The sequence below is a fragment of the Pelotomaculum sp. PtaB.Bin117 genome, from assembly GCF_002067195.1.
In the GTDB taxonomy this organism is placed as follows: Bacteria; Bacillota; Desulfotomaculia; order Desulfotomaculales; family Pelotomaculaceae; genus Pelotomaculum_D; species Pelotomaculum_D terephthalicicum.
In genome coordinates, this window is sequence record NZ_MVQM01000099.1 from 1 (window position 1) to 57671 (window position 57671).

Genomic DNA, 57671 nt, shown 5'->3' on the forward strand with positions numbered 1-57671 from the left:
CAGAGGATCTCGGCAGGCAGGGTTGGGAGGGTATTACCTAAAAGTTTTTACCACCGCGCCAGCGGTTTAGTCCAAAAAACATTAAATAAACTTGTAGGATAATTAAACATAATTTACTGTAATTTATCTTTTTCATATGAAACATAATTTATGATGTAACCGTTGCCATGATTTAAAAATCTTCTATATAACTCGCCGCAACATCTTCCGGCGGATTCGTATATCGCTGAATATACCGCTGGGATCGGTGGCCGAGACGCCTTTCCAATTCGTAAGGATCGGCTCCAGTTTTTTGGGCCAGATTAAAAGCAAACGTGTGACGCGGGTCATGCGGCCGTAGCGGTGAAATTTTACGCCAATCCCCTTTTACCTCCGAATCATGCCAGCGACCGATTTGATTTAGAATAGTATTAATTGACCGCGTTGATAGCCGCCCGTTTGGTGAACGTGCCGGAATACCTATTGCGCTTAAAAAAAGCGCTTTTGTATTATCACCCGTATCCCTGGGCGTTCTTGTTCGAGGTAATCTGCCAGCGCAGAACGCGCGTCTGCCGATAAAAATACGGTGCGCTCGGTTTTACCTTTCCCTTGCACCCGAACAATCTGGCCCTGGCGGGCTTTGCGCAAGATATCCACTTCGTTTGGCACCAACTGGTCAAGGTCTAACTTCACCAATTCCTCCCGGCGCAGCCCCGTAGAGAGAAGGGTATAGACAATCACCCGGTCACGCAGTGGCCGCCCGTTAGCCAAAACAGGCGCTTCACCTTTCGCCCAGCGGCGACCCTTTAGCTGGTAAAAACGATGCAACCGGTCACAGATGTTTTTCAGCGACCGAACCTGATCATCATTTAATGAACGCGGCTCTAACGGGGGAAGCCCCAGCTCACCAATACCTTTTGACGGATCGCCGGCCGGAAATATGTCCTCATCCTGAGCGCAAACCCAGGTGGTAAAGCCGGAGAGTGAAGCCAAGTGATTGTTAATTGTGGAGTGAGCTAACCCTTGCTCCTTTAATGCTGACTGCCAAGCTACTACATCACGCTTTAGACAGGTTGATATACGGCCATGCCCATAAAAGTCGGCAAAGAATTCCCGGAACCGTTTTAGGTGCAGGTCAGTCGCTCCAGATTTCGGATTGCGAAGATGTGTAAGGCCTTAAAAGTATCAAGGAGCGGTTACTATGCCTTTATCAAAAGGCCGTTAAGCAAGCGCACAATGAGAAGAAATGCACTATTGGAAACGATTAAGAACATTTTTTTGAGAACAATCATAAAATATACGGCGCTCCGCGAATAACCAAGGCGCTGCCGGTTAACAACCGACGAAGATTACATTCCGGAAACGGTTATATTGCTCCTTTAAAACTGAAAGATATAGCATGATCTCAAAATTAAGCACAATAAGCAGGAATTTTGGTTTCTTTGTGTCTACAACTGCTAGGTAAGGTCACTATGGCTAAACAAGTTCACTCCTATCCGCCCAATGTTATGTCCTGTGTTTCATACCAATCCAAGGCGTTGTATAAATGTTCAGGTTTGAAATCGGGCCATAATTCATCCACAACATAGAAATCAGCATATATTGATTGAACCGGGAGAAATCCGCTGAGTCTCCTCCGGCCGCCCCACCTGATAATTAAATCAACGCGCGATATATCAGCTGAAGCTATCGACTCAAGTAGATTTCCCGCAGATATATTATCTCTCTGGGAGATATTATTTGTTAAATGATTCAAGTCCCATTTCCATCCATAGTTCACCAAAAAGTTAATGCGAATAACACCATTTCCGAAGGTTTGTCTTTTAGTATAAGGAATAAGCTCCGGGGGAAACAATGGCGAGCCGAAATCACCGATAACCAGCAAAGCCCCATCTTTGTCAATAAACATATTTACAGCTTCGATACATGCCTTCTGAAAAGCCCTCCGCTGAATGGAGGGACGCTTTGTGTTATCCTGAGTAAAACCGTAATAAGTTAATTCTTTTATTCCAATATTTTTGCATAATTCATAAAGCCTTAAGCCAGGTTCCAACCCTTTCTCATACCCCGCCTCTTTTGGCAGTCCATTCTGTACGGCCCATCTTCTATTTCCGTCAGGAATGACTCCTATATGCTTTGGAAGCCGCCGGAACTTCGGTTGGGACATAGATATCTCACCTCTCCTAATAAGATATCCCAACCAGGATAAATTATAACAAGCACCCCCTATCAAACAATAATCCTTTCTACTATCCGGTCTTCTTTTTTACTATTTTCTTAAAAAATATAAAATATTATCTTTAATCAAAATCCTAAAAGTTGTAAACTAAAGTTAAATTATAGCATTTTATACTAACAGGGGGATTTAATTATGTTGCCGATAACGTTGGAGAGAATTGAAAAGCAACTTATTCGTTGGGGTTATCCCTCCCATTTGGTTGAAAATATGAAACCATGGAGTTTGATAAGCTGCTACGCCAGCGAGAAGAAAAAAAGGGAGGAAAAACAAATAACCGGCCCTCATAAGCGTAAAGTAATTATGGATACAGACGCAACATCAACAAAATCCGAAAAGAGCAGTAAAAAATACCAAGGCGTTAAAGTACCTTATCGGACCGGTAACAAATAGCAGAATAACCAATTTACGACTATGGTCCTATTTGATTTGGGATATTATGCTCATGCAAAAGGTGGCGATATTATATATGATACTTAAAAACCCAAGGCGGTGATAAGCATGTTACCGTATGAACTCAATATAATTGAAAAGAGATTGTCGAAATGGGGCTATTCTCGATATCTGCTTGAAAGAATGAACCCCATGCGGCTGGTCAGCTGCTATTACAACGCAAAGAAATACCACAATCCGAATGTTAAGCTGTATGAGTGGTATGATCAGAAACCGTTCCAATTATATAAATAACCCTGCCTATCAGCGGTTCCCTTCCTTTGACTTTCCGGCTTTGATGTGATTGTTTTTTTGAGCAGAAAGCGCTCTTTTTTTTAGACAAATATATTGATAGTAGACATAAACAAAAATAATATAAAGCGGCACAGCGGACAGGAATTTGATTTTGCTGGGTATCCACGGCAAGGAAAACAATATTATTCCCAGCACAGAAACCGCCAGCGCCAGGTTGCGCCATTTTTTTATTTCGGCTCCGCCCGTAATAATCACCTCGCTATTCGCGTTTATTAAAAGCCCCGCAAATGATAGTATAATATACCCACACCGCTGATTCAAGAAATAAAAAAAGCATGGTTTATTTCACCATGCTTTACGAGGACTTAAAACAATTATTACGTTCCTAATAATTTTATTTTTTCGCTTCAATAGTGGCTGTTACTGACATGCTGTTACCGCCTCTGATAAAATTTATCTCAACCTGGCTGCCGACCCCGGTCCCGTTTACCAACTCACTCAGCTCATCGGGGCTGCTGACCTTACTGCCGTTATAACCCGTTATCACATCGCCGCGCTGAAGCCCCGCCTTCGCGGCCGGACCGCCTCCCACCACCTGGGCAATCATCGCCCCGTTTAAATCCTTCAAATTAAAATATTGCGCCACCTCACTGGTTACCGACTGGAGATATACACCAAGCCACGGGTGGGTAACCCCGCCTTTATTTACCAAATCGTCGAAAACTGCTTTGACGGTGCTGCAGGGGATGGCAAAGCCGATGCCTTGCGCCTCGGCATTGATGGCTGTATTGATCCCGACCACTTCACCGTTCAGGTTCAGCAGCGGCCCGCCGCTGTTGCCGGGGTTAATCGAGGCGTCGGTTTGGAGCAGGTTCTTGTACTGGCGATCCTGCAAAGCAATCGGCCGTCCTTTGGCGCTGATTACTCCCACCGTTACCGTATGATCGAGCCCGTAAGGGTTGCCAATAGCGATCACCCAATCTCCAACCCTGATGCTGTCTGAATCGCCCAGGGACACAGTGGGCAGTTCGCCGCCGGCATCAATCTTCAACACTGCCAGGTCAAGGTCGTGGTCAGACCCGATTTTTTGGGCCGGGTACGGCTTATCATGACCCGCCAGGGTCACCTCTATTTCGTCGGCTCCGCTGATAACATGCTCGTTGGTCAATATATATCCGTCTGCAGATACAATAAAGCCCGATCCCAGACCGCGGCTAACTCTCGGTTGAGACGGAACGAGGTTCTGATTCCCGAAAAATTGTCTGAAAAAAGGATCATTGAAAAAAGGATCAAGATTGTTGCCGCTGCTTTGTTCTGTAGTATCGATTCTAACCACAGCCGGACTGACGCTGGAAACGATATCAGGGATAGTGTCCGGGCCTATTCCCGGCAACGAATTAAAAACCTCTCCCTCATTGGTCTCTTCAGCCCAGGAAAGGCCTGGTAATCCACGGTAGCTGCCGGCACAAGCCACAGCAGCCACCACCAGGGCAACCGCAAGAAAAGCGATAATTGTTTTCCCCCTGGGTAAAGATTTAAAATATTGGTTCATCTAAAGTCTCCCCCTAGAATCAATATTTAAAAATGCCGCATACTTATTATACCTTTCTTTTTTAACCGTTTTGTGAACAAATTATGACAAAAATAAAAATTATGCCATATTAACAGTCTGAGTATTGCTGCTCTTCAGCGGGAACAACCCTTAGAGCAAAACTAAAAGCGGAACCCCGTCCGACTTCGCTGCGCACTCTCACCAGGCCACCATGCGCCTCAACTATCTGCTTTACTATGGCCAGACCCAGTCCGGTTCCCCCGAGGCTGCGCGAGCGGGATTTTTCCACCCGGTGGAAACGCTCCCAAATGTACGGCAGGTCTTCCGGCGGAATGCCTGGACCATGATCGGCCACTTCCACGGTAATACTGCCTTTTTCTTCAACAGCCTTTACGGTGATTGCGCCGCCTGGCAGTGAATAACGCACCGCGTTTTCCAACAGGTTGGTCAGTACCTGCTCAATCCGGTCTTCATTACCCAGCATTAGGGATAAATCAGCCGGTATATCCAGATCCACTTTAACCTGTTGCTGTTCAACCAGCGGCCTCAGCTTGAAGAGAACCCGGGCGGCCAAGTCTGAAACACTAATTGGATTGAGTTCCCAGCGCATTTTGCCCGATTCAATTATGGCCAGGTCCAGCAGGTCGTGAATCAACCGGTTTAAACGCAAGGTTTCCTGGTGGATTACTTTGAGGTAACGATCCCGGGGCTGACTTTCGCCTATGGTGCCGTCCATCAAAGCCTCCAGGAACCCTTGAATGGAAGTAAGCGGGGTACGCAGTTCGTGTGAAACATTGGCCACAAAATCCCGCCTTAATTGTTCCAGTGTCCGCAATTCCGTTATGTCCTGCAGCACGCCCACAGCGCCGTAGCTGCCGCCCACAGTCTCCCTTAGGGGAGCCAAATGAGCGATGATGAACGTTTTACCCTCATTGACTTTAAATTCCGCGGAACAAGGCTCGCCTGACAAGACAACTTCACTGAAAAGACCGGCCAGGCCGGGACAGCAGGAAAGCTCGGAAACCGGCCGCTCCAGGATTTCTGCCGCATCCACCTGCAAGGTGCGGGAAACAGCCCCGTTTGCCAGGATTACCCGGCCTGAGCCGTCAACCGCCAGCACTCCTTCTGTCATATTGGTCAAGATGTTCTCAATCTTACCCTTTTCACGCGACAGGGCGCTGATGGTCTGATCCAGAGAACCCGCCAAGTAATTGAAATCTTCCGCCAGCCGGCCCACCTCGTCACTTGAGGTCACTTCGACACGCTGCCGGAAGTTGCCCCTGGCCATTTCCCTGGTAACTTCGCTCATTTGGCTTAAAGGCCGAGAGATGGAGCGGGACAGCCAGAACCCCAGCAGAGCGGACAAAAAAACAACGCCCGCGGCAGCGTAAAAGATCAATAAGCGCACAGCGTTAACGGTAGCTGCCATGCCCGAAACAGGAGCTGTCAGAACTAGAGCGCCGGCCACCTCATTGTTAATCTGCACCGGCACTGTTACCGAAAGCATCATCTGTTCGCTGCGCAGGACAAAACCTCTTTTACTAATAATCTTCCCTTCCAGCACCTGCTTCGCTTCCTCAGCGGTCAACGACAGCTGAGGCAAGCCGCGGAAACCGGAGTCTCCCCCCAGCAGCAAACCTTCCTTGTCGATAACCGTCAACCGGGCGTCCAAAAAAGTGCCTACCGTGTTGATCAAGAGTTCCATCGGCTGGGTCTGGCCTTTCTCCAAGTAAACCGCTACAATCCTCGCCATCTCCTGGCCTTTGCGCCCTAGTTCCCTTTCCTTGCTCGTGTAGAAATAATTGGCAAAGAGCTGGGAGATCGCGATGCCTACGACGGCAAGCGTAACCAGAGCAACAACCAGATAAGAAACCATCAGCTTGGAAAAAAGGCTGTTCCGCATTTATTCAGCCACCTCAAATTTATAGCCAAGGCCCCAAACTGTCCTGATGTACCGCTTCTTCGCTCCTGTCTCCAGCTTTTCCCGCAGGCGCTTGATATGCGTGTCCACCGTGCGGGGATCACCAAGGTACTCGTAATCCCACACATTTTTTAACAGCTGCTCCCTGCTGTACAACCTGCCCGGATAACTGGCAAGAAACCAGAGCAGCTCAAATTCCTTGGGGGCCAGGGCAACCTCGCGGCCGTCCACTTCAACGCGGTGGCTGTTGTAATCCACAATAATACCGGGATAGCTTAATATTTTCGAACTGGTTTGACCTGCCAGCGTGCTGCGGCGCAGCACCGCCTTGATCCGCGCCACCAGTTCAATCGGGCTAAAGGGCTTGCAAACGTAGTCGTCCGCCCCCAGTTCCAGTCCCAGCACCCGGTCGAACTCCTCACCCTTGGCCGTGAGCATGATAATGGGGGTTGTTTTGGTTTTCCGGACCTCCCGGCATACTGACCAGCCGTCCATTTTAGGCAGCATTATATCCAGGATAATCAGGTCAGGGCCGGCAGTGCGCAGCTTGGCCAGCGCTTCTTCCCCATCCCAGGCCGATTCCACCCGGAATCCTTCCTTTTCCAGGTACAGCCTAATCAGATCCTGAACCAGTTCATCGTCATCAACAACCAGGATCATATTTGAAGACATCGTAAGACCTCCTCTGACTCGCGCTCCGGACAAGGAACAGACAGGCCGGACCGTCCCCTTGTCATTGTCAGAAGAACCGTCCCCTTGCCACTTCCCCTTGCCACTTCCCCTTGCCACTTCCCCTTGCCACTTCCCCTTGCCACTGTCCCCTTGCCACTGTCCCCTTGCCACTCTTGTTGATATTTTCTTATGCTATACGCACTATTATTGTTGGTTCATACGCTGTTCCATGATATAATAAAATGATCTTTTTTTACATGCTTAACAGTATAATTATCTTAGCTATCCCATCGGGTCAACGCAATAAAGAATTAGCCGGGTATAAAAAAATATACAAGACTTTTGCCTGCTACATCCAAAAATCTTGTACTCTTGGTTTTGCTATGGTGCGGCAGAAGGGACTTGAACCCCCACGAGCTTAATGCCCACTAGAACCTGAATCTAGCGCGTCTGCCAATTCCGCCACTGCCGCAAGATTAAATTGCAACCTTAATAATTATTACAGAATCACGGGTTTTATTATAGCACGATAAAAAAATCAGGTCAATATGATAAGTTTCAAAATTGCTTGGCTTTAAATTATAAACTGAACAAGTTCCATAAAAAGAGAGGGGTTATCGTTGGATAAAACACTGTTACGGGATAGCAAAGCGATGAATTATTTATTCTATCCCCGTTCAATCGCCATCATCGGGGCTTCGGCCAACCCCGACAAACCTGGCGGCATGCCGATTGTTTCATTGATTAACAACGGCTACACCGGCGGCATATACCCAGTCAACCCAAACCGCAGTAAGATTTCCGGACTGCCATGCTATCCCTCCTTGATGGATATTCCGGATGAAGTAGATCTGGCAATCATTACGGTTTCCGCGCAGTTGGCTCAAAAAGCTCTGCGTGAGTGCGCCGCAAAAAAAGTGAAGGCTGCTATAGTATTTACTTCAGGGTTTGCCGAAGTCGGCGGTCAAGGTATTAAATTCCAGGAAGATATGGCAAAGCTGGCCAGGGAAAGCAACATCGCCTTGTGCGGCCCGAATTGTATGGGCATATTTAATGCCCAAAACGCAATGACAGCCGGATTTGTTATTTCAGAACTGCCGGAGAAAGTAATAGTGCCTAACTTTTTTGGATTTATCAGCCAAAGCGGCGGGTTCGGGGCGATAATGCATGCTATTGCCTCGGGACATGGCATCGGCTTTACTTATTTTATCAGTTCAGGCAATGAGTCAGACCTTCAATTCGCCGATTATCTCGCCTATATGGTTGAAGATGCCGCGACTAAAGTAATCGGCGGTTATTTAGAAGGAATCAAAGACGGACAAAAACTGTTTCAGGCAGCTGAAATGGCGCTTGAAGCAAAAAAACCAGTCATATTGATTAAAACCGGACGCCATCCGGCGGCAGCCAGGGCGGCTTCCTCCCATACAGGCGCATTGGCGGGATCGGACCTTGTTTACAGTTCTTTTTTTAGACAAAAAGGCATTATCCGGGCCGAAGGTGTTGAAGAATTCATTACCATACTTTCCTTGCTGGCCTGCGGCAGCCTGCCCCGTGGGAACAAGGTGGGCATTATTGTCGGCTCCGGCGGAAATGGCGTCTTGCTGGCCGACAAGTGTATCGAAGCCGGTCTTGAAGTGGGGTCGCTGACCGCTCAAACTCAAGCCGCTCTCAGCAAGCTGCTGCCGTCATTCGGCACAACGGCCAACCCGATAGACATGACTTCAAAGATTTTGACTGACACCAACCTGTTAAGAGATACAACAAACCTGGTAATTAAAGACCCCGGCGTGGACATGCTGATTATCTTGCACTGGGCCTCCCGCAAGGGCTGGTCGCAGCCGACAAGAGAAATTGTTGATTTATTGGCGCATTCGGGCAAGCCCGTGCTGGTGTTGGTGTGGGGTTCGGATGAAGCGGCCATTGAAGATCTGCGTTTCTTCAGAGAACACCGGGTTCCCGCCGTAAGAGAGATTGATTATGCGACGCGTAGTCTGGCCGCGTTGGCGAAATACTCCGCTAAAGCTGCTTCTTATTCTAACCAGCCTAAAATTTCTCTCTCCCTTGTGCCCAACCAGGAGAAAGCAGCCCTTCTGCTAAAAAGTTATAAACCCGGCGACAAGCTTTCTGAATCACAATCAAAAGAAATACTAAGTTCTTGCGGCATCCCGGCCACAAGGGAATGCTTAGCCGCTAATGAAGAAGAGGCGGTAAAAATAGCAGCCGGCCTTGGCTTCCCCGTAGTTTTAAAAATCGACTCGCCTGACATACCTCATAAGACTGAAGCCGGAGGAGTCAGGCTTAACCTTGATACACCGTCAAAAATTAAAGAAGCGTACAGAGATATTATCTGGGCAGTGCAAGAATACCGCCCTGATGCCCTGATCCGGGGCGTTCTGGTTCAGGAAATGCTTAGCGGGGGAATCGAAGTTATCGCCGGCGTTAGTCGTGACCCGGTCTTCGGCCCGACCGTGTTGTTCGGTTTAGGAGGAATCTTCGTTGAAGCGCTGGAAGACGTATCTTTAAGAGTCGCCCCTTTAAGCGCGGCAGATGCCAGAGAAATGATCAGTGAAATAAAAGGATTCCGGGTTTTATCCGGTCTTCGCGGCAAGCCCCCCATGGATCAGGAGGCCATTGCGGATGTGCTTTTAAAATTATCCCAAATCGCGCTGGACTTTCCCCAAATTGACGAGCTTGATATCAACCCCTTGTTTGTATATCCAAAAGGCCGGGGCGTCCGGGCAGCCGATGTTTTGCTCACCATAAGATAATATCCAGAAGAAACGACAAAAACAACCCCTTTACATGTCACCCCTGGGGCATATAATTTATAACAGGGGTGTTAATTGATGGCAATAGATCGTTTAGTGGGCAAATACGTACCTGACAAAAACGGTAAGCTGAGACACACCTTAAACCTTATGGGAACAAATGCCAACACACATATTCCTACTCCCATACGTTATAATTATTCTTTTATAATCAGCGCAACTGAGTCATGGTATAAACGGGTATGGTTTTGGGTGAAACAGAGCATCAAGTAAGCAGGCTGCTAAAATAACTGTATTTGATAATCAGTGATAGTCAACATTCCTTGGGTCTCGATAAATTTCACGACAGCGGCAAAGACTTTGTGCACATAGGCCTGTTCATTGCTGATCATTGACAGCCCCAGCGTGGAGCGCTGCCAGATGTCCTGCTCTCCGATCTCGGCGATGGAAACGTTAAACCGTTTTTTTATCCGGTCTATAACGCTTTTCAGTACTTTTCTCTTTTCTTTGAGTGAGTGGACTTCGCCAATGAACAGTTCAACAGTTAAAATCCCGACAATCAATCTACTCCCCTCCGGCGATAAGGGGGAAGCAGGGGGACGTTCTTTTTTCTTCCCACTTGTGGTAAGCAAAAGAACGTCCCCCTGCTTCCCCTACAGATACAGACTTATTTCTTCCCAGCTGTCCAGCAAACCGTCCGGCGCCAGCTTCGCTAATTCTTCCCTGCTGTCCAGTCCCCAGGTTACACCCAAAGCGCGCGCGCCGGCGTTTTGGGCGGTTAATATGTCGAAGCTGCTGTCACCGACCAAAACTGACCGGTCCGCCGCGGTTTCCAACGCCGCCAAGGCGTTTAACAACGACTCCGGATCGGGCTTTGGTTTAACAATGTCGTGCGCCGTTACCACTACATCCATCAAACAATCCAATCCTGTGTAAGCAATCGTGCGCAAAGTAACCGGCTTGCCCTTTGAAGTAACCACACCGAGTTTAAGGCCCATGTTTTTTAAACGGCTGATCATCTCATATGTGCCTGGAAACAGTTTGGTCAGGCGGTCATGCTCCAGCTGATAATAATACTGATACAGCTCAACAAACCGGGGTTCACTTTTCCCGACAAAACGCCTGGCTATTTCCGCCAGAGGCAGTCCGATTAACTTCACCACATCATTATCACCCCAGGGTATCTTCATATCTCTAAACACTTTCCTGTAGGTCTGGACAATCAAAGGCAAAGTATCCGCAAGAGTACCGTCAAGGTCGAATAATACAGCCTCGGTATTCACCAATAACCCTCTTTCCGCTTCTACGTTGTCTACCCTTGCATAATTTCTACCGGTGTGAAATTTACGTAATCGGCGCTTACCAGATGAAAATTTATCCCCCAGGCGCGCTCCGGCAGTTTCCACCGCGCGGCATCCGCATGCAGGTGGCCGTAAACCACGGAGTCCACCCCGTACCGCAAGAACAGGTCAATTAGATCATTTTTTTCGTGCTGCTCGTTGGTAGGCATAAAGTGGGTGATTACAATTATCTTACGAACTCCTTTGACACCTTTTAACGAGTTTTCCATTCTGAGCAGTTCCCGGCGGTAAATTTTCTGATCCTCTTCTTTATAGTGCGCTTCACCCGGGCTATTCCATCCTCGCGACCCGCAGACGGCAAAACTGCCAAAAACCAGATGGTCGTTCTGGATCACCCGCATATTTGCAGGCAAGGCCGCGCGCACTTGGGACAGGCTTTGCCACCAGTAGTCATGATTTCCGGCCACCCCGACAATGGTTCCCGGTAGAAGACCCAGAAATCCCAGATCATAGCGCGCCTCGCCAAGTTTCATCGCCCAGGAAAAATCACCGGGCATCAAGACCAAATCCGCTGCGCTTATCACGCTCAGCCAATTGTCGTAAATCTTCCGGTAGTGCTCGTACCATAACTCACCGAAAATATCCATGGGTTTGGAGGTCTTTGCATTGTCCCAGCGGCGAGGGTCCACCGGACTGTTAAAAGATAAGTGCACATCCCCTATGGCGAAAACTTTCAATTTTCTCTCCTCTAAATGCTCAATTACATCGCAGCCTTGATTAGGGCCGTCTTCAATGATTAACAGCTTATTATTGCATTTCTTTGCCAAATTTATACCCGTTATGCGGCTATTAGCTAAGATACCCTGACCTGATCAGGGTATCTTTCTTTGCATAAGCTTTTGCAATCTTTCCTCTTGACCAATAATACTGGTAATACGCACGCCAAAGTTTTCATTTACAACCACGACTTCCCCCATCGCCACAAGAATGCCGTTGACCAGTATTTCCACCGGCTCATCCACCAGATTCTCCAATTCGACCACGGAACCGGGTGTTATCCCCAGGATATCCTTAATCGGCCACTTGGTCCGCCCAAGCAAGGCGGTTACTTTTACAGGAATGTCCAAAATCATATCCAATCGCTTTTGGTCAACCCCGGGCGGAGCAGCCAGCGTTGTTGACGCAAAAGTTTTAGCAGGCATTCGCTGCGCCGGCGTTGTTTTCGCGCCTGTTACCGGCTTAGGCGGCTCCGGTTTGAGAAGGCCTTCCGGCATGCCGCTTAATAAATCGTCCGTCAATTCGCTGATTCCTGCACTGTCCAATATTTCCTCAGCAGCTTCTTCAACCGGATTCTCTTCTTTAACATCCTGAATATCCTGCTCCCTACCCGCTTCCTCATACAAATTGCCGAGAATAAAGCCCGCTTCTTCCCTGGCCGTTTCCACCCCCATAACCTGCATGATCCGGGTATCTAAAATTTCACCTATGGTCATTTTAAATGAAACGACCACAACCGGGCCGCCCACTTCCGTTTGCAGAGGGATCATTCCTTCAACTTGGCGGTATACAATTGTTTCAGGGGGAGAAATGTTTACTGTCCGGCCAAACATTGACGCCATGGAAGTTGATGAAGAGCCGATCATCTGGTTCATCGCCTCTGATGCCGCACTGATACCGATATCATTCAACTCTTCGGATGTGTTTGTGCCGTCTCCCCCCATCATCAGGTCGGCCAGCACGGCGGCGTCATCCAATCTCATCATCAGCAGGTTGAACCCGGAAAGCCCTTCGATATATTGAATATAGATGGTCATGTAAGGAACAGTAAAGCTCGCAAACAAATCCTCAATAGTGGTGATACTGACCTGCGGACTCGTAATGTTAACCTTCTGGTTGAGCAGCATTGACAGGGTTGTTGAAGCGGCCCCCATGCAAATGTTGCCGACCTCCCCCAGCGCGTCTTTTTCTTCATCTGTTAAATCTATTAACGCGCTTGCTTCTGTCACCGGTTCCTCAATATCCGGCTTTTCCTCCTGGATATCTTCACTAAGCATTTCAACTTGCTCGGTCTCAACATCTGAACCGCCCAAGAGAGCATCAATTTCTTCTTGTTTTAATAATCCATCAGACATCATGATCGCCTTCCCCCGCCAGCGCGGTTATTTGTACGGCGAACTGGTCTCCCAGCGTACCGGCTTGCGCTTTATATTTCAAATTTTCACCAACGTAAACATCCATATCCTGATCCAACTTCCTGTCCATGACCAGCACATCACCTTCCTGCAACTGTAAAAAATCCCGAACTGTTATTTGTGCCCGCCCGGTTACGACAGTTAGTTCAATCTTCGGAAGGCCAAGCCAATACTCGACTTTTTTCCTCTCTTTCTCGTCCGCGGCGGAAATATGCGCTCCAAAACGCTTTTGCGCCGGTTGAATAATGACCGGATCGAGCAAAGTGAAAGGCAGGCAAAGGTTAATAAAGCCTTTTGTTGATTCTCCCACTTTGGTAGTCATGGTTATCAAAGCTACAATCTCGTTAAATGGGAAAATTTGATGCAAGTTGGGGTTTGTTTCCACGGATAAGATCTCATGTTCAACCGGAACAATATCTTTCCATGACAATACTAAGTTGTCCAATACAATGTCACTGACATTTTTCGTAACAGAGAGTTCTATATCCGTCAGTTCCCGGACTTCTCCCGGCGCATCCCCGTTTCCACCGAAAAAAAGGTCGATCATGGGGAATAAAAACATCGGATCAAATTGAATAATGGCATTTTCATTAAAAGGCTTTACCTTAAAAATGGTGATAACAGTCGGGCTCGGTATGGATTTAATAAAATCTTCATACGTCAGCTGATCAACGGAAACAACTTCCACCTGAATATTGTTTCTCAGATAACCAGTTAAAAAATTCGTTAAAAACCTTGCAAAAACACCATGCAGCACCTGCAGGGAACGCAGGTGTTCCTCGGAAAATTTATTCGGACGCCGAAAATCATAAAGCTTATAATCAATATTCTTTTGGGTGTCCTTTAGCTCCTCAATTTTCATCTCGCCAGTTGACAGCGCGTTCAACAAGGCATCTATTTCACTCTGGGAAAGTACGTCCATAAGTTATTCCTTCCCTAAATACATTTACTGGCCGGCCCTGGCCATGACTCTCTCGATGGCCTGGAGGATCCGGTCCTGCTGGAACGGCTTAACGATAAAGTCTTTCGCGCCGGCCTGGATCGCCTCCATTACCATGGCTTGCTGGCCCATCGCGCTGCACATGATCACGTTGGCATTGGGATCAATGCCGCGAATTGCTTTAACCCCTTCAATCCCGTTCATTTCCGGCATGGTAATGTCCATAGTGACGAGGTCGGGCTTATGCTGCTTGTACAAGTCCACGGCAACTTGCCCGTTTTCAGCTTCGCCGACTACCTCGTAGCCGTTCTTGGTAACGATATTTTTAATCATCATTCGCATGAAAGCCACGTCGTCAACGATTAAAATCCGTTTTCCCAAAATAGTTTCCCTCCTGTTGATAAACTATACCCCTTCGGTAACGCCAAGTGCTTCAAAAAGCCGGTTTAAGGCTCCGGTTTCCGGCAACATAAAAAAGTGCCCTCTTATTTCGTCCGTTTCCTGAAAAAAAACTGTCTCAATAAACAGCACTTGATCATCCCAGTGACCGCTGGCCACCAGGGAAGTACTTAGAATTGCCCCAAACATATCAAAAGCAAACATGGGGACCGACGTATTCATTCTCAGACCGGTCATCCCGCCGATGGCGTTCATGAATGAGCCTGTCAGCACATTGCCTATTTCTGAAACAGCCGACTCACCCATGACGTCCAGCTCCGTAACATTACCAACCTCCTGTCCCGTCAACATTTCGATTAGCCTGTAGGTGCTCCGCTCCGTAAAAATAAACAATACGGTACCGTGAATATCACCTTCTAGATTTAAAAAGACACAAGATACTATTTCTTCAGGCCCACCGACCATGTCGAATATTTCTTCCACATCAAAAAAGAAGGCTTTGGGAACAGCCATATCCACTTTTTTATCAAGCAATTCAGCCAGGGCGGTAGCCGCGTTGCCCAAGCCGATATTGCTTATTTCCTGTAAAGCGTCAATATAGACATCCGGGATTACCTTTTTTTTTATCATATTAATCCCCTCTTCAATCACTTTCTAAGATAATAACATGAGGCAATTTTCTCAAGGCCCAACTCCTTGTAGTTGAAGATCATTTCACTGGCGCCGATAAACAGCACACCTCCGGGTCTCAGCGCTTTAACGAATTTATTGTTCAAGACGTCCTGCGCGTCCCTGGTAAAATATATCATCACATTCCGGCAGGCGATCAAATCGTAGCCCTGGCCGTATTGATCCAGCAGCAGATCATGCTGCCGCAAGGTTACCATGTTTTTAATCTTATCAGATAAGTAGTATGAATTGCCTTCTTTTCTGAAATATTTCGCCAGTCTGGCGCTGCTGACATTGCGCACCTGATCCGCATTGTAACAAGCCGTGGCCGCAGCCTGGAGAATATTCCGGTCCAAATCGGTTCCTTCGATCTGGTGACGGCGATTTGGAGACAACTCATTCAAAATAATGGCCATGGAATATGGCTCGGCCCCGTTGGAGCAGGCCGCGCTCCAGACTTTCAGGGTACCTTTTCCCAACAGCATCGGCAGTATTTTTTCTTCCAGTACGTCAAACATCGCTTTATCGCGAAAAAACTCGGATACATTGATAGTCACGGTGTCCAGGAAATTCATGTAAGCCTTTTGCTCTGAAAGCAAGAGCTTTAGAAAGCCGGCGTAGTCGCCGCTGCTTATTTTTTGTTTTGTCATCAGGCTGTCCAGCCGGCGTTTTAATTGATTCTCTTTATAAGCGTTTAAGTTCAGTTTAAAATTGCTGCGCACTCTATCTTTAAAAAGTGAAAAGTCCATGCTTGATTCTTTTATCTCCATCCACTAGTGATATTTTCTGCCTAGCCTTCAAATCACTTTCACTGGTGTACCTACCGTCCGTATAATCACCTGACCGTTAGTTGTATCCAGAATCATGGTTCTGCCCCTGTTTCCGCCCACTTCCTCCGCCATTATCCGGATACCCAGGTTTTTTAAGGTCTGCCTGGTCATGGCAATATTTCGCTCCCCGATATTTAAAACAAATTTTTCATTCAGCCCGGAAAACATCTGCGCCCCGCCGGCAATCTTCGCCTGAAGATTGTTTACTTTGCCTCCGTATCGTCCAATCTCCGATAACAGGAGGGGTATTCCCAAATCGGCAAATTTAGCCGGTTTATTTACGCTGTTGAACTGGGTGCTGTCAGGGAGCATGATATGCAGCAACCCCCCCACTCTGGTAGCCGGATCGTACAAAGTAAGCCCGACACAGGAACCAAGGCCCAGGGTTATCAAACGATGCGGCTGTGCCGTAACTTTCAAATCAGCTATACCCACCTGAATCTCGGTCAATTTCGCCTCCTGGAATGCCGCAGCTTCCCGTACCGGTGAAGACTGCATTTTTAGATCACCCTACTTCCGCAAATTATTAGCCATACTCCACATTTCATCCGCGGTACGCATAGTCCGGGCATTAAATCCGTAAGCACGCTGAGCTTCAATCAAATTTGCCATCTCCTCCACCAAACTAAAGTTCGGCATTTCCAGAAACCCCTGTATAATCGTACCGTAACCCGGACTTGCGGCAATCCCGGGCGCAACCGTTCCGGCCGTATCGTCAAATGATAAAAGATCCCCTCCCTCCAGCTTCAGTCCCGCTAAATTAGTGAACTTGTAAAGCTGGATTTGACCTGATGCAGAAATACCCTCGGGGCCTTCGGCTTCCACTGTTCCATCCGCGGAAATCATAATCCTGTCGGTATCGGGGCTAAACCGGATTCCCTCCAGCACACAGCCATTAGGATTTACCAGGTTACCGGACTCATCAAGGTTAAAAGTGCCGTCGCGAGTATAATACTCCTCGTTGCCGCGGACAACCCGGAAAAAACCTTCCCCATTAATTGCCAGATCCAGCGAGCGCCCGGTTTTTACGACGTCACCCGGGCTAAAATACTTGGCTACTTGCGCCACCCGCACACCATTGCCCGAGGTTACCTCAGGATTGCCTGGAGAACCGGTATACACAACTGACTGGTTGATCAGTTGGGCAAAATTAGTCCGGAGTTTTTTATAGCCAGGCGTATCGATATTGCTCAGGTTATTAGCCAATGTGTCCACTCTCAGCTGCTGGGCGTTTAGACCACAAGCACTGCTGCTTAATGCCTTCAGCATAACCTTCCACCTCTATAATACCATAATTTTTAAAAAATACCATTATCCGATCTTATTTGCGATATACAATAAAAATATTTTATCTTAAGCTGCCCACCTCGTTAACTGCTTTAGCCAGCAGCTCGTCTTGAGATTGAATCATCCGCTGGTTAGCCTCGTATGCGCGGGTCACTTTAATCAGGCTTACCATCTCGTCCACAAGATTGACATTGGAACCTTCCAGAAAACCCTGCTTGACAGTAGTGGCGGACGCGGTTTCAGCCGCTCCATCCCTGTCGATGAATATATCGTCAGACTCCTTGTAGAGACTGTCGAGGCTGCTGAATTCAGCCAGGCGGAGCCTTTCCACCCGGACACCGTCGACCGTAATGCTCCCGTCGGACTCGACATCAAATTTCAACTCCGCGTCTCCCAGTGATATCTCGCCGTTCTCGCCAAGCACCCGATAACCCCCGGCAGTAGTCAGATAGCCTTCTTCGTCAATTTTAAAAGCGCCGTTGCGAGTATAACCAACTCTGCCCGGCTCACCCTGTCCCGAAGCGTCAACCGCGAAAAACCCCGGCCCCTTCAGGAGAATGTCTGTCTTATTCCCGGTTTCCCGGATAATCCCCGTGGTGAAGTCCGTTGACACTTCCGCCAGCCGCGCCCCTATCCCGGTGGTGCCAATCCTCCGGGTTTTCTGCGGCAATGATGATTTTTCATTCTGCGGACCACCCTTTTCAATCATAAGCATTTCCGGAAAACTTCTTATTAAATATGTGTCCTTTTTATAGCCCGGAGTAGTTGCGTTGGCAATATCATTGGCCGTGCCGTCGATACATGTTTGCAAAACATCCATCCCGGAAGTAGCCATGTATAAGCCTCTTAGCAATTCGTACCACACCCTTCGATTAATTGTTTCATTTATTACACTATTACACAATTCACACGGTCAGGTAGGAAACCTGCTCCAGCTTTTTCCTCAGCCGGTCAATCGCCCTGGTATGCAGCTGACAGACTCTTGATTCCGAAACTTCAAGCACTTTGCTTATTTCCTTTAAGGTCAGCTTTTCTTGATAATATAGGGATAATACCAACTGGTCTTTTTCATTCAGCTGGCCGATCGCTTCTGCCAGAAGACGCCTGCCTTCCTTTTTTTCGACAATATCCAGGGGATCGGGACTTGCCGGATCCCGGATTAAGTCCACCAAGCGGACAGTTTCACCTTCGGTGCCCGGCGTGATTTCATCCAGTGAAGAAAGACTAAGCAGGTTGGTCTGCCCGGCCAGCCTGTGCAACTCAGACAAGCTCACTCCCATTGCCTCAGCCAGCATCTCGCCCGACACATTGTCACCATGTTCTTTTTGCAATTTTTCCCTTGTCGCATTTAAATGCTGTATTCTTTGCCATACCGTACGGGGCACCCAGTTCAGCTTCCGTATTTCATCAATCATGGCGCCCCTGATGCGGCTGTATGCAAAAGCCTTGAAGCTGGTTCCCAGATCAGGATTAAATTTGTCCACCGCCTCCAATAGGCCGAACACCCCGTAGCTTTCCAGGTCTTCCTGGTCTATTACGGCAGGCAGTCTTACCGCCAGCCGCCCCGCGAGATGTTTTACCAAAGGAAGGTGTTCCATAACCAACTCATGCTTGATGCTTTTCTCCCTCGTTGTGTGGTATTCCCGCCAAAGTTCTTCGTTAACAGCCATGTCATCACCCATTTCCATAGAGGAGGCTGCTCTTTTTTATCAGAAGACATCTCATACAAAAAATTCAATTTATCTTAACCGCCTTTGCTCAGACATCCTGTTAAACAAGAAGCGGGTAATTAAATCCTCTTGTTTGCGGCTTATTTTTACAAATTGGATAGCGGCTTGACGCAATCTTGTGCGCTCATCAACCCATGTTCTTAACACTCTGCCGACAACGTCTATATCCTGAGGTCCTGTTTTCAGAGGAACAGCGAATTTGATCATTAAACGCGTTTCCGCGGCTAAATCACTCTTGATCAATATCCTCATCCCGCCGCCGCTTAAATCCAAACTATCTGTTTTTATAAAAACAGGTTCTTTGCCTTCCAAAGGGAGCCTGGCATATTTAACTTCCAACGTCGTGGGAACCCTGACAAACTCCCTTAGCTGCACCCGAGTGTAATCTTCCGGCATGGCCAGCACAAACAGCGGGATATTATCGTGCCGTCGCCCGCGTGTCATGGTGGTAAACTCATACCGCGTCATATCAGCAATAAACGATACTTTTACTTGATCTCCCTTGCTTAAAACCAGCGGCCTTGATTCCTTCACCGGAACCGCTATGCAGAATTCACGCTCGTTGACATCCTGCACGCTGGAAGCGTATCAGTCATCTTCACTATTTAAACGGGCGACCCTGATGTTCTGGTTTATCTTAATCCATTTCCGCGCTGTCAAATATGTTCCTCCTAACAAAATAAACCCATCAACTTGCTCCAGAACCCACCGCCAGCCGCCGCAGAACGCGTTCCTCCCGTCAATAGCTCCGCCATCCCGGCAACACTGCGGGAAGCGGCTGAAGAGGGGCTGGCCGTAAAGAAAGGTTGCTGCCTTTTTATTGCCTGGGCCACCTGCTTGTCTTCGGGGATCCAGCCAAGGCTGTTAATCTTTATTTCCAGGAACCGGCCGGCCACCGCTTGAATTTTGCTTAGCGTGCGCATTGCCTCCTGCCTGCCGGCCGCGCGGTTCACCACCAGATATACTTCCGAATGCACTTTATAATTGGCCAGCACCTTGATCAGCGCGTAAGCGTCGGTCAGCGAAGTCGGATCGGGCGTAACCACTATGATCACTTCCCCCGCCGCCGCTAAGAAACCCAGCACATTTTTATTGATGCCCGCGCCGTTATCGATAATTAGAACGTCGTCAGGAGCGCTGAACCGGTCGAACATTTTCAGCAGCCATTGCCGCCTGGCGTGGTCCAAATTGGCCATCTCCAGGCAACCGGAACCGCCTGATATAACATTTATCCCCAGCGGGCCGGGCACAATTATTTCATCAATGGTTTTATCCCCATAGAGCACTTCATACAGGCTAAAGCGGGGTGTCAGCCCAAGCATTACCTCTGCGTTTGCCAGGCCCAGGTCCGCGTCGAACAGAGTGACCTTGAGGCCCATCCCGGCCAGACAAAGCGCCAGGTTAACCGACAAGCTGGTCTTGCCGACTCCGCCTTTGCCGCTTGCCACGGCTATGGCCCTGGGACCGTACGGCATGTTTTCGCTTTTCGCTATCGAACCCCGGTAAATACGGCCCGCTCTAGGTGGCCATAGTTTCATCCGGGTCAACTCCCCTGAAAAGTAGTTCCGCTATGCTCCTGGGCTTAGCTTCGCTGATGCAGTCCGGTATACCCTGGCCGTCCGCCAGGTAGGCCACAGGCATGCCATAATTATTGACTACATTTAAAACAGAGCCAAAAGTCTCGGTCTCATCAAGCTTAGTGAAGATTATTTTTGAGCACTTAATCCGCTGGAATTCATAAACGATTTTATTTAAATCCCTGTTTTTTGTGGTTAAACTTAAAACCAAGAAGATGTCCTGCGGCTCTCCCACAGCATTAAGAAAACTCTTTAACTCCAGCAGTTGTCCGTTATTTCGCGCCGAGCGGCCGGCAGTATCTACCAGGATATAGTCTTTATCCGCGTGGTTTTCCAACACTCTGCCAAGTTCAGCCGGAGTCATCACCACTTCAACCGGAATACCCAGAAAATCTCCATAAACCTGCAGTTGTTCCATCGCTCCCAGCCGGTATGTCTGCACTGCAACCAGGGCAATCTTTTTCTGCTCGTCAAGGCTGAGTTTGGTCGCTAACTTTGCCAGCGTGGTTGTCTTTCCCACCCCGGTGGGACCGACGAAGGTCAGCACCCTTGCTTTTGGCGCTTGTATGTAGGCCGGCTCCAACAGGCGGATGATTTGCCTTTTGATATGCAGGTAGGCATTTTCGGATTCAGCGCCGGGCTGGCTTGACTCACTGCCGAGGTCCGACAACAGACTATCGACGATATTTTCATCCACATCCATTTTCAGCAGCGCTTCTCGCCAGTTGATTACCAAATCTTCGCCCCGGCTCGCCCCTATTTCTTTGTTCACAATCATTTCAAAGAGATTTCCCCTTTCGTGGCCCGGCTGGACAAACCGCACGCCGGTGTCCGCGTTGGCGCCCGGCTCCACCGCCGGCCGGCCGTTCACCGGGTTCCCTTGCTGCTTTGCGCCGTGTCCGCCGCCGGTAAGGTAGAGCGTGCGTCCACCATGTCCTTGCTGTTTCAGGGGCAGCGGCGCTGCGGGGTGAGTTTGCCTGCCTGCCGTGTTGCCGGCCGCCGCAGTGAGCTGCGCCGGGGCTCTTTTCAATCTTAGATTGATCTCGTGGGGCTCATCAAGGGCGGCGGTAACTTCCAGCAGCCTGGGCGTAAAAAACCCCGCGAGGCCCTTGGAAGGCACCCGGTAACTGCTGACGATCACCGCCTCCGGACCCAGATCTTGCTTTATCAGCCTGATTGCCTCCTGCATTTCTCTAACTACATAACGTTTAATTTTCAATCAAACATCACCGTCCCTACAGCTTCAACTTCAATATTCGGAGCTATTTCATTCATTGAAAGAACCGCCATGTTCGGCAGCAGCCTTTCTGTCAGCCTGCGAAACGGCAGGCGTACCTTTGACGAGCAGAGAACCACCGGGGGCAACCCGCGCAAGGCCAGATTATCAACCGTTTCCTTCAACTTATTTAAAACCTGCCTGGCAACCTGCGGTTCTAAAACAGGATAGGAACCCATCTGAGTCTGCTCGATGGATTCGGCAACCGACTGCTCCAACCTGGGGTGTAAAGTGACTACCGCTATTTTTGATGAGTCCGTCCCGGTATACTGGCTGCAAATGGTCCTGGCCAGGGCCTGCCGCGTGCATTCCGTCAGGTAGTCGGGGTCCTTGCTTATTCTGGCGCCGTCCGCCAGCGCCTCTAAAATACTGGCCAGGTCCTTAATCGGCACCCTTTCTTTCAGTAGATTCTGCAAGATTTTTTGCACTTCGCCCATGCTCATCAAGTCAGGAACCAGTTCCTCCACCACAACCGAATTCTTTTCTTTGACAACATCCAGCAGTTCCTTCACTTCCTGCCTGCCCAGCAACTCATGCGCGTGCTTTTTCACAATCTCGGTGAGGTGGGTGACCAGCACGGTGGCACAGTCGACAACGGTAAAACCGGTCATCTCCACCTGGTCGCGGTCTTCAGCGGCCACCCACCAGGCAGGCAGGCCGAAAGTCGGCTCAGTGGTAGGTGTTCCTTTGACGTTCAGTTCCTGCCCAAGCGGGTCCATGGCCAGGAATTGCCCCGGCATCAACTCGCCGGCGGCTACTTCTACCCCGCGCAGCTTAAAAGAGTACGCGTTCGGGTTAAGCTGCAGGTTATCCCTGATCCGGATTGGGCGTACGTAAATGCCCATTTCCCCGGCGCACTGGCGCCGGACAGCCGCCAAACGGTGCAGCAGGTCACCGCCCTGCCCCTCGTCAGTCAGCAGGATCAGATTATAACCTATTTCAATTTCCAAGGTATCCACCTGGAAGAACGCGGAAACATTTTCCGGCTCTTTCTTTCGATCACGGCTCTCCCGCGCAACCTGTTCCCGCTCCGTCGTCGATTTTTTCTGCTCCGCGCGGAGCATGCTGTATGCAAAGTATCCCGTAATGCCGGCCAGGGAGAGAAACAATATGTTCGGCATAGCCGGAATAAGGCCGATCACAAACAGGATAAATGTGGCCACTATCAATACTTTCGGGAAATTTAAAAACTGGCTTGAAAGATCTTTGCCAAAGCTGGTTTCGGAAGTGGCCCTGGTGACCAGAATACCAGTCGCGGTTGAAATAAGGAGCGCCGGTATCTGGGCAACCAAACCCTCACCGATGGTCAGCAATGTATAAGTCTGCAGCGCCTCAATAAAAGGCATGTTCTTCTGCACCATGCCGATAATCAGTCCGCCCAGAATGTTGATAATTATGATAATGATACCGGCGATGGCGTCTCCGCGGACGAACTTGCTGGCCCCGTCCATCGCCCCGAAGAAGTCAGCTTCACGCTGCAGGCGTTTCCGCTTCTCCCGCGCTTCGACCTCGCTAATCATGCCGGCGTTAAACTCGGCGTCAATGCTCATCTGCTTGCCCGGCATGGCGTCCAGGGTAAACCGCGCGGCAACCTCCGCCACCCTGCCTGCGCCGTTGGTGATCACCACGAACTGGATGACAGTGATAATAATAAATACGACCATACCAACCACATAGCTGCCGCCGACCACAAACTCTCCAAAAGCCGCGATTACGTTACCGGCCGCCGCGTTGCTCAAAATCAAGCGGGTGGACGAAATATTCAGCGCCAGGCGGAAAAGCGTGGTTACCAGCAAGAGCGAAGGAAAAACAGAAAATTGCAAGGGCTCGACAGTAAACATAGTGATTAAGAGAACCACCAGCCCCATGGTCATGCTCAGAGTCAGCAGGACGTCTAGAAAAGCAGGCTTCAGCGGAATAATGATCAACAGGATGATCCCAACGATCAGCCCGGCGATAATCAAATCGCTGCTCTTTTTTAAATACGCTTTTGCCGTTACGGGCAGGGGTGTTGGAGAAGCCATTTTTCCCTCGCTTGTTATCACTGTTAGGTACTCAGAAGTCAGGAGTCAGAATTCAGCATAATTCAAAACAATAAATGTTCTTTCTTTTATTCTGACTGCTGACTCTGGGCACTGAGTACTAACTTTTTATTTGTTCGGAATTCAGCAGTCAGCATTCAGAATAATTCATCACAAGATACTGTTCTTTTATTCTGACTCCTGACTCCTGCTCACTTAATAAGATCGGTAGTTTTCTTTTGCTTTCAGCCGGTAAACCATGGCCAGGATTTGCGCCACAGCCTGGTAAATCTCCAGCGGTATTTCCTGATCGATTTCCACGTTATGATAAATAAACTGCGCCACTTCTTTATTCTCAATGACCGGAACGGCATTGTCGCCGGCAATTTCCTTAATCCGCAAGGCGAAGTGTCCCGCCCCTTTAGCCACCAGACGGGGCGCCGCCATCTCGCCCTGCTCATAACGCAGGGCAACCGCCAGGCGGGTCGGGTTGGTTACCACCACAGTGGCCTTCGGCACTTCCTTGGCGATCCGGCTCATGGAAATATTGCGGTGGACCTCCCGCCGCCTGGACTTAATCTGCTGGTCGCCTTCCATCTGTTTGAATTCATCCTTCACTTCCTGCTTGCTCATCATCAGGCTTTTATTGTATTCATAGCGCTGGTACAGATAATCAAACAGCGCTAAAACAAGGTAGCACAGCCCCGCCCAGAAGGCCACTTTAATAATAAAACCAACTACTACCTGATAAATCCCCCACGGTGAGCAGTGAAAAAGCACAAGCAGGCTATCCAGACTTTTTCTAATTAATTGAAAGGTAATCCCGCCGATTATCGAGAACTTCGCGATTGACTTGACCAGCTCAACCAGGCTGCGGCGTGAAAACATGCGCTGAAAGCCCGACAAAGGGTTTAAGACGTTAGGGTTGGGCCGCAGCGCTTCACTGGAAAGAAGAAAACCAACCTGAGCAATGTTGGAAACCATAACCACCAGCAAAGCGACTCCAAAAAAAGGAGCGAGCACTTTCAAGGAAAACATCACCGCGTCGCTGAGCGACAGCAGCGGGTTGTAATCCGCACCGTAGTGGCCGCCGACCTCGCTGAAATAGCCGGTCAAATAACGCTGCAGGTCCAGAAAAAAAGAATCTTTTACGGCATATAGCAAAATCACTAGCGCCAGCAGGCATAAAGCACCGGTTAAATCAACGCTTTTCGCCACCTGTCCTTTTTTCCGCGCTTCCTCCAAGCGCTTAGGTGTCGCCTGTTCCGTTTTTTCCTGTGCGCTGCTGCTGCCGGCCACTTATATCAACACTCTCATTAATGAATATAAATCTCTTTCGATCATGTTGATCAATGAGTGAAAGACAGTCCCGAGCAAGGGGATTAAAAAACTCAAGGTCAACAGACCGACTGCTATTTTAACGAGAAAACCAGTTAGAAACACATTGATCTGCGGTGTGGTGCGCGATAAAAAGCCAAGGGCCAAATCACTCACCAGCAGCACAGCCAGGACAGGCGCGCTCACCTGTAAAGCAATGGTAAACGCCCCGGAAAAAGTTTTTATCAGAACGAGCGGCATGCTTCCATTCATCAGGGTTGCCGCGCTCAGCGGCACGAGATCGTAGCTTTTCGCCAGACCCATAATCAGGGTGTAATGGCCGTCCAGGATCAGGAAGAGAATTAGCGCCAGCAGGTACAAGTACTGGGCAAGCAGCGTGTTCTGCACCCCGTTCATCGGGTCAACCATGCTGGCCATGGAATAGCCAATCTGGACATCAATCATCTGGCCGGCCATCCGGATACTGTTTAGAATAATTGTTACCGTGATGCCTAATAGCAAGCCGACAGCAATTTCGCTGATAATCGCCAGCCCATACCCCCAGACGCCTCCGGGCAGCGCTGTCAGGTTGGCGGCGGCGGTGGGGAAAAGAACAATGGCCAGCGCCAGCGGAAAACAGACTTTAAAAAGCGGCGGGATACCCCTAAAACCAAAAAGCGGCCCCGAAATCATAAAGGCTGCAGCCCTTAAAAACACCAAAAAGAAGGCTAACAACTGGTTTATATCGGGCAAATATCAACACCCCGGTCAATGTAGTAAATTGGGTATCTGGCCATAAAGGTTCGTTGTGTAATTAATTACATTTTTCAGCATCCAGGAACCCAGCAGCAGCAAAGTTAAAAACATCCCCACTATTTTCGGCACCATATTCAACATTTGATCCTGAATCTGGGTGGTGGCCTGCAGCACGCTGATCAGCAGGCCGATCAAAAGCGCCACAGCCATGGACGGTCCCGCAAGGAGCAAAACCATAAACAAAGCTTCACGCGCCATATGAACAACGAAGGTTTGGCTCAACTTTCTTTCCTCCTCCTCACCGGAAGCTTTCCATCAGGGATTTAACAACCAGCGACCAGCCGTCCACCATTACAAAGAGAAGCAATTTGAAAGGCAGCGCGATCATGATCGGCGGAAGCATAAACATGCCCATTGCCATCAGAATGCTGGCCACAACCATGTCAATAACCAGGAAAGGCACAAAAAGAAGGAACCCGATTTCAAAAGCCGTTTTCAATTCACTGATCACAAACGAAGGTATTACCACATATAAAGGCACATCTTCAGGTTTCTCCGGCCTTTCTATTTTCGCCAGATTGACAAACAATCCAAGATCTTTTTCCCTGGTCTGCCTGAGCATAAAGCTCTTCAAAGGCTTAGCCGCCAGCTCCTGCGCCTCCTGCTGGCTGATCTGGTTATTCAAGTAGGGCTGGAGCGCTCCCTCATTGATTTCTTGGTAAGTCGGCGCCATGATAAATACCGTCAGAAACAAGGAAAGACCTATAACAACCTGATTGCTTGGAATCGTGGGCACTCCCAGGGCTGTCCGCAGCAATGAAAGCACAATCACGATCCTGGTAAAAGAAGTCATCATCACCAGGAAAGCAGGCGCCAGTGACAATAACGTCAGCAGGACAAGCAGCTTGACACTGTCCACCACCTGCTCCGGGCTGTCAGAAGGATGAATATTCAGGTCAACAGCCGGAAGCGGCGCGGCCGCCGCTTCCGTGGTCAAGAGAAATGTTAATGCCAATAGCAGGAGAAGGACCGTGAGCCTAACCTTCAAACTTTTTCACTCATTTCACATTACCTATTCTGCTTATTGCCACGTCGCATGCCGCCTCCCTGCCGGGAAGCGCCCAGTGACCGCAGCTTGTCCATAGCAGCCAGACTTGCCTCGAAAATAAACCCCCTTTTCAACCGGCCGGGAACAGGACCTGTGTCCCCGGTCACACCGGTTTCCCGGATCTGATCGATTTCTTTTATGGCCCGGGGGGTCAATTCCAAAACATCTTCAGCAGCTATCTTTTCCGGTAAAGGTAATTCATCCAGTTCCTTAATTAATTGAATTGTGTTGTCCTGGTGGGCCAGCAGGTAATACTTTTCTCCAAGGCCGATCAGACTCAAAACCGTTTTGGGCCCCAGGGGAAGCTGCTCAACCAGCTTCATCCGGTTCTTGCCCGGCGTCACCGCATAGCGGCGGGCAAGACCATACTTCAATACCAGATAAGCCATGAAGAGAACAACCGGTAAAGCAACCAGCACACGGACCGCAGCCCAGATTAAATCACTGCTCATATCAAGCCTTCCGACAATTTTAAATTTTGAACCTCGTTGACAGCGTTGATCCGGACGTTAAAAACGTCGTTGACAATAATCACTTCACCTTTGGCGAACCTTTGCTGGTTGACGTTCACCTCAACCGACTCACCGACAACTTTGTCAAGCTTGATCACGGAACCTTCCTCAAGGCTCAGCAATTCCCCTAAATTGAGGTCCCCCTGACCAAGCTCAACGCTTACCTCAATGTAGACATCATCCAGGTGGGACAGGCCTGTTTTCAGGTTTTCCATATCCGCCGGTTTTAGAGAGGGAAATTGTACTTTTCTTATTTCAACCTCGCCTTTTTTCGGGCTGCCTAGAAGAGACTTGATTTCTTCTTCGGTCATCAAAGCGCTTCCTCCTACTGGACCAGAAAATCCGTGAAAAATATTCCGGTGATATCTCCGGTTTTCAAATTATTGTTAATATCATTAAGCAAGCTATTTTTAAGATTCTCAACCGCACCGGCGGCAGTGACGTCGGTAAGCGTTTTCGTGCGCAAAGTGGAAATCAAGGTGTCCCTTACCTGATGCTGCTTGTCCTTTAATTCCTTGGCCAGGTGTTTATTATCCCTGGGATACTCTGTGACAACCTCAACCCTGAGGTAGTGCCCTCCCCCGTCACCGGAAAGATTCACCACTACTTCGCCCAGATCCAGTTTCTCACATTCCACTTCCGCCGCTTTTGCGGTTTTTTCAGGCGCTGTTTTCTCTTCCACACTGCTGGACTTCTTCACCACCGCGCCATCCTCGGCTGGACTCTTAAAAAAGAAATACCAGCCGGCCGCAGAACCGGCCAAAACCACCAGGATTATGAGCAAAATCAATATTAATTTTTTTCTTTTTGATTTTTCTTTCTGGCTACCTTTTCCCTGAGGTTTTTCACTGTCCTTCGGCACGGCCACACCTACTTTTCTTGGATTCTTGGATTATATGAAACATACGGCTTAGCATTACTGCCCTAAAAAGGCCCTTCTTATATTAAGCTTAAAATACAGCTACCGCTTGATGTTCAACAATTCCTCCAAAATCTGGTCGGAAGTGGTGACTGTCCTGGCATTGGCCTGGTAGCCCCGCTGGGTGGTGATCATGTTGACAAACTCGTCGGTCAGGTCCACGTTGGACATTTCCAGGAAGCCGGAGTCGATTTCACCGTAGCCGCCGGAATTGGGCGCCCCGTAGGCCCCACCCGAAACCTCCCCGCTGGTCGGAGAAATTCGATATATATTTAGTCCGTCCCGCTCCAGGCCGTCCTGGTTGGGAAACATGGCCAGTCCGATTTGAAAAGCATCCTCATACTCGGTACCGTCCAGGAGTGAATAGGATATATACCCGTCTTTCTCAATATTGATAGTCGCCACCCCGCTCGAACTAACGTCAAGCGTGATCGGGTTGCCGTCAACATCACAAAGGTTGTAGCCGCTCGAATTGACCAGATTGCCCACATTGTCAATATAGAATATTCCTTCTCTTGTATACGCCTCGTTAGTTTGGCCGGTCCCATCAACCATATTGCCGTCTGTCGACAATACGAACCAACCGTTTCCGTTGATGTAAAGGTCAAGCGAGCGGCCTGTGGTTTGCGGAGCCCCCTCGCCGGTATTGTTGGTGATGCTGGAAACCATCACGCCCAGACCGACTTGTGAGGGGTTGACTCCGCCTACTGTACCATCTCCGGCACTGGGGTAGCGCACCGTCTGGTACAGAATATCCTGAAAATTTGTCCTGCTGCCCTTAAAGCCGGTTGTGTTGACATTGGCGACGTTATTGCCGATAACGTCCATTCTGATCTGGTGGTTTTTCATTCCCGAAGCGCCGGAAAAAAGAGACCTAATCATTATTATTATCCTCCTTTTGGTCAGCCGCCTCAGTCGTTCGGCGGCCCGCGCAGCCCCCTCTCGGGCCGGCTGCGATTTCTTAAGTAGTCAGTAATCAGTAGTCAGTAGCTGTCTTTTTGGTTTTCCCATGGGGTTGAAGCAAACAACCCGGACCAGCTACCTTACGATTACTGCACTGTCTATATTGGTGAAAACATGGTCTGTCGTAGAATTATTGTCCATGGCCGTCACTATCGTCTTGTTGCGGACGCTGGTGATCAACGCCAGGTCACCGTAAATAATCAGCGATTCACGCGAGCCCTTGGATTCGGCCTGTTTCACGGCCATATTGATCTTGTCCAGATCATCCTGAGCCAGGACAATATTCCTCTCTTTCAGCCGCTTTTCAGCGTGCGCTGAAATCTTTATTTCCTGACCCTTGGCAATCTCCCGCTGCACCGCTTCCTGAAAGGACAGCTTGTCGTCTTTCCGGGGCGACTGCCTGCCACCCGCCGGAACAACCGGAAGCGGCGCGACCGGCAGGATGGAGCTGATTTCCCGGTTCATTCCGCACCACCTCTACTGTACTTCGGTCACTTGATCCAAACCGTAAGCCGTCCCGCTCACATAGACATTAACAACACCGTTTGTGACAGTAACTTTCTCCACCTGCCCGGAAATTTCATTGCCATCGGAAGTAATTTTTACCTGATGTCCAATAAGCGCCGACGCCTGACTCATTTCCTGCGAGAGTTTTAGTTGGGCGATTTCTTCATTCATATTTGTCAGTTGCTCAAGCATGGTAAATTGAGCCATCTGTGCTATAAATTCGCTTGTATCCTGCGGGCTGGTCGGGTCCTGGTTTTGCAGCTGGGTCACGAACAGCTGGAGAAACGCGTCCTTATCAAGAGTCTTTACCGGATCTCTCTTGCTGGCTTCCGCTGAATACGAGTAATCATTAGTAGTCGATGTGACTTCCACAATATCACCTCCTAAGTTATACTAAGTAGTTAACCTGCCAGGAACCCGTGCCGGTCCCGCCAGCCTGTGGGGATTCCGCAGGAATGTCACCGTCAATACGGTAGTTGCCGCTGCCGTAATGAACCGCGCCGCCCTCATTACTTCGCTCATAATAAAGATTTGAGCTGTCCTGGCTGCCGTTCCCGACGAACACAAACGCTTCATTCAGCTTCAGATCCTGCTGATCGAGAGAAACCCTCAACTGCTGCAGCGAACCTTCCAGAACCTCTTTCACGCTGTTATTCGCGGTGTAGAAGTGGGCGTTTAATTCACCTTTGTGGAAATACAGCTTGATTGTGAGCTGTCCCAGCTGTTCCGGCTCAAGTTTCAGCTGGACCTGGGTCTGCCGGTCGCCGCCGCTTGTGTTGTATATGTGCCTGATTTCCTGAAGCACCCTGTCCCTCAGGTCGGATAACGCAACCCCCTTCGCACTGTCCGTGGTGGAAACCTGCGCGGAAAATTGAGCTCTGGCATCCGCCGTATTGTTAGTCCCCAGCCCGTTGCCGGCCTCGACCTTTTCGGACGCAACCGCGTTGTTTATTATTACATTTTTACTCTCATCAGCGGTTTGCGCTCCTTTTGGCTTATCGTTCGGCAGCTTGTTTTCATTACCGCCCTGGTAGGCTAACTGCGCATTGCGCTGTTGTTCCGCTGACGCAACTCCGGACTGACTCCCGCCATCCGGTTTGAGCACGGCGTTTTCAGAAACCACCGTGACAGTTTTCTTTTCAGCGGTCAACCGGGAATCTTCCGCCGCTATCGTACCGGCAGCAACATTTTTCATCTCTCCCGCGTTAGCGCCGTTGACCGCCGGGTTCGCGTTTTTAATATTAGACACATCTTGAAGATTCTTTTCCATCCCGTCCTCAGCGGGGGTGCCGGCAGCATTAGCCGCTCCGGCCGCCTGCCCGGAAGGAACACTATTCGGCTGCATATCCTGAACAGCCGGATATTCTCCAGACGCTCCCAGGCTATTGGGGGCGTTAGCAGCTTGAGAAATCACCACAATTGTCGTTTTAGCCGCGTCCGCGGGTTGCTGTGCTGCGGCGGCGCTATTATCTCTCATTATTGCCTGGGCGTTTTGCCCTTCACCAGTCATCATACCTGTTTCAGGTGTTTCGAGCGGGATTCCTGCCGACACCGGCACGCCCGCCGACGCTGTCTCAACATTCGCCCCGAAAACAGGCTGGGTTTGTCCGGCAAGTCCCGTCGGTTGATCAACCGGTATCTCAGGCAGGGAAGCCGCCGGCATTATCTGGGTTGCATCCGGGAGCGTTCCCGGCACGGACGCCTGCCCTGTCTCACCGACTGTTAATTGTGCTCCCTGGCCGGTTACTTGTGGTTCCGGTTGTGAAAGAGCCGGTTGCATACTATCTTCCGGTAAATCATCGTTGACAATCAGCGGATCAACAAAAGCGTCCCTCCCGGTTCCGGAACTCACTTTATTGTCATCAGCATTGCCGGAATCATTCGCCGGCCGTCTTGTTTGGGCAGGCTGCTGACTGAGCAGCGCCATGACGGCAGCCATGGCCGTATCAAACCCTCCCGCGTCCGTCTGATTTCCAGAAAACGATCCGCCGCCTTTCGGTGGAACCGCTACGTTATTGACAACAGATACTTGCACTTTTTCACCTCCTTTCAAGAGATGGTCTATGATCAAAAAGGCTGTTATTAATTACCCCTAAATCTGTTTCTCCTGCCGCTGGTGAGCGTAGAGAGCCAGTTCGTCCACTTCTTTTTGCTCCCTGGCCGCGGTTTCGCGCTTGTAGTTCATTAAATGCTTATCTTTCAGCGTTTCGATGACCTGCCGCTCCTGTCTGGCCTGAACAGCCGCGTGGCGCTTATTCTCAACCACCAGGCCGGCATTGCTGACATCATTTTCTTGCACGCTGATTTTCTTGCTTAACGACGCCCTGTAGAAGGATAGATACTCGACTCCTAAAACGTCCACATCCGCTTCTTCCACCTCAAATGCCGCTTCCAGGCGCTGCCTGGTATTCTCCAAAAGAGCCAGGCGCCGGTTATACTCGTGATGGGCAACCGCCAGGGCCTGCTCCGCGGAAACTTCCTTCGCCGCCCGGTGCTGCAGCACCGGTTCAAGTTGAAAATGAAACTTAGCGATGTCGTGTCACCCCTTTTTGGGCTATTGCCTTCAGCCTTTCCAGTGTGTCGTCATAATCATTATGCTCGAGCATTCCCTGCCGCAAAAAATCAATTATACCCTGGTAGGAAGCGATGGCTTCGTCAACGCGCGGGTTTGAACCCGCCACGTAAGCCCCGATATTGATCAGATCTTCCGCCTGGCGGTAAGCCGCCAGCAGGTCACGCAGCTTCCCGGCCCGCGCCCGGTGTTCCTCCGAGGTAATGTCGGGCATCAAGCGGCTGACACTGTTCAGCACGTCCACCGCCGGGTAATGGTTGGCCGCGGCCAGCGAGCGGGACAGCACAATGTGCCCGTCCAGAATGCCGCGCACCGCGTCGGAAATCGGTTCATTCAAATCATCCCCGTCCACCAGCACCGTAAAAAAAGCCGTGATTGAGCCGGTGTCAGACATGCCCGGCCGCTCAAGCAGCCGGGGCAGCAGCGCGAACACTGAGGGAGTATAGCCTTTAGTCGCCGGCGGCTCCCCGATAGCCAGGCCGACCTCACGCTGGGCCATGGCAAACCTGGTCACCGAATCCATCATCAACAGCACGTCCTTGGCCTGATTCCGGAAATATTCGGCGATAGCGCAGGCGACAAAGGCGCCTTTCAGGCGCACCAGCGCAGGCTGCTCCGATGTAGCCACCACAACCACCGAGCGGGCCAAGCCCTCCGGGCCGAGGTCGGTCTCGATAAAATCCAGCACCTCCCGGCCGCGCTCGCCAATCAAGGCGATCACATTAACGTCGGCGCTGCCGTACCGCGAGATCATCCCCATTAAAGTACTCTTTCCGACCCCGCTGCCGGAGAATATGCCGATACGCTGCCCCCGGCCGCAGGTGAGAAACGCGTCCACCACCCGCACTCCGGTCGACAGCACCTCAGATATACGTCTTCTCTTGAGCGGGTTGGGCGGACGGTTGTCCACCGGGTATTCTTCAGTAAGCCCGTTCAGAGGACCCAGACCGTCCAGGGGATGACCCAGACCGTCCAAAACCCTGCCGAGCAGTTGTTCTCCTACTTTAACATAAAACGGCTTGCCCGTGGGAGTAACGCTGCATCCCTGGTAAATCCCCCTGAGCTCGCCAAGCGGCATCAGCAGCGTGCTTCCATCACGGAAACCGACCACTTCAGCCCTCACCGGCTCAGATTCACCCGGCACATTAATCCCGCAAACCTCTCCGATGGGAGAGTTGATTCCCTGCACTTCGACAGTGAGCCCGATTACACGGGTCACCCTGCCGGTCAGTCTAAGCAAATTGGCCTCTTTTACGCGAGACTTCCATACCGACAGGTCTATCGGAGCACTTTCCACAAATTAGCCCTCCTCGCCATAAAGCGCCTTCAGCAACGCTTCACGCCGCGTTTCCATAGTAGCGTCCACCCGTCCATTCTCAGTTTCAATCCGGCATCCGCCCGGCTGGATCGAAGCGTCGGCAATCACCTGAAACTCCGCTTTCGCCGGCAGAATACCTCTCATTTCTTCTTTTCTTTTTTCATACAGCGCCATTTCCGACGGGTTTATATACAGAACCACTTGGAGCCTGTCCGCTACCAGGCGAAGCGACTCCATGGCCACATTACAAACAATTTCCGGCTCAAGAGACAGCTGCGCCGACAAGATCCTTTCGGCTATTTCCCTGGCCAGGCTGATAATACTGCCTTCAAGCGACATCAGGGTCTGGCGGCGGCTCTCTTCCGCCTGATTCATAACATCCAGCGCCGCTGCCCGGATGGCTTCGCCTTCTTCCTTCGCCTTGGCCATCCCTTCCTGGAAGCCGTCCCGATATCCCTGGTCAAACGCGGTCTTGCGCGCGTCTTGCTTGATCTGCTCGCTTTCAAGCTCCGCTTGACGGTGAGCTTCCTGCTTGATCTTCTCGCCGTCAAGCCGGGCCTGTTTGATCATCTCATCCGCGGCCGCGCGGGCCGCGCTTAATGTTTCTTCGGCCTGCGCCAGGATTTCAGCGCTTAAATCCACATCATCCCCCGGCTTATTCTCCGGCGCCGCATGGTCTCCATTCCCGTTGCCGCTACCGTTGCCGCGGCCAAACCCGGGTTCTTCAACAATGTTGCACAACCTGAGCGGTAAAACATGTAAAAGGCTATCCCGCACTTCAGCGCTTTTGATAATTTTATACAAGTACATCCTCGCCACCCCGCGAGATAATAATTTCGCCGCTTTCGTCGAGCTTGCGGAGGATATTCACAATCTTCTGCTGCGCTTGCTCCACTTCTCTCAAGCGCACCGGCCCCATGAATTCGATTTCTTCTTTGAGCATTTCCGCCGCGCGCTTGGACAGGTTCTTGTAAATCCTGGTGTTCACATCCTCGCCGGCGCCGCGCATAGCCATGGCCAGGTCTTTTGAATTGACCTCCCGCAAAACTCTCTGAATGAAGTTGTCCGGGAGCATGATAATGTCTTCGAAAACAAGCATGCGTCTCTTGACTTCTTCCGCCAGCGCCGGGTCTTCTCTCTCCAGACCTTCTAAAACCACTTTTTCCGCGCTCCTGCCCACTCTGTTCAGAATATCCACCAGTGACTGGATACCGCCCACAATGGAATGGTCCTGCTGCACGACGGAAGAAATCTTTCTTTCCAATACAGCCTCGACATCTTTGATCACATCAGGAGTCAGGCGGTCGATAATAGCGACGCGCCTGGCTATATCGCTCTGCATGTCCGGCGGCATGGACGCCAGGATAACACCGGCCTGCTCCGGGGTAAGGTGGGCGAGAATAAGCGCCACAGTTTGCGGGTGCTCTTCACGGATGATGTTCAAAATAGATTTCGGATCGGCCTTGCGCAAGGCGTTGAAAGGAACCGCCTTCATTTCCTTGGTCAACTTGGATAGTATTTCAGAGGCTTTTTGTGCTCCGAGGGTTTTTTCAAGCAATTCCTTGGCGTAACCCATGCCACCGTGAATCAGGAACTCCCGCGCCCGGTGCAGTTCAAAAAACTCATCAAAAACAGCATACTTGATCTCAGGAGGCACTTTAATCATATTGGAAATTTCTTGAGTAAGCTGTTCAATTTCCGCATCCGCGAAACGTTGCTTCAAAACCTTGGCCGACAGGTCCGAACCCAGGGCGATCAACAGTATCGCTGCTTTTTGAATACCGGTCAGCTTGGAAAGCTGCAATTTGGTCCCTCCTAATCCCTCAACCAAAGTTTGAGAATCTCAGCAACGTCATCCGGTTTTTCGGAAGCCATTCTCCGGATCTGCTCTTGCTTGTCATCCCGGATTTCCTGCTCCGGTTCCTTCTCCAGGATGCCAACCGGAATAAAGGTTTCTTCTATTTCTTCTTGCTCTTCCATTTGCCTTTGCGCTTCGCGGCGCCGCTTCGCTATGTACATAACCAGTAAAATAAGCAGCGCAATCAAGATTATTGCGGCCACGGCGGCAATTATATAGAGCCGTTCCCTTTCCCTGGCGCTTTTTTCTTGAGCCGCCTCCGCTTCCATTTTTTTCTGGAGCGAATCGTCAAACGCCATACTGCTGACATTAATCTGATCGCCGCGACTTTCATCGTACCCGATGGCGGCGGCGACGGCATCCTTGATTTTCGTCACGTCCACCGGGCTTTCCGGGTTGTCATTCACCACCACCGCCGCCGACAGGCGCTTCACTCTGCCCGGCGCCGCGGACATTGTTTCTTCTTTTGAACTCACCTGATAATTGATGGTGTTCTCTTCCTTGCTGAAGTTGGACGAGTCGACGCTCTCTACAAAGGGAGTCGTGGTAATGTTGGAGTCGGTTCCAACCGCGCCGCCCGTCGTGCTGCCCTTCCCTGTTTCCTTGACGTTATGCTCGCTGACCTTCACATTGTCCGGATTTGTGCTGGTTGTGCTGGTGACTTGCTGCTTGCTGAAATCGAGATCAGCGGTAACCATCGCCACGGAATTATTCTGGCCGGTGATTTTGACAAGCATTTGCTGAATCCTTTTTTCCAGCTCTTTTTCATAATCACGCTGCAGCTTTTGCTGTTCCAGAGTAGTTTTAGTGAGCACCACATCCGGGTCACTTTTAACCTGCAAGTCTTCGCTTAAGACATTTCCCATGTTGTCGATAATATGAATATTTTCCGGCTTGAGCCCTTCCACGCTGCCCACAAAGAGATCGCTGATCCCCTGCACCTGCTCCGGTTTCAATTCGGCCCCGGGTTTTAACGTCAATGCCACCGAGGCTGTCGGAGTGCCCTGGTTGTCAACAAACACGCTTTTTTCGGGAAGCACCAGATGCACCCTGGCGTCCTGCACCCCGTCAAGGTGCAAAATTGTTCTAGTCAATTCTCCCTGCAGGGCCCGCTGGTAGTTTACCTGCTGGTCAAAATCGCTTTGCCCGAATTTATTCTGATCAAAAAGCTCAAACCCCTTGTTGTCGCCGCCCAGTACGCCAGTGCTGGCCAATTGGATCCTCGCTTCGTAAACCTGAGACTCCGGAACATTGATGGTTTGCCCCTGATCAGCAAGCTGGTAAGGAATCTTCAAAGTCTTTAACTCTTCTGCGATAGCTCCCGCTTCCTTCGGATCCAGTCCCGATAAAAGAGGCTCGTAATTAGGTCTTGCGGCAATCAGTCCAAGATAGATGAAGCATACCAAAACACCTACCGCAACCAGGACCGAGATTATTTTTTGATTTCGGTTTAAAGCCTGATATCTCTCCTTGACCATGGCTAAAGAGCCGCCTAGGTTCAATCAAACCACCTCAAACATCCAAATGAAACGCATTATGATTAAAAAAAGTACTATATCTGCATACGTGAGACTTCCTGATAAGCCTCAATCACCTTGTTTCTTACTTCAACCGCCAGCTGCATGGTCAAACTAGCTTCCTGCATGGCTATGGCAACCTGGTGAAAATCCTGAACCTCACCCGTGAGAAACTTTATCGTCAGATTGTCCGCGTTAACCTTGCTGTCATTCAATTTTTTCAGGGAGTTGTCCAGCATCTCGGCGAAAGAACTACCCCCGCTTTCCGGTTTATTCCCGGACCCCGCCGGTTGCACCGGTAAAGCCAGTCCTACGGGCGACACTTGCATTTGCCTGTCCTCCTTTTAACCGCGGCCTATTTCCAGCGCTTTCAAGGCCATATCCTTGGCGGCGTTCAGAGCCGTCACATTCGCCTCATAAGCCCTGGTGGCGGTAATCATATTGACCATTTCATTAACAACGTTAATATTCGGATAAGCTACATAGCCTCTTTCGTCCGCGTCAGGATGGGTAGGCTCATAGACCAGCCTGGGCGGGTTGTTGTCTTCCAGCACCTTGGTCACCCGCACGCCGGCGCCTTTGAAAAACGGCTGCGACGCGCCGGTTTCCTCTTCCTGCTTCAGTATCTGGGCGAACAAAGGAATCCTCCTGCGGTAAGGAGGGTTGCTCGGATCATCCGGCGTGCCGGTGGTATTCATATTCGCGATATTATTAGCGATCAAGTCCAGCCGCAATCTTTCCGCCGTAAGGCCAGAGGCGCTGATCGCAAAAGAACTGAAAAAGCCTGCCATTTATTTACCCCCTCCCCTTAATAACGTAACTCAAACCGGAATAACGGTCGCTCAGCTCTCTGGCGACCGCCTGGTATTGCATGCTGTTAGCGGCCAGATTGGCCATTTCCTCGTCAATATCAACGTTGTTGTCATCAGTGCGCATAGTGGTAGTTTTGTTAAGCAAAACCTCCGGCTTCAGTTCGGCCAAAGAAGTTTTCCCGCCAAAATGCCTGGGGTCAGTCCTGAGCATCTCGGCAGGCTCCTTGCTCAGAGCTTTTTTTAATAAACCGTCAAATTCCACAGAAGATTTTTTAAAACCCGGCGTATTTACGTTGGCAATATTATTAGCCATCACTCTCTGGCGCAGAGTACAGGCATCCAACTCTTTTACCAGGGCAACCATTACTTGGTTGGAAAAAAGATCCACCTGCAAACCTCCATATATAATGCCGAAAATTGGCATTATTTTTTTCTAGCTCATGGAAAATTTTTATAATATGAGGAACTACTTACCTAAAAATTATTTAGTGAATATTCTACATTAAAAAATTTTATCCTTCTAAAAAGGACAAAATAATACCAATTTTTTTAAATCTTTACGCACAAATTCCTTTTATTAAGACATTTTTGCCGCCGCCGCATACAATAAATACCAACTGTCATTTTATCTCATCGCTGCCATCTTTATGGTAAACAGTTACCATTCGCCTTATTAGTTGCCAGTCGATAATTTACGCCATAACCACCTAATATTTTTCCTTTTTTAACATCGTTCTCATCTTTTAGGTAATTTTCCCTAATTTTATCCTTCATACTTGTTATAGCAAATAAGGCGAAAGCACTAATTTTTTCTAGGACACAAGTCCTAGAATGCAATACTGTCAATGTTTATCGGCTGATATTTATTCTACTACGAACTACCCAGAATGAACAATTACTGCCAATTTTATATCAAAAATACTAATCTAGCAACCCAATTTGTCGATAAAAGTTATAACAAGCAATGAACTGCCGAAATACATTTCCACCGAAGGTTTATCAATAATTGATAGTCAATCAATTTAATGGAACATTCGAAATCAATACAAAGGAAATCTTATTTTTATGTCGAATATAGTTTAACAATAAGCCATTTTGAAAATTTTGTAAATTTACTGTAATATTACCTAGAAATAAGTCAGAAAGGGATGAGGATTAATGGATGACATCAAAGAGTTATCTGATGAGATTTTTGATTCCGCCATGGATTATCTGCCTCGCCTAATAGACGGATTATCCAGGGCGTCTGACCATTTTAAAAAAAATGAAAACCTGAATGGCTTTCAAATTTTAAGTGACGCAAATGAGGGTTTAACTTGGTTTAATGAAGTTGTCCTAGGACTGCCTGTTATACTTCCGCAGGGAGATAATGTGACAGATATCAAGACTAGCTGGCAGCCTTATATGGAAGCGCTCAATAGCATACTTGAATCAATAGAAAACAAAGACACTCACTCCGTAGGTCAATTGCTTGAAAATGAGATAGTCCCTTTCATCCGGCTAGTTTTTGAAAAAATAAGTAACCTCAAGCCAGGAACTCAATATACACAATAATAATTAATCTTTAAATATTAAATAAACCTTTCAGATATTAAATAAGGGTAATTTATCAGCCGCTCAATCCTATGTTGTTAAACATCTTTAATGTCATCTGGTATTCATCCCACTGCCCAATATCAAACCACTTGCCGTGATGCGGATAAATTCCCACGCTCATACCATGTGATTGAGCAGTTTCTATTAATTCCGGCATGTCTAAAGGAGTTTCTTTTTGAATATACGGCAATAAATATGGCTCTAATACGTAAATACCAGTGTTAACCAAAAAATGAAAGTTCGGTTTTTCATGTATCCAAAAGCGCTCTCCTTCCGAGTGTAAAACGCCATACGGAACCTCAAACTCCTTTAAAGCTCCGACTACGGTGATCGAATGCTGCCGTTCTTTGTGGTATTCAAGTAAATGACCGTAATCCAACTCGACAATAATGTCACAGTTAGTTAATATAAAAGTGCTGTCAACAAGACTACCGAGTAGTGAAAGGGCGCCTGCTGTTCCCAGAGGGCTTTTTTCCTGAACAAAATCCACGCTGTACGGGCGCCTGTCGTCATTAAAATAAAGACGAATTATTTCTCCTTTGTAACCCAGGCAGAGTATAAAATGACCAAAACCCTGGTGGTTAAACCTGTCCATAATCACTTCAATAATAGGCTTATCATGTAAAGGAATCATAGGCTTCGGCAGTATTTTTGTGAAAGGATCTAAACGCGTACCCTTTCCGCCGGCCATTATTACAACATTTTCCGACCTCTCCTCAACTTGATGTAAAAATAAATCCTGCCATATTAACAATTTAACAACCCGACCGTCGTCATCAACCAGTGGTACATGTCTAATACCGTTTTCAATCATCAATCTACGGGCAGAATCGAATGAAGAACCGATAGGAAGCACTTTAGGGCGGCTGTTCATTATTTTGGAGATAGGTTCACTTAAGTTAACCCCTTCTAGAAGCGCACGTCGCACATCACCGTCCGTTACAGTTCCGAGCAAGACGTCGCCATCATCGATAACAAGCAGTATCTGCCGGGCTGTGCGGTCCATTTGTGCAAGCGCGCTTACAATTTGCTCACCGGGTGATATATGAATTTCTTTTAGTGAATCTTCTCTTTTCATAATATTTGAATGCTCCTTGATTTCAAATCATATCCCAGGTTATAACCGAATCCTTCTGAATGTCCACTCTGGCAAACCGCCCAACAATGATATTTAACATATTCGGCGGAATGCCCGTGCCGGGACGTTTTACAGTAAGCTTATTTTCTGTAATGGTTTCTCCTGCAAAAATATCATCTGCCGCAACTAGACTTCTCCTGGCGTGCCGCATAATGTCCCTTTCACTCTCACTTGGCCTTTTACGACCGTCCCCCAGAGCTTTTTCGACATTGCGGATCGCCCTAACCATTGCTACCAGTTCATCAGGTTGCACTGAAGCCTTGTGGTCCGGCCCCTCCATCCCCCTGTCCAGCGTGAAATGTTTTTCAATCACACAAGCCCCGATTGCCGCCGCCGCTATCGCAGCTTCGATACCCTCAGTGTGGTCTGAATAACCAACCGGCAAGTTGAAGGCCCGGTGCAACGTGAGCATTGCCCGCAGGTTTACTTCCCTGAACGCGGCGGGGTAACTAGATGTGCAGTGCAGAAGAATAGTATCATCCTGTCCCGCTTGCCGCAGCACATCAAGAGCCTCCTCCACCTCACCTAACGATGCCATACCCGTTGATAATATTAGCTTTTTCTTCTTGCCTGCAATGTATTTTAAGAATGAGTGATTGGTTAAATCACCTGAGCTAATTTTAAAATAGGGCACTCCCAATTCATCTAAAAAATCCACGCTTGGGAAGTCAAACGGAGTAGACAAGAACACAATACCAAGCTGGCTGCAGAAAGCCGCCAGTTCCCGAAATTCCACACGGGTCATAGCCAGGCGTCTGAGCATTTCCAATTGCGTTTCATTGCGCGCCGGCATATTTGACCGCTGGTATGCCGCCCGGCAGGCACTCTTGGCAACGAGTTCTTCCGGATTAAACATTTGAAATTTTACCGCGTCAGCCCCCGCTTTCGCAGCCACTTCAACCAGGCTCTTGGCAGTATCCAGACAGCCGTTGTGGTTAACCCCGGCTTCAGCGATAATAAAGATCCTGTCTTTTAGCACTTCAAATAAGCCTCCTCTCCGGGAGAAGGGAAATCCAGTCTTTTATTCAATAGTCGCCGGTCTAACGAAACAGACTCTAGAACCGAAATAACTCGCTCGCTTACTTTCCCGTCACCATACGGATCGTATGGATTTTTCGTTTCCTTCAAATGACTGCGAAAATCTTCTTCATGCAAGGCTCTCCGCAGCCCGGCAACTATGGCGTCTTTGCGGCAAGATACGTCTATCACGCTTTCAGCCCGCAGGCGTCCCTTTTGCCGATCCCCTACGTTAACCGTGGGTACTTTAAATGAAGGGGCCTCAATTATCCCGCTGGACGAGTTGCCCACTACTGCCGCCGCGTTTTTCATCACTCCCAGGTAACCTCGCGAGCCAAGATTATTAAACAGCTTAACGCGGGGGTTTACCGCGGCATATTCTTCCCATACCTTGACAACCTCCAGGTATCCGACCTCTATCCCCGGATGGGTGATAACCTGCTGATACTCTGAAAATTCCTTCAGCGCGGCAATTAAGCTCTTTATCTGACCAATTGATTCTTTTTCTTTTGCTATTGTCTCTGGATGGTAGGTAATCAGTAATGTCGGTAGTTCCGGGTTAAAACCGAACTTGGCGTTTATATCCCGGATACCCATTACATTCCCGCAGCGGATGTTTTCCACAACCGGCGAACCTACAACGTGAATTCGCCATGCCTCCTCCCCCATTTGCCGCAAACACCGCCCGTACTCAAAGGCGCTGGGGAAGTGCAGGTGGGCCATCTTGGTTATGGCATGGCGCACTTGTTCGTCAAGAGCACCCTCAGTAGTTTCACCGCCACAAAGGTGCGCTACAGGCACACGGTGCATCAACGCGGCAACCAAAGGAATAAATAGCTCATAGCGGTCCCCCAGAAGGAGGATAATATCCGCCGGGTGACTAGTAAAATAACCACCGATCTCAATCAGTCCCAGGCCGACTGATTTAACCAGAGCGTCGGGGCTGTCGGAAAAAAGAACATTATCTATCAGACAATCAGGAGTAAACCCGTCATCCAATATTTCTTGCACCGTCAAGCCTTGGCCCGGCACTAGATGAGCACCGGCAACGATAAGGGACAAATCCAGCCGATTGGAATTTTTGATGCTTTTGATCACCGGCCTTAGCAAACCGTACTCGGCCCGCGTTGCCGTAAAGACTGCAACCCTGCGCACTGTTAAAACCTTTCTTCCATTTTTTTAATCACCCTGGCAGGATTCCCGGCCACCACGGTTAACGGCTCGACATCGTGGAGCACCACAGACCCGGCGCCTACCAAAGCTCCTTCACCAATGGTCAGTCCTTGAATTACCACCGCGTTGGCACCCACATGCGCTAAACGGCCCACTTTAACGCCACCGCATAACACAGCCCCTGGCGAAACATGCACATGCTCACTCAGTGAGCAATCATGCTCAACTATCGCACCTGAGTTGACAATTGTGTTACTGCCGATTTCCACACCAGGATTAATCACCACACTCCTAGCAACCAACACACCGTCTGCAAGACCAGTATCACCGGCTATAGCAGCGTCCGGGTGAATTAACGGCGGAAAGGAAAAACCGTAGGCGCGGACCTGCTCATACAGTTTGCACCGCAGTCTGTTATCTCCCACTGCGCCGACCCCGAGAGCCGCGAGTTTAACTCCCTGTCTGCGCAGGAAAGGCAGAACACTGTCATCCCCTAAATATTTTAAATCCCAGTTCGTGGCAGGCTGCCGCCTAACAGGACCAGTGTAACCAACTATTTCATAAACACCTGTTTTTTTAATTATTTCTAAGACCACAGTCGCATGTCCGCCGGCACCGATAACTACAACAGGGGATGCACCCAAAGAAATCACCCACCTAAAATTGCCCGGCCCACTTCATAGATATCTTCTTCCGTAAGAAAACTGGCACCCGGCAAATTAAGACCTCTTTCATGCAAATTTTCAGCTACAGGGCATTTTGCAAAACCGGCACTCGCAAAAGCAGGCTGTCGCGACAAGGGGGTAAAAAGAGGCCGCACCTGAATCCCCCTCGCAAGGAGCCGCCTGGCCACTTCCGCCCTATTCTCGCCAAAGTGCTCCCGGTCCATCAGCAATGAAAACAGCCACCAATTGCTTTTTGCTTCCCCAAGCTCTTTCTGCCAGCTCAAGCCAGTCACATCCTTGAACATTTCCCGGTAAAGAGCGGCATAGCGCCGCTTGTTTTTTAAAAACTCCGGCAACCGTTCCAACTGGGCTAAACCCAAAGCAGCCTGCAAATTATTCAACCTGAAATTATACCCAATTTCCTGATGTTCGTATTCGAAAATACCGGCTTCGCGGCCCTGATTGACCAGCAGACGCGCCCGGTTTGCCAGATCTGAGTTATTGGTAACCAGCATGCCGCCGCCGCCCGTGGTAATCACCTTGTTACCATTGAAGCTGAACACGCCCATATCCGCGATTGTACCCGCGCTTTTCCCCTTGCATGTGGCCCCTAAAGCTTCAGTGGCATCTTCAACAACCCTCAAATTATGATTGAACGCAACCTTCATCAAGGAAGTCATGTCGGCCGGATTGCCATATAAATGCACTGGAATAATCGCCCGGGTACGCGCGGTCAACGCCTTTTTCATTTTGTCCACGTCAATGTTCCATGTCGCCGGATCAACATCTACAATCACTGGAGTGGCGCCTACATAAAGCACAGGATTCACCGTGGCGATAAAAGTTAAGGCTGGTACAATCACTTCATCACCCGGACCTATGTCAAGAAGCCTGAGGGCGAGGTGGATAGCAGAAGTACCGTTCACTATCGCCACGGCAAACCGCGCGCCCACATAGACGGCAAAGCGCTCTTCAAATTCTGCTACCATCGGGCCAGCGGAAGAAACATAACCGCTTTCGAAAGCACGCATGACGTATTCTTTCTCCAGTTCGCCGATATTAGGAGCGTCTAACGGTATACGCATCAGTTATAACGCGCCTCCACTCTACACATTGTATAAGTCCGGCTTATACAGGTGGATATTTTCGCCTAGCCATTTGATTGTTTCAATCAACCCAAGCTCCAGATCATAACTAGGTTTCCATCCTGCAAGTTCCAGGGCTTTTTTATTATCGCACAAAAGGCGCTCCACTTCGCTTGCGCCCGGCCTTACCTTGGCTTCATCCTCGTTAACGATAATTTCCTTACCCATCAGATTTCCTATCAAAGCGACAAGCTCTTCAATGGAAATCTCCCTGCCGCTACCGACATTAACAACCTGTCCAATAGCATTATCCGACCTGCCTACAGTAATCATACCCAACACCGTGTCACGCACATAGTTCAAGTCGCGGGTGGGCTTAAGGTTACCCAAGCTAACCAACCCGCTTCCACTGATTGTTTGGGTAATAATAGTGGGGATGATCGCCCTTGCTGACTGGCGGGGACCAAAAGTATTAAACGGCCGGATAACAACCACCGGCAAGCCGAAAGAGCGGTAATAGCTCAGCGCCAACTGGTCGGCGCCGATTTTTGTTGCCGCGTAAGGAGATTGTGCCTGCAGGGGATGGCTCTCGTCAATAGGTACGTAACGCGCCGTGCCGTAAACCTCGGATGTGGAAGTGCACACAACGCGGCCAATGCCTTCTTCCCTGGCGCTCTGCAGAATATTATATGTACCTTCGACATTAGTTTTAATATAGGCAAGTGGCGACACATAAGAGTAAGGGATACCGATAAGCGCCGCAAGGTGAAATACGGTATCCATCCCTTTAACAGCTTGCCTTACACTGTCGTAATCACGTATATCACCCGTATACACTTCGATATCTTTTATACATGGCAACGTCTGCAGCCAACCCCAGTCATTCCGGGCGTTATATCTTACAAACGCTCTCACTTCATGACCCAGTCCCACCAATTTTTCGACGAGGTGGGAACCGATAAAACCACCTGCCCCGGTGACCAAAATCTTCTGTTTCATATTAATTTACTCCATTGATATATAAATACTGGTAAAAACATTGTAACATGATGTCTATTGCGGTATCAATTAGAAAATTTACTGTCGAAAAAAGGATTTATACCCAACCTGCCGAAATAAAAACATTGTCTTAAGTCTAATATCGATCAAGAAGTTTTGGGTTGATCTTAATTTATAGTCCAAAGAATCGATATTATTTATAGAGGTAAAACAGGGGAAATGATTATGAGAGTACTAGTCATCGGTTATGGTTCAATCGGCTCAAAACATGTTAAAGTGCTAAAGAATCTAGGGTGCAGGGTAGCTGTAGTCAGCCAGTATGATATAGACTATGGCATCAAATATGAACATATAGATCGGGCCATTAACACTGAAAAACCTGACTACATCGTCATTGCAAATAAAACATGCGATCATTCTCAAACACTTATTTACATAGCTGAGCTTGGTTTTCAAGGGATAGTTTTGGTGGAAAAACCTTTATTCAACTCTCTTAAAGAACCCCCTCCGAATAATTTTCAGGCAATTTTTGTGGCGTATAATTTGAGGTTTCATCCGGTAATGCAAAGATTATATAACTTATTAAAAAATGAAAAAATATTGTTTGCGCAAGCCTACTGTGGACAATACCTGCCATTATGGCGCCCTCAGTCGGACTACAGGTTAAGTTATTCCGCCAGTAAAGCGGCAGGCGGTGGAGTCCTCAGAGACCTGAGCCATGAACTGGATTATCTTAACTGGATTTTAAGCGGTTGGCAAAAGTTAACCGCACTAGGTGGGCATTTCAGCCACCTGCAAATAGACAGTGATGATATTTTCTCCATCCTGTTCGAAATGAGCAGGTGTCCGGTAGCTGCTGTTCACATAAATTACCTCGACCGCGTTACCCGGCGGGAAATCCTTGTCAATACCGATAATTGTACTATTATAGCAGACCTGGCCAACAGCATTTTGGAAATTAATGGAACAAGAGACTACTTCGAAACAGATGAAAATATTACCTATCGTTTACAACATCAAGCAATATTGAACGGAGATTTTAGTTGCCTGTGCAGCATTGAAGAAGGGTTGGCTATAATAGAAATGATTGAAGCGATAGAACAGTCCGTTGCAGAAAAGGAGTGGATTACAAATGATAAGGCTCTGCACCATATGCGCCAGGGCCGGGTCGAAAGGAATTACGAACAAAAACATCCGTAAGTTATCAGGCAAACCACTTATTGCACACAGCATCATCCAGGCGCGCTCATCAGGTCTTTTTGACGCTATAGCTGTCAGTAGTGATGCTGATAACATTCTCCAAGTAGCCAAGGATTGGGGAGCCGACTATTTAATAAAAAGGCCTCCGGAATTGGCTACGGATCAAGCACCGAAGATACCGGCTATCAGGCACTGCATTTTGGAAGTAGAAAAACTTAGCAGGCGAGTTTATGATGTCATAGTTGAATTAGACGCAACCTCGCCATTGAGAACACCGGATGATATTGTGGAAGCTGTCAGGTTGCTGGAAGAAAAGAAGGTTTCCAACGTGATCACCGGCGCACCTGCCCGCCGCTCTCCTTATTTTAATCTGGTCGAAATAAACGAAAGCGGGACAGCGGTTCTGTCAAAAACACTGCCAAATCCGGTCTTCCGCAGGCAAGATGCGCCAAAATGCTATGATATGAATGCATCAATTTATGTCTGGAAAAGGGACACATTAATTGCTAATGATACAGTATTTTTCAAAGATACACAACTTTATGTGATGCCAATAGAACGTTCTGTTGACATTGATTCCGAACTCGATTTTGAGTTGGTAAAATTGCTAATTGAAAAGAGAAGACCGCATTATGATGAATAAAACCTATTCAGAACTATTTAGTCTAAAAGGTAAAACCGCCGTAGTTACAGGTGGAATTGGCATTCTGGGAAAACATTTTTGTTCCGGACTGGCTGAGTTCGGCGCAAATGTCGCGGTGGTCGACCTGGATGAAAAAGCAGCCGGTGAATTCGCCGCGGAGTTGGCAAAAAAATATGGTATTAAAGCAACCGGCTTGGGTTGCGACGTTTCTGCGCCGGAGTCTGTAAACATAATGGTATCAAAAGTTGTTGAAACATTTGGAGAAATCAATATTTTGCATAATAACGCGGCCGGTAAATCAACTGACCTTAACGCCTATTTCGCGCCCACCACTGAATACTCGCCGGCTGAGTGGCGCAGGATCATGTCAGTAAACATGGACGGCATGTTTTTAGTAGCTCAAGCCACGGGCAGGCAGATGATCGCTCAAGGCAAGGGTGGCACGATTATCCAGACAGCTTCGATCTATGGCGTCATGGGACCCGATCACCGGATTTATGAAGGCTCATATTACCTGAACCGCGAAATCAACACCCCGGCGGTATACGCCGCCTCCAAAGCGGCAGTCATCGGGCTGACGAAATACCTCGCCACCCTGTGGGCTGACATGGGTATCAGAGTGAACACAATTACGCCAGGTGGCGTTGAGAGCGGGCAAAACGATATATTTAAAAAAAATTATTCCACTCGCGTTCCCCTGGGGCGGATGGCCCAACCTCAGGAAATGGTCGGAGCGTTGATATACCTCGCTTCAGACGCCTCCAGTTACGTAACCGGCCAGAATGTCATCGTGGACGGAGGTCTTAGTGCATGGTAACAAGTATCCTTCTTTATGTAACCACTATAGAAAGGAAAATTTTATTATGACAAAAAAAGAAGCAGGTTTAATAAACAAAAAATTAGAGAATGTTTTTTATAATTATTACAAGAAAATTGGTTTCTTGGATAACGAAGAGAATCTATCAGACAATTATCTTAATAAATTCCTCAGGGAGAGATTTATTGAAAGAGTATTATTTACCGTACTGCGCGAATTCGAGATGAAAAGCCTGGCGGAAAAGTCTATTCTTATTACCGGATTCAGCCATGAACTGGTTTCATTCTTTTTAAAGCTGGGGGCTGAACCCCAAAATATCACCGTGGCCGATATTTGCCCGCAAGCCATTGACCGGGCCAAGGCCATCTTAAGCAAAACGCTTAGCTTTGTCAAAATAGACCTAGACACGCTTAATTTCAATGATAATACATTTGATATTGCTGTCTGCTTAAACTACCTGTCCAATATTCCTTCAGATGATCTTATTAACAAAATGGCCGTTGAGTTTTACAGGGTTTTAAAACAGGGCGGGCTTGCCCTGGTCTCTTTCACCAACGAGATCGCATCACACGACGACATCCAAATGTCAGGCGTGATGCGCGTATTCAGGCCGGAAGAAGTTATAAAGTTCTTTAATAGTTTTAAATTGGTTAACTTGCTGGATTTCATTCCTTGCAACTTTACCTTATTTTCAATTAACGAGGAATCTATTTACCCCAAGAGAATCGGTATTATCGAAGATCTTCTTATAGAGCAGGAAAAAAGGTACACGGATTCGCTCTTGCTACTTTCCAAGTAGTTACGCACAATCCAAGAAACAAAAGAAAAGACGGTGTTAAAATGGCCAACAAAAAGGCAAAAAAAAGAAGCGCTGCAGGCTTTCCGCGGCAAGCCGCCGCCCTGCCCCTAAAACAAGCGCCGCCCCTTTTCAGTGACAGGTTTCATACTACAACCAGGTTCTACCGTGACAACCTGGCGGCGCTAAAAACACATTATCCCGAACTGGCCCGCCGGGTGGAACAATGCCAATTCACTTCCCGCTACCGGGTAATGCAGTCCCTCAGGCCGGACGGCACTCCGAACCTTTACTGTGTGGAAAAAGACTTGCTTTACTATGATAACACCGATCCCCTTCGAGACTCCGAGCAGCAAATAGAAGCCCTGCATTTGAAAAACGCCAGACTGTCCGTTTTTCTCGGTGTCGGGTTGGGTTACGAACTCGTACATTTTGCCATGGACATTGCGGAAACAGTAAGCACAAAAGCAATAATAGTAATCGAAAAAGATCTTGAATTATTTAAGCTGGCTTGTTGCTACACGGATTTAGCTAGGCTTATCGCGCATCCCATGATTTTTTTCTTGATCGGAGCTAGTGAGAATGAACTTTACGTACCGCTGAGAAACAAATTGAAAGGAAGTGGCTGGTTCATTTACCTGCGCGCCCTCAAGCCGCTATACCATCCCTCCTCAATGCGCCTGGGAAAAGGCTACTACCTTAACGCGCTGAGAGTAATCCGCGACGCTTCTTTGCTCACTGTAACGGATTTCGGCAACTGCCCGGAAGATTCCCTGATCGGCGTCGAAAACATGCTGGCCAACCTGTCGGTAATCATCCGCAACCCAGGCATAAACCAACTCTTTGAAGCATTCAGAGACAAACCTGCCGTCGTGGTGGCCACCGGTCCGTCTTTAAATAAGAACAAGCACCTTTTAAAAGGCCTTGAGAAACGGGCCTTAATAGTATCTGTCGACGCCTCCCTGAAGATCCTTCTGGAAATGGGCGTCAGGCCGCACCTGGTCACGGCGCTTGAACGGGTAATCGCGGTAGCGGGCTTTTTCAAGGATTTTAGGCCGGGCGAACTGGACGATATCTACCTGGCTGCCTGCCCGGTCGTCCGGCGGGAAGTATACGACCTGTATTGCGGCCCGAAAGTAATTGTCTACCGGGCCTTTGACCACTTCAAGTGGCTGGACGTCGACCGTGGCATGCTGAATATTAAGGGATCGGCCGGCAACATGGCTTTTAAAATTGCTGCCGCGCTGGGCTGTAATCCAATCATCCTGGTGGGTCAGGACCTGGCCTTCGATAGAGCCGGGGCAACGCACGCCAATGGCCATATGTTGGGTGAAAAACAGGACTTTTTTTACCAAAGCGTAATGGAGGTTCCCGGCAACGATGGTTGCCCAATCCAAACAAGTACCGTTCTTTACAGTTTTTTAAAAGGCTACGAAGTGGACGTGGCGGAATACGCAGGCACATGTATCAACTCAACCGAAGGCGGCGCGTTTATTCAAGGAACACAGGTGATGACCTTGGCGGAGGCAATTGAACGTCACCTTAGTGCTGAGTTCGATCCTCTTGAGATAATCCACCGTCACCTGACCATACCGGATGAATCGGAGAATAAAGAAACATTAAGAAAAGTGTTTGCAAAAATAGATCATACCATGGCGGAACTGGAGAAAATAGATAGTATCTGCAAGAAATCTTTGAAAATGATCAAAGAAATGGAACCCCTTCTGAATCAAGCAGGCGTCAACCGGAATTCTGCCGGTCAGGTCAAAGAGTGTATGGTTAAAATTTATGAACAAAGGCGTAATTGCGAGTTGGATCACAACACCTTCCAGTTGTTTTTCATGCATGTAATTCAATCCTTTAATATTAAATTTGAGATGGAAATACAAGCCGTTCCCGAATCACATGATAATGAATCCTCGGCACTGGCGGAAACCGCTTTGCGGCATATTGAGTGGTTCACCACTGTCGGCCGCCTAGCCGACACCTGCCGTAAGACCCTTTACAAATACAGGGAACTGCTTTACTTCGATTTTCCCGGCGAACTTGATTAAAAAATTTATCATACCTTACAATATCTATAAAGTATTCGCCGATGCTGCCGATTAAATATACAGGCAGCATTTTATTGCCGCAATATAATAAAAAATATTTGTAAAGGAGTGATAACAAGGTGATTATTTATCACAACATTCCAGCATTGAACGCGTGGCGCAACTTAAGCATGAGTAATTCGTCCATGTCCAAATCGCTGGAAAAGCTCTCTTCCGGACTGCGTATTAACCGGGCAGCCGACGATGCCGCAGGTTTGGCCATTTCGGAAAAAATGCGCGCCCAGATCAAGGGCCTCAACCAGGCGACGCGCAACGCCCAGGACGGCATCTCGTTAATCCAGACCGCTGAGGGCGCCCTGAACGAGACGCACTCGATCCTGCAGAGGATGCGCGAGCTGTCCGTCCAGGCCGCAAACGACACCCTCACCTCCACCGACCGGGGCGAGATCCAAAAAGAGATCGACCAACTGACCTCGGAATTGGACCGGATCGCCAACACCACCGAGTTCAACACCAAGAAACTGCTGGACGGGACAGCCGCGGCCCTCACTTCCAGCGACAAGCTGTCCACCAAGATTTTTGTACGCGACGGACTGCGCACCATCGACCAGTTCGGCCAGAAGAAGACCAACAGCGGCAACTATGAATTAAAAATCGGTGTTAAAGAACTGGGGCAGACCGAGGTTCAAAAAACCGATATCTTTAAAGTCAAGCACACATACAATGGCATTGAAAACCTGAATCTGGCGTCATCGGCTAATTTAACAATGGTAGGCGCTTACAATTACGTTTCAGGCAGCTACACCTTAACAACGACTGTCGGAGGAACAGGTGCCACGACTGCGGAAGCCACTCTAACCCAGTCATTCAGGTCAGGCGGCGCAGGTACCATATTCGGTTCCGGTACAACTGCAGCTTCTGTAAATGCAACTGGTACTGTTTCGGCAAACGAAAGCGTACTAATTGAAATTACTAATGTAACAGCTTCCGGCGCCGTTACCTACCGTATTTCCACCCACAAGTACGACCTGGATGGAACTTATACTTTTAACCAGACAACTCAAACAGTGAACATTACATCATCTACTGAAACTGTAGCTCTTAATACAGGAACAAGTATTGGTACAACACTTACTTTTAATTTTACAGCTGGAACAACTAGTACGCTTCGGGTCGGCGACAAGGCTGTAATCAACGTGCTGGCACAAAACACAGCAGATTCAACCCACAACTATACATTCAGTTCAGCTACTACACAATTGGTCAGTCAAAGCTACATTAACGGTTATTTAGATAAGACCCAGCGCACTTTCAACCTGTACTCCCTGAATACGGCCGACGGCACCGCCTTCAACGGCACGTTCACTGTCGGTTTTGACTACGATTACGCTGAAACACAAAACACAACCACATTTGATGTTACACCTGCCTTCGGGCGCGCGGCCTCACTGGACACCAAACTGTACGACATAGACAAGTTCTGGGACGCCAGCGGCAACTTCATGTTGACCGACCCGCAAACACTCACCATGATCCAGGGCGACGGCAAAAAAGCCAGCATCACCCTGGACAGCAACGACACCATCTTCACCGTCCAGCAGAAACTGAACAACGCCATACGGGACGGCCTGGAGCAAGGTAAATATGTAGATGAAAGCCTGCAGCGGAATTTTGTCCAGTTTGTATACAATAAAGAAGACGCAGCTGAGTTTGCCAATAAGACAGGTTACTCTGTGGATGGCACCTTCGTAATCCAGAGCGCCATCGCCGGCAAGAGCGGCGAGATCCGTTTCTCGGCAGGCAATGACAACCTGATTAACGCGCTCAGCCTGGCCAGCATCCAGTCTTCCAAGGAAAACACGTTCAACGTCTGGTACAAGGACGCGCACAGCACCGACCCGTACGATATCAACCCGAACGCCACCATCGCGGGCAACCTGCTGGTGGGAGTGATCCACGAGAACGTGGACGTGATGTTTGATTCCAACGCCAGCATCAGGACAATAACAGCCACCAATTCAGCCACCGGCTTCTTCCAAATGGTTGCTGAAAGTGACACTACCAAGTATCACACAACAACAGTTCACCTGGCGGACAACACCATGGTCTTCCAGATCGGCGCCAACCCGAACCAGGATGTCAGCGCCTCTATCGGCAACATGAGCGCCAGCGCCCTGGGAGTGGACAATGTCCTGGTAACCGACCGCAACTCGGCCACCAACTCCGTCGCCAAGCTTGACTCGGCCATCAACAGGGTTTCCAGCGAGCGGGCCAAGATGGGCGCCCTGCAGAACCGCCTTGAGCACACCATCAATAACCTGGGTGTCGCGGCTGAAAACCTGCAGTCGGCAGAGTCCCGCATCCGCGACGTAGACATGGCTCAGGAAATGATGAACCTGACCAAGCTGCAGATCCTCACCCAGGCCGGCACGGCGATGCTGGCCCAGGCGAACGCGCTGCCGCAAAACGTCCTTTCGCTGCTTGGCGGCTAATAATCAGTCGATTAGCTGAAACCATACTCTATGTTATCCAGCTTCCTTATCAAAAGGACGGCCGGCTTTGGCCGGTCGTCCTTAACATATTTTGCTTAAACAATCAAAAAAGTACATAAAATGATATATACTATACATATTATCAGTTGTTTAACAAGTTTGACTTATCAAACTGGAGGTTAAAAAAATGGAAATCATCCCAAGCAATATTGTACCGACAATACCCATTGTCAAAACGGACGATTCGGCCAATGCCGCCGGCAGCAACAAAACTCAGAATATTCGGGAAGCGGTCACGCCGGTAAAAGCTCAAGATATAAGCAAATACGTTACAGAGGAAAGCCAGCGCGAAGAAATCAGTGAAATCAATGAAAAAAACCTGGAAAAAGCCATAGAAAAGCTGAACATGATGACGGAGCTTTTCAACTTCAAGCTGCAGTTCCGTGTTCACGAAGAAACCGGACGTATATTTTGCAAGGTAGTCAACCCGGATACGGGCGAGGTAGTGAAAGAGATACCCACTGAAAAAATACTGGACATGCTCGGCAAGATGGAAGAAATGGCCGGCTTGATTATCGACAAGTACGTTTAAAAAATAGTGAGGTGAAGGAAAGTATGGGCATCCAAATTGGAGGCATAGTATCCGGCTTTGACACGGAATCGCTGATAACAGCGTTGACTGAGAACGATAAAAAACCGCTGGATTTAATGCAGGATAAAATGGACCGCCTGGAGGAAGTCCAGTTAGCCTGGCAGGATGTCAACATGCGGCTGACCAACCTGCGCAGCACGGTTACCCAGCTTAAAATGAGCTCGACGTTCAACAGCAAGACGGCCACTTCAAGCGACGATAAAGTTTTGACCGCATCTGCAAGCACTTCGGCGGCCGCCGGCTCATACCAGATTAAGGTAAACAAGCTGGCCAGCTATCACCGTTACGTCTTCAGCAGCGCGGCGACAATAACCGGCGATTCCAGCGCGACGGCATCCACCGCGCTCGGCTTGACCGGCAGCTTTACGTTCAAGTCGGCGGACAGCACCAATACCGGTTCAATTACAATAACGGCGACCGACACGCTTAACTCCATTCTTGAAAAGATAAACAAGGCAAACGCCGGTGTCACGGCTTCCTTAATTGACGGTAAGCTTGTGATAAAAAGCGACACCATGGGTTCAAAAGGTCAAATTACCTTAACCGACACCGGCGGCGGCACGGCTTTCACCGACCTTGGCTTAACGGAGACGACAGCGGCGCAGGACGCTGAAATCGTGTATGAAGGAATGACCATAACAAGGAGCACCAACAGCATCAGCGACGTGATCAGCGGCGTTACCTTGAACCTTGTGGGCGAAAGCACCACAAACGTTTCGCTGACCATAGCCACCGACACAACAAAAGGATATGACGCAATAAAAGCTTTCGTCGAGCAATACAATTCGTTGATGGAATTTATTGACGAAAAAACCTCTGTCGCATCGCAGAGCGCTTTGAGCGAAAGGGATGAAGACGATCTTTCACCGTACGATTCCACTCGTGAACGAGGCGTGCTGCAGGGAGACTCGACGATCATCAACCTGGAGTCGCAAATTCGCATGATGGTCAGCAAGAGCGTGGCGGGCTTGAGTACCACCTTGAACGCGTTAAGCGCCATCGGTGTCACGACCAGCTACTATTCGGGAGAGGGGGAAAGACAGCAGGCCACCCTGGTCATAGACGAGTCAAAACTGCAGCAGGCCCTGGCTGAAGGCCCGGGTTCCGCCTCAGTAACCGCCCGCGACGGGATACCGGTGAAATACAACAGCTTCATCTCAAAGACAGCCGCCGCCATTACCGGGAACACTTCGGCTACCGCCTCCACCGATTTGAACCTGACCGGCAGTTTCACAGTCAAATCGGCGGACAGCGTGGCTACCGCTTCGATAACAGTGTCGGCCACCGACAGCCTGACCGACATCATGAACAATATCAACGCGGCAGGCGCGGGAGTAACCGCGTCAATTGTGGACAACAAGCTGCTGATAACAAGCAACTCAATGGGTACGCCGGGTCAAGTGGTTTTGACCGACACTGGCGGCGGCACGGCTTTTGCAGACCTGGGGCTGACGGAGCAGACAACAGTATCCAGCGCGGACAATGCCATCCAGTCCGGCCAGTCAGGCAGGCTGATTATTGAAATCGACGGCAAAGACTACAGTATACAGTTCAGCGGGCCGAAAACCAGCCAGGAGGTGGTTGACGGCATCAACGCCGTGATCGGTTCCGTGGCCAAGGCGTCGCTCAATTCCAGCAACCGTCTGGTGATTACAGACCGCTCCACCGGCGTGAATTCAGTAATCAGAATTAAACAGATCCTGGAGGACCACTCCGGCGACCTGGCCAAGCTGGGCTTCGTGCAGGGCGATTCAGGCCGCGGCAAGGATGTCGCAGCGTTTTTCACCGCTCAGGTCGCAGAGACGCAGGGTTCAATAACCTCATTTGCCGCTCTGGCGGATACGCCGGTAACCACCAGCGGTACACTGAGCTTGAAAATAGACGGTGCCGACTACTCGATTGCTTTCACCGGCGCGTATAACCGCAGCGACGTGGTCAGCAAGATCAACAACACTATTGGCGAGGTTGCGCAAGCTTATCTCGACTCCAATAACTGTCTTGTGATACGCTCCCTAAAAACAGGCACGAGTTCGAGCGTCCAGATAACCAGGGTTGACGCCGGGCTGGCCGGACTGAACCTGGCGGTGGGACAATACGGGGCAGGGGCCAACGGCATTACCGGTCTGGCGATTACTCTGGATAACTTTTACGCATCTTATGTTTCATCCGGTGGCATTCTCTCAAAAAAAGACCAACTGCTAAGCAACCAGATTGATGACATAGCAGATCAGATGAATGCCCTGACCGACCGCATTGTGGCAAAAGAAGAGCGGCTATGGAAGCAGTTTTCCGATATGGAAACCAGACTTCAAGAACTGCAGTATCAGAGCCAGACTATCAGCGCTTACCTCGGAGCACTCACAGGAAGTAGCAGCAGTAGTAGCTCCAGCAGCTCCAGCTAGAACGATATTGATTCAAATCACGGTGAAAGGACCACCTGGACAGAACAGACGGAGGGACATATAATGAATTCAGATAATCCTTACAACAAGTACCGCAAGAACGCCGTTATCACGGCCAACCAGCCGCAGCTGGCGGAGATGCTTTACAACGGGGTTGTGAAGTTCATCCGGCAGGCTATCAGCCACGTTGAGGATGACAACAAACAGGAAGCGCACAACGCTATTATACGCGCGCAGGAAATATTTGAATACCTGGCCGAAACCCTGAACGAGAAAGCAGACGTCGCGTTTAACCTGGCCCACCTTTACGACTACTCCTACCGCCGTCTTGTGGACGCCAATGTGGCTAAAGATACCGAAATATTGAAAGAGGTGCTCGGACTGGCTGAGAACCTGCGCGACACCTGGCATGAAGCCAGGCAAATAGTGGCCGGAGAGGCCGAACACGCGGATAACGCGGATAAGCTTGTTTGAGGAAGTTTGAGGAAAGGTGTGAGCGGACAATTGCCTGCCGACATAAGAAAAGCGATTGATGAAAAGCTGGCCTTGCTGGTGCAGATCGCCTCAATAGCGGAGGAACAAGCAGCGTTGGCGGGCAGTCTTGCCGAACCGGAAAAAGCAGCCGACTTTGACCGGTTGCTGGACAAACGCCAGCGTTGTATGAATCAGGTTGATGTTATAGATAAAAATATATCTACGCAAGGTTATGACAATGAATTAGTTTCCAAAATGAAAACAATCCTGGA

Annotated in this window: 61 protein-coding genes, 1 tRNA gene and 1 pseudogene (1 of these 63 running past the window's edge); 14 read left to right on the top strand and 49 right to left on the bottom strand. The window is 49.1% G+C overall.

Annotated elements, in window-relative coordinates:
• Window positions 1–172 precede the first annotated feature (172 nt).
• From A4E54_RS15750 to uppS, 3 genes are all read right to left on the bottom strand, one after another.
• Window positions 173–562 carry a tyrosine-type recombinase/integrase gene (locus A4E54_RS15750; RefSeq protein ID WP_353681819.1) on the bottom strand — a complete coding sequence of 130 codons (390 nt, stop codon included), beginning with the start codon at window positions 560–562 and terminating at the stop codon, window positions 173–175.
• A complete protein-coding gene (locus A4E54_RS06605) occupies window positions 469–1113 on the bottom strand; it encodes a tyrosine-type recombinase/integrase (RefSeq protein ID WP_282442322.1) in 645 nt (214 codons plus the stop codon). The genes A4E54_RS15750 and A4E54_RS06605 overlap by 94 nt, the downstream gene beginning before the upstream one ends.
• A 358-nt stretch (window positions 1114–1471) precedes the next feature.
• The gene (gene uppS / locus A4E54_RS06610; RefSeq protein ID WP_240083183.1) at window positions 1472–2146 is read right to left on the bottom strand and encodes a polyprenyl diphosphate synthase; all 675 of its coding nucleotides are present in this window, start codon (window positions 2144–2146) and stop codon (window positions 1472–1474) included.
• Window positions 2147–2350: 204 nt separating this feature from the next.
• Between uppS and A4E54_RS06615 the strand changes: the two genes are divergently transcribed.
• Window positions 2351–2608 (top strand): hypothetical protein, encoded by a 258-nt coding sequence (locus A4E54_RS06615; protein ID WP_240083184.1) that lies wholly within the window; start codon window positions 2351–2353, stop codon window positions 2606–2608.
• A gap of 244 nt (window positions 2609–2852) precedes the next feature.
• Here A4E54_RS06615 and A4E54_RS06620 read toward each other — a convergent pair whose 3' ends face one another.
• From A4E54_RS06620 to A4E54_RS06640, 5 genes are all read right to left on the bottom strand, one after another.
• Entirely contained in the window at window positions 2853–3125 is a 273-nt protein-coding gene (locus A4E54_RS06620) for a hypothetical protein (RefSeq protein WP_286725165.1), read from the bottom strand.
• A 171-nt stretch (window positions 3126–3296) separates the two neighbouring features.
• Window positions 3297–4454, bottom strand: a complete 1158-nt coding sequence (locus A4E54_RS06625; RefSeq protein ID WP_240083186.1) for a S1C family serine protease — start codon at window positions 4452–4454, stop codon at window positions 3297–3299.
• A gap of 109 nt (window positions 4455–4563) precedes the next feature.
• Window positions 4564–6357: an ATP-binding protein gene (locus A4E54_RS06630; RefSeq protein ID WP_240083187.1), complete on the bottom strand. Its 1794-nt coding sequence runs from the start codon at window positions 6355–6357 to the stop codon at window positions 4564–4566.
• Complete coding sequence (locus A4E54_RS06635; protein WP_240083188.1) at window positions 6358–7047, bottom strand: response regulator transcription factor; 690 nt, start codon at window positions 7045–7047, stop codon at window positions 6358–6360. It abuts the gene before it with no gap.
• 384 nt (window positions 7048–7431) lie between these two features.
• Window positions 7432–7519: transfer RNA gene (locus A4E54_RS06640), tRNA-Leu, on the bottom strand.
• A 148-nt stretch (window positions 7520–7667) separates the two neighbouring features.
• Here A4E54_RS06640 and A4E54_RS06645 point away from each other — a divergent pair.
• Window positions 7668–9815, top strand: coding sequence for an acetate--CoA ligase family protein (locus A4E54_RS06645; RefSeq protein ID WP_240083189.1), 2148 nt, complete (start codon window positions 7668–7670; stop codon window positions 9813–9815).
• 281 nt (window positions 9816–10096) lie between these two features.
• On the opposite strand, the gene A4E54_RS06650 is transcribed toward A4E54_RS06645, so the two are convergent.
• The 35 genes from A4E54_RS06650 to flgB form a co-directional block, all read right to left on the bottom strand.
• Complete coding sequence (locus A4E54_RS06650) at window positions 10097–10447, bottom strand: DUF503 domain-containing protein (RefSeq protein WP_353681816.1); 351 nt, start codon at window positions 10445–10447, stop codon at window positions 10097–10099.
• Window positions 10448–10468: 21 nt separating this feature from the next.
• On the bottom strand, window positions 10469–11098 hold the full coding sequence (locus A4E54_RS06655; RefSeq protein WP_240083190.1) for an HAD family hydrolase: 630 nt from the start codon (window positions 11096–11098) through the stop codon (window positions 10469–10471).
• Between the two features lie 29 nt (window positions 11099–11127).
• On the bottom strand, window positions 11128–11943 hold the full coding sequence (locus A4E54_RS06660; protein ID WP_353681817.1) for a metallophosphoesterase: 816 nt from the start codon (window positions 11941–11943) through the stop codon (window positions 11128–11130).
• Between the two features lie 45 nt (window positions 11944–11988).
• Complete coding sequence (gene fliY / locus A4E54_RS06665) at window positions 11989–13251, bottom strand: flagellar motor switch phosphatase FliY (RefSeq protein WP_240083191.1); 1263 nt, start codon at window positions 13249–13251, stop codon at window positions 11989–11991.
• Window positions 13241–14230 (bottom strand): flagellar motor switch protein FliM, encoded by a 990-nt coding sequence (fliM, locus tag A4E54_RS06670; RefSeq protein ID WP_240083192.1) that lies wholly within the window; start codon window positions 14228–14230, stop codon window positions 13241–13243. The genes fliY and fliM overlap by 11 nt, the downstream gene beginning before the upstream one ends.
• Window positions 14231–14254: 24 nt before the next feature.
• Window positions 14255–14629 (bottom strand): response regulator, encoded by a 375-nt coding sequence (locus tag A4E54_RS06675; protein ID WP_286725173.1) that lies wholly within the window; start codon window positions 14627–14629, stop codon window positions 14255–14257.
• Window positions 14630–14653: 24 nt separating this feature from the next.
• Window positions 14654–15277, bottom strand: a complete 624-nt coding sequence (locus A4E54_RS06680) for a chemotaxis protein CheC (protein WP_240083194.1) — start codon at window positions 15275–15277, stop codon at window positions 14654–14656.
• A 17-nt stretch (window positions 15278–15294) separates the two neighbouring features.
• Entirely contained in the window at window positions 15295–16065 is a 771-nt protein-coding gene (locus A4E54_RS06685) for a CheR family methyltransferase (protein ID WP_286725174.1), read from the bottom strand.
• A 48-nt stretch (window positions 16066–16113) separates the two neighbouring features.
• Window positions 16114–16644, bottom strand: a complete 531-nt coding sequence (locus A4E54_RS06690) for a chemotaxis protein CheD (protein WP_240083196.1) — start codon at window positions 16642–16644, stop codon at window positions 16114–16116.
• A gap of 12 nt (window positions 16645–16656) precedes the next feature.
• The gene (locus A4E54_RS06695; RefSeq protein ID WP_240083197.1) at window positions 16657–17415 is read right to left on the bottom strand and encodes a flagellar hook-basal body protein; all 759 of its coding nucleotides are present in this window, start codon (window positions 17413–17415) and stop codon (window positions 16657–16659) included.
• A gap of 79 nt (window positions 17416–17494) precedes the next feature.
• The gene (locus tag A4E54_RS06700; protein WP_240083198.1) at window positions 17495–18268 is read right to left on the bottom strand and encodes a flagellar hook-basal body protein; all 774 of its coding nucleotides are present in this window, start codon (window positions 18266–18268) and stop codon (window positions 17495–17497) included.
• A 70-nt stretch (window positions 18269–18338) separates the two neighbouring features.
• Window positions 18339–19121, bottom strand: coding sequence for a FliA/WhiG family RNA polymerase sigma factor (locus A4E54_RS06705; protein ID WP_240083199.1), 783 nt, complete (start codon window positions 19119–19121; stop codon window positions 18339–18341).
• Window positions 19122–19172: 51 nt separating this feature from the next.
• A complete protein-coding gene (locus A4E54_RS06710) occupies window positions 19173–19739 on the bottom strand; it encodes a flagellar brake protein (RefSeq protein WP_286725178.1) in 567 nt (188 codons plus the stop codon).
• 95 nt (window positions 19740–19834) lie between these two features.
• The gene (locus tag A4E54_RS06715; protein WP_240083201.1) at window positions 19835–20701 is read right to left on the bottom strand and encodes a MinD/ParA family protein; all 867 of its coding nucleotides are present in this window, start codon (window positions 20699–20701) and stop codon (window positions 19835–19837) included.
• A complete protein-coding gene (flhF, locus tag A4E54_RS06720) occupies window positions 20682–21959 on the bottom strand; it encodes a flagellar biosynthesis GTPase FlhF (RefSeq protein WP_286725180.1) in 1278 nt (425 codons plus the stop codon). Before flhF ends, A4E54_RS06715 begins: the two co-directional genes overlap by 20 nt.
• Complete coding sequence (flhA, locus tag A4E54_RS06725; protein WP_240083203.1) at window positions 21956–24040, bottom strand: flagellar biosynthesis protein FlhA; 2085 nt, start codon at window positions 24038–24040, stop codon at window positions 21956–21958. Before flhA ends, flhF begins: the two co-directional genes overlap by 4 nt.
• Window positions 24041–24253: 213 nt before the next feature.
• Window positions 24254–25336, bottom strand: coding sequence for a flagellar biosynthesis protein FlhB (gene flhB, locus A4E54_RS06730; RefSeq protein ID WP_240083204.1), 1083 nt, complete (start codon window positions 25334–25336; stop codon window positions 24254–24256).
• The gene (fliR, locus tag A4E54_RS06735; RefSeq protein ID WP_240083205.1) at window positions 25337–26107 is read right to left on the bottom strand and encodes a flagellar biosynthetic protein FliR; all 771 of its coding nucleotides are present in this window, start codon (window positions 26105–26107) and stop codon (window positions 25337–25339) included.
• A gap of 15 nt (window positions 26108–26122) precedes the next feature.
• On the bottom strand, window positions 26123–26392 hold the full coding sequence (fliQ, locus tag A4E54_RS06740; protein ID WP_240083206.1) for a flagellar biosynthesis protein FliQ: 270 nt from the start codon (window positions 26390–26392) through the stop codon (window positions 26123–26125).
• A gap of 16 nt (window positions 26393–26408) precedes the next feature.
• Entirely contained in the window at window positions 26409–27158 is a 750-nt protein-coding gene (gene fliP / locus A4E54_RS06745) for a flagellar type III secretion system pore protein FliP (protein ID WP_353681818.1), read from the bottom strand.
• A gap of 20 nt (window positions 27159–27178) precedes the next feature.
• Window positions 27179–27670: a flagellar biosynthetic protein FliO gene (locus tag A4E54_RS06750; protein ID WP_240083207.1), complete on the bottom strand. Its 492-nt coding sequence runs from the start codon at window positions 27668–27670 to the stop codon at window positions 27179–27181.
• A complete protein-coding gene (locus tag A4E54_RS06755; RefSeq protein WP_240083273.1) occupies window positions 27667–28041 on the bottom strand; it encodes a FliM/FliN family flagellar motor switch protein in 375 nt (124 codons plus the stop codon). The genes A4E54_RS06750 and A4E54_RS06755 overlap by 4 nt, the downstream gene beginning before the upstream one ends.
• Before the next feature lie 14 nt (window positions 28042–28055).
• Entirely contained in the window at window positions 28056–28592 is a 537-nt protein-coding gene (locus tag A4E54_RS06760; protein WP_286725187.1) for a flagellar basal body-associated FliL family protein, read from the bottom strand.
• A 99-nt stretch (window positions 28593–28691) separates the two neighbouring features.
• Window positions 28692–29531 carry a flagellar hook-basal body complex protein gene (locus A4E54_RS06765; RefSeq protein ID WP_286725190.1) on the bottom strand — a complete coding sequence of 280 codons (840 nt, stop codon included), beginning with the start codon at window positions 29529–29531 and terminating at the stop codon, window positions 28692–28694.
• A 156-nt stretch (window positions 29532–29687) separates the two neighbouring features.
• Complete coding sequence (locus A4E54_RS06770; protein WP_240083210.1) at window positions 29688–30077, bottom strand: TIGR02530 family flagellar biosynthesis protein; 390 nt, start codon at window positions 30075–30077, stop codon at window positions 29688–29690.
• A 12-nt stretch (window positions 30078–30089) separates the two neighbouring features.
• The gene (locus A4E54_RS06775; RefSeq protein WP_240083211.1) at window positions 30090–30491 is read right to left on the bottom strand and encodes a flagellar hook assembly protein FlgD; all 402 of its coding nucleotides are present in this window, start codon (window positions 30489–30491) and stop codon (window positions 30090–30092) included.
• A gap of 16 nt (window positions 30492–30507) precedes the next feature.
• Window positions 30508–32154 carry a flagellar hook-length control protein FliK gene (locus A4E54_RS06780; protein ID WP_286725194.1) on the bottom strand — a complete coding sequence of 549 codons (1647 nt, stop codon included), beginning with the start codon at window positions 32152–32154 and terminating at the stop codon, window positions 30508–30510.
• 57 nt (window positions 32155–32211) lie between these two features.
• Window positions 32212–32652 (bottom strand): flagellar export protein FliJ, encoded by a 441-nt coding sequence (gene fliJ / locus A4E54_RS06785; protein ID WP_286725216.1) that lies wholly within the window; start codon window positions 32650–32652, stop codon window positions 32212–32214.
• Entirely contained in the window at window positions 32645–33988 is a 1344-nt protein-coding gene (gene fliI / locus A4E54_RS06790; RefSeq protein WP_240083214.1) for a flagellar protein export ATPase FliI, read from the bottom strand. Before fliI ends, fliJ begins: the two co-directional genes overlap by 8 nt.
• Window positions 33989–33991: 3 nt before the next feature.
• Window positions 33992–34819 (bottom strand): FliH/SctL family protein, encoded by an 828-nt coding sequence (locus tag A4E54_RS06795; protein ID WP_286725196.1) that lies wholly within the window; start codon window positions 34817–34819, stop codon window positions 33992–33994.
• Window positions 34806–35813: a flagellar motor switch protein FliG gene (gene fliG, locus A4E54_RS06800; RefSeq protein ID WP_240083216.1), complete on the bottom strand. Its 1008-nt coding sequence runs from the start codon at window positions 35811–35813 to the stop codon at window positions 34806–34808. Before fliG ends, A4E54_RS06795 begins: the two co-directional genes overlap by 14 nt.
• An 11-nt stretch (window positions 35814–35824) precedes the next feature.
• Window positions 35825–37369: a flagellar basal-body MS-ring/collar protein FliF gene (gene fliF / locus A4E54_RS06805; RefSeq protein WP_240083217.1), complete on the bottom strand. Its 1545-nt coding sequence runs from the start codon at window positions 37367–37369 to the stop codon at window positions 35825–35827.
• Between the two features lie 50 nt (window positions 37370–37419).
• Window positions 37420–37713, bottom strand: coding sequence for a flagellar hook-basal body complex protein FliE (gene fliE, locus A4E54_RS06810; protein ID WP_240083218.1), 294 nt, complete (start codon window positions 37711–37713; stop codon window positions 37420–37422).
• A gap of 15 nt (window positions 37714–37728) precedes the next feature.
• Window positions 37729–38175 carry a flagellar basal body rod protein FlgC gene (gene flgC, locus A4E54_RS06815; RefSeq protein WP_240083219.1) on the bottom strand — a complete coding sequence of 149 codons (447 nt, stop codon included), beginning with the start codon at window positions 38173–38175 and terminating at the stop codon, window positions 37729–37731.
• Window positions 38176–38179: 4 nt separating this feature from the next.
• Entirely contained in the window at window positions 38180–38584 is a 405-nt protein-coding gene (flgB, locus tag A4E54_RS06820) for a flagellar basal body rod protein FlgB (protein ID WP_240083220.1), read from the bottom strand.
• 770 nt (window positions 38585–39354) lie between these two features.
• On the opposite strand from flgB, the gene A4E54_RS06825 reads away from it, so the two are divergent.
• Window positions 39355–39750, top strand: a complete 396-nt coding sequence (locus A4E54_RS06825) for a DUF8042 domain-containing protein (protein WP_240083221.1) — start codon at window positions 39355–39357, stop codon at window positions 39748–39750.
• A gap of 55 nt (window positions 39751–39805) precedes the next feature.
• Here A4E54_RS06825 and A4E54_RS06830 read toward each other — a convergent pair whose 3' ends face one another.
• The 6 genes from A4E54_RS06830 to A4E54_RS06855 are packed head-to-tail and all read right to left on the bottom strand — an operon-like array spanning window position 39806 to window position 45869.
• Window positions 39806–40870, bottom strand: coding sequence for a nucleotidyltransferase family protein (locus A4E54_RS06830; protein ID WP_240083222.1), 1065 nt, complete (start codon window positions 40868–40870; stop codon window positions 39806–39808).
• 22 nt (window positions 40871–40892) lie between these two features.
• Window positions 40893–41909, bottom strand: coding sequence for an N-acetylneuraminate synthase (gene neuB / locus A4E54_RS06835; protein WP_240083223.1), 1017 nt, complete (start codon window positions 41907–41909; stop codon window positions 40893–40895).
• A complete protein-coding gene (gene neuC / locus A4E54_RS06840) occupies window positions 41903–43102 on the bottom strand; it encodes a UDP-N-acetylglucosamine 2-epimerase (RefSeq protein ID WP_240083224.1) in 1200 nt (399 codons plus the stop codon). The genes neuB and neuC overlap by 7 nt, the downstream gene beginning before the upstream one ends.
• A 2-nt stretch (window positions 43103–43104) precedes the next feature.
• Window positions 43105–43764: an acetyltransferase gene (locus A4E54_RS06845; protein WP_240083225.1), complete on the bottom strand. Its 660-nt coding sequence runs from the start codon at window positions 43762–43764 to the stop codon at window positions 43105–43107.
• Between the two features lie 5 nt (window positions 43765–43769).
• Window positions 43770–44870 (bottom strand): LegC family aminotransferase, encoded by a 1101-nt coding sequence (locus A4E54_RS06850; protein ID WP_240083226.1) that lies wholly within the window; start codon window positions 44868–44870, stop codon window positions 43770–43772.
• Between the two features lie 21 nt (window positions 44871–44891).
• Window positions 44892–45869 carry an NAD-dependent 4,6-dehydratase LegB gene (locus A4E54_RS06855; RefSeq protein ID WP_240083227.1) on the bottom strand — a complete coding sequence of 326 codons (978 nt, stop codon included), beginning with the start codon at window positions 45867–45869 and terminating at the stop codon, window positions 44892–44894.
• Window positions 45870–46094: 225 nt separating this feature from the next.
• Between A4E54_RS06855 and A4E54_RS06860 the strand changes: the two genes are divergently transcribed.
• From A4E54_RS06860 to A4E54_RS06910, 11 genes and pseudogenes are all read left to right on the top strand, one after another.
• The gene (locus A4E54_RS06860; protein WP_240083228.1) at window positions 46095–47069 is read left to right on the top strand and encodes a Gfo/Idh/MocA family protein; all 975 of its coding nucleotides are present in this window, start codon (window positions 46095–46097) and stop codon (window positions 47067–47069) included.
• Window positions 47002–47712 (top strand): acylneuraminate cytidylyltransferase family protein, encoded by a 711-nt coding sequence (locus tag A4E54_RS06865; RefSeq protein WP_240083229.1) that lies wholly within the window; start codon window positions 47002–47004, stop codon window positions 47710–47712. The genes A4E54_RS06860 and A4E54_RS06865 overlap by 68 nt, the downstream gene beginning before the upstream one ends.
• The gene (locus tag A4E54_RS06870; protein ID WP_240083230.1) at window positions 47702–48529 is read left to right on the top strand and encodes an SDR family oxidoreductase; all 828 of its coding nucleotides are present in this window, start codon (window positions 47702–47704) and stop codon (window positions 48527–48529) included. The genes A4E54_RS06865 and A4E54_RS06870 overlap by 11 nt, the downstream gene beginning before the upstream one ends.
• A 46-nt stretch (window positions 48530–48575) precedes the next feature.
• Window positions 48576–49328, top strand: a complete 753-nt coding sequence (locus A4E54_RS06875; protein ID WP_240083231.1) for a class I SAM-dependent methyltransferase — start codon at window positions 48576–48578, stop codon at window positions 49326–49328.
• Between the two features lie 41 nt (window positions 49329–49369).
• Window positions 49370–51379 (top strand): motility associated factor glycosyltransferase family protein, encoded by a 2010-nt coding sequence (locus tag A4E54_RS06880; protein WP_240083232.1) that lies wholly within the window; start codon window positions 49370–49372, stop codon window positions 51377–51379.
• Between the two features lie 119 nt (window positions 51380–51498).
• Window positions 51499–51933, top strand: a pseudogene (locus A4E54_RS06885) (flagellin N-terminal helical domain-containing protein); the annotation flags it as partial.
• A gap of 1605 nt (window positions 51934–53538) precedes the next feature.
• A complete protein-coding gene (locus A4E54_RS06890) occupies window positions 53539–53871 on the top strand; it encodes a flagellin (protein ID WP_286725218.1) in 333 nt (110 codons plus the stop codon).
• Between the two features lie 187 nt (window positions 53872–54058).
• On the top strand, window positions 54059–54463 hold the full coding sequence (locus A4E54_RS06895) for a flagellar protein FlaG (RefSeq protein ID WP_240083233.1): 405 nt from the start codon (window positions 54059–54061) through the stop codon (window positions 54461–54463).
• A gap of 23 nt (window positions 54464–54486) precedes the next feature.
• A complete protein-coding gene (gene fliD / locus A4E54_RS06900; protein WP_286725204.1) occupies window positions 54487–56925 on the top strand; it encodes a flagellar filament capping protein FliD in 2439 nt (812 codons plus the stop codon).
• 63 nt (window positions 56926–56988) lie between these two features.
• Window positions 56989–57399, top strand: coding sequence for a flagellar export chaperone FliS (gene fliS, locus A4E54_RS06905; RefSeq protein ID WP_240083235.1), 411 nt, complete (start codon window positions 56989–56991; stop codon window positions 57397–57399).
• A gap of 18 nt (window positions 57400–57417) precedes the next feature.
• Window positions 57418–57671 carry the 5' portion of a hypothetical protein gene (locus tag A4E54_RS06910; RefSeq protein ID WP_240083236.1) on the top strand. The gene runs 163 nt beyond the window's last position, so only the first 254 of its 417 coding nucleotides appear in the window; the start codon lies at window positions 57418–57420; its stop codon lies off the right edge, out of view.

Excerpts from the sequence above, each read along its gene's own strand:
- uppS (WP_240083183.1), bottom strand. The coding sequence starts at position 2,146 with ATGTCCCAACCGAAGTTCCGGCGGCTTCCAAAGCATATAGGAGTCATT.
- A4E54_RS06615 (WP_240083184.1), top strand. The coding sequence starts at position 2,351 with ATGTTGCCGATAACGTTGGAGAGAATTGAAAAGCAACTTATTCGTTGG.
- A4E54_RS06620 (WP_286725165.1), bottom strand. The coding sequence starts at position 3,125 with ATGGCGCAACCTGGCGCTGGCGGTTTCTGTGCTGGGAATAATATTGTT.
- A4E54_RS06625 (WP_240083186.1), bottom strand. The coding sequence starts at position 4,454 with ATGAACCAATATTTTAAATCTTTACCCAGGGGGAAAACAATTATCGCT.
- A4E54_RS06630 (WP_240083187.1), bottom strand. The coding sequence starts at position 6,357 with ATGCGGAACAGCCTTTTTTCCAAGCTGATGGTTTCTTATCTGGTTGTT.
- A4E54_RS06635 (WP_240083188.1), bottom strand. The coding sequence starts at position 7,047 with ATGTCTTCAAATATGATCCTGGTTGTTGATGACGATGAACTGGTTCAG.
- fliY (WP_240083191.1), bottom strand. The coding sequence starts at position 13,251 with ATGATGTCTGATGGATTATTAAAACAAGAAGAAATTGATGCTCTCTTG.
- fliM (WP_240083192.1), bottom strand. The coding sequence starts at position 14,230 with ATGGACGTACTTTCCCAGAGTGAAATAGATGCCTTGTTGAACGCGCTG.
- A4E54_RS06680 (WP_240083194.1), bottom strand. The coding sequence starts at position 15,277 with ATGATAAAAAAAAAGGTAATCCCGGATGTCTATATTGACGCTTTACAG.
- A4E54_RS06685 (WP_286725174.1), bottom strand. The coding sequence starts at position 16,065 with ATGGACTTTTCACTTTTTAAAGATAGAGTGCGCAGCAATTTTAAACTG.
- A4E54_RS06690 (WP_240083196.1), bottom strand. The coding sequence starts at position 16,644 with ATGCAGTCTTCACCGGTACGGGAAGCTGCGGCATTCCAGGAGGCGAAA.
- A4E54_RS06695 (WP_240083197.1), bottom strand. The coding sequence starts at position 17,415 with ATGCTGAAGGCATTAAGCAGCAGTGCTTGTGGTCTAAACGCCCAGCAG.
- A4E54_RS06700 (WP_240083198.1), bottom strand. The coding sequence starts at position 18,268 with ATGGCTACTTCCGGGATGGATGTTTTGCAAACATGTATCGACGGCACG.
- A4E54_RS06705 (WP_240083199.1), bottom strand. The coding sequence starts at position 19,121 with ATGGAAATGGGTGATGACATGGCTGTTAACGAAGAACTTTGGCGGGAA.
- A4E54_RS06715 (WP_240083201.1), bottom strand. The coding sequence starts at position 20,701 with ATGAAACTATGGCCACCTAGAGCGGGCCGTATTTACCGGGGTTCGATA.
- flhA (WP_240083203.1), bottom strand. The coding sequence starts at position 24,040 with ATGGCTTCTCCAACACCCCTGCCCGTAACGGCAAAAGCGTATTTAAAA.
- A4E54_RS06750 (WP_240083207.1), bottom strand. The coding sequence starts at position 27,670 with ATGAGCAGTGATTTAATCTGGGCTGCGGTCCGTGTGCTGGTTGCTTTA.
- A4E54_RS06755 (WP_240083273.1), bottom strand. The coding sequence starts at position 28,041 with ATGACCGAAGAAGAAATCAAGTCTCTTCTAGGCAGCCCGAAAAAAGGC.
- A4E54_RS06765 (WP_286725190.1), bottom strand. The coding sequence starts at position 29,531 with ATGATTAGGTCTCTTTTTTCCGGCGCTTCGGGAATGAAAAACCACCAG.
- A4E54_RS06770 (WP_240083210.1), bottom strand. The coding sequence starts at position 30,077 with ATGAACCGGGAAATCAGCTCCATCCTGCCGGTCGCGCCGCTTCCGGTT.
- A4E54_RS06795 (WP_286725196.1), bottom strand. The coding sequence starts at position 34,819 with ATGTACTTGTATAAAATTATCAAAAGCGCTGAAGTGCGGGATAGCCTT.
- fliE (WP_240083218.1), bottom strand. The coding sequence starts at position 37,713 with ATGCAAGTGTCGCCCGTAGGACTGGCTTTACCGGTGCAACCGGCGGGG.
- flgC (WP_240083219.1), bottom strand. The coding sequence starts at position 38,175 with ATGGCAGGCTTTTTCAGTTCTTTTGCGATCAGCGCCTCTGGCCTTACG.
- A4E54_RS06825 (WP_240083221.1), top strand. The coding sequence starts at position 39,355 with ATGGATGACATCAAAGAGTTATCTGATGAGATTTTTGATTCCGCCATG.
- A4E54_RS06830 (WP_240083222.1), bottom strand. The coding sequence starts at position 40,870 with ATGAAAAGAGAAGATTCACTAAAAGAAATTCATATATCACCCGGTGAG.
- A4E54_RS06850 (WP_240083226.1), bottom strand. The coding sequence starts at position 44,870 with ATGCGTATACCGTTAGACGCTCCTAATATCGGCGAACTGGAGAAAGAA.
- A4E54_RS06855 (WP_240083227.1), bottom strand. The coding sequence starts at position 45,869 with ATGAAACAGAAGATTTTGGTCACCGGGGCAGGTGGTTTTATCGGTTCC.
- A4E54_RS06860 (WP_240083228.1), top strand. The coding sequence starts at position 46,095 with ATGAGAGTACTAGTCATCGGTTATGGTTCAATCGGCTCAAAACATGTT.
- A4E54_RS06865 (WP_240083229.1), top strand. The coding sequence starts at position 47,002 with ATGATAAGGCTCTGCACCATATGCGCCAGGGCCGGGTCGAAAGGAATT.
- A4E54_RS06870 (WP_240083230.1), top strand. The coding sequence starts at position 47,702 with ATGATGAATAAAACCTATTCAGAACTATTTAGTCTAAAAGGTAAAACC.
- A4E54_RS06875 (WP_240083231.1), top strand. The coding sequence starts at position 48,576 with ATGACAAAAAAAGAAGCAGGTTTAATAAACAAAAAATTAGAGAATGTT.
- A4E54_RS06880 (WP_240083232.1), top strand. The coding sequence starts at position 49,370 with ATGGCCAACAAAAAGGCAAAAAAAAGAAGCGCTGCAGGCTTTCCGCGG.
- A4E54_RS06890 (WP_286725218.1), top strand. The coding sequence starts at position 53,539 with ATGAGCGCCAGCGCCCTGGGAGTGGACAATGTCCTGGTAACCGACCGC.
- A4E54_RS06895 (WP_240083233.1), top strand. The coding sequence starts at position 54,059 with ATGGAAATCATCCCAAGCAATATTGTACCGACAATACCCATTGTCAAA.
- fliD (WP_286725204.1), top strand. The coding sequence starts at position 54,487 with ATGGGCATCCAAATTGGAGGCATAGTATCCGGCTTTGACACGGAATCG.
- fliS (WP_240083235.1), top strand. The coding sequence starts at position 56,989 with ATGAATTCAGATAATCCTTACAACAAGTACCGCAAGAACGCCGTTATC.